Below are 55,502 nucleotides of genomic sequence, written 5' to 3'. Positions count from 1 at the left end.
GTCCTGCACCTCGGTGATCTCGCGCTCGGCCCGATCGCTGAATCACTCCCACTGACGGCGCACCTGCATGGACATCGCTTCCTCGTTCCCGGCAACCACGACCGTGTCTCTCCTGCGACGCAATCCAAGCGCGCCACAGAGAGGTTCACGCCGCTGTATGAAGAGGCGGGCTGGACAATCCTCCCCGAAATCGTCTCCGGCACGCGCGAGAGAAGCAGACTGCTCGCTTCGCACTACCCCTACTCCGGGGACACTCAGGGACAAAATCGCCACCCTACTCATCGACCCATCGACGAGGGGCTCCCGCTCCTGCACGGGCACACGCATGACCGTGAAAACGGACCGCTCGAGCACCAGTTCCATGCGGGCGTTGATGCCTTCGGGTTCACGCCGATCCCCATGACTCTCATCGATGCATGGCTCGAAGATCTCCGCCGCGAAGAGGAGGCGATCGCGGCGATCGTCCGGGATCGCTCCGCGGCGGGGCAGAGCACGCCACTCTCAGATGTCGCGGAGCGACTCGGCATCAATCTCGACGAGTTGTGACTCTTTCGACGCGGAGTGCGTACTCGGCCAAGGCATCAGCTCCAGTCTGACCCCGTCGATACCATGGACGACAAGCGGCCGAGATCCCGGGTCCGCGCTCCATTAGTGTGCGGTTCCGCGGTTGTTCCCGCCGAAAAGCAGTGTGAGAACAGGACGTTGTCGTGGCGAGACTCAACCTCAAGGCCGTCGAGGAGCGCGTCGCGCCGCTGGCCGGTCGCGAGAGTTACGGACGCGAGTTCGTCTTCGACCTGCTGCTCGCGTACGGCAAGCCTCAGAGCAGCGTCACGCGGCTACGCAACGGAGATCTGAACGTCGCCGCCGACCCCGAGACGGAGGTTGCGCAGAAGAAAGTCCTCTACTTCAAGGAGACGGCGGGTGACCCGCTCACTGTGCTTGAGCAGCTGAGGACCTCTCCAGATGTGGTGCGCTTCAGCACACGCTTCGTCATCGTCACCGACTACGACGAACTCGTCGCGCACGACACCCAGACGGGCGAGACTATCGGCTTCCCGATCCGCGAGATCAACAACCACTTCACATTCTTCCTGCCATGGGCTGGCATGGAGAAGGCCCAGTACGTCGCCGAGGCGCACGCCGACGTCAAAGCCGCCGAGCGTATGGGCAAGCTGTTTGACGAGCTGCTCCACGCCAACCCCGGCCTGCTGGAGGAGCCGCACGGCCGACACGCGCTGAACCTCTTCTTCACGCGTCTGCTGTTCTGCTTTTTCGCCGAGGACACCGAGATCTTCGCGCAGAACCAGTTCACGAATGCCGTTGGATCGCACACACTGGCCGATGGCTCAGACACCGCTGAGTTCCTCACCGATCTGTTCTTGGCGCTCGACACTGAGAGTCCTGCAGGCAAGCCGAGCCACCTTGCGGCATTCCCCTACGTCAATGGGCGGCTCTTCCGAGCGGACAACCGGTTCGTTGTGCCTCAGTTCACGAAGGTGGCCCGCGACGAACTGATCAACGCTGGCAAGCTCATCTGGCGTGAGATCAATCCCGACATCTTCGGCTCGATGTTCCAGGCGATCGTCACGCCCGGCAAGCGCAGCGACCTCGGCCAGCATTACACCTCGGTGCCGAACATCCTGAAGACGATCGAGCCACTGTTCCTCGATGCGCTCAAGGACGAGCTGGATGCCAGCCATGACTCGGTGAAGAAGCTCGAAGCCCTCCTCGAGCGAATCAGCGCGATCAAGGTCTTCGACCCGGCATGTGGCTCGGGGAACTTCCTCGTCATCGCGTACAAGGAACTGCGTCGACTCGAGCACGCGATCCTAGAGCGCCTCGCCGAGCTAGACGAAAAGCACCGCGTGCTGTTCGCGGAATCGAAGATCAACATCGAGAACTTCTTCGGCATTGAGATCGACGACTTCGCCGTCGAGGTCGCGATCCTCTCGCTGTGGATCGCCAAGCACCAGATGAACTCGGAGTTCAAGGACAAGTTCGGCGTCTCGATCCCGCTGATCCCGCTGAAGGAGACCGGCCAGGTAAAGCAGGGCAATGCGACACGTGTCGACTGGAATGAGGTTTGCCCGAATGACGGAGGTGAGATCTATCTCATCAGCAATCCGCCGTACAAAGGCGCTAGCGAGCAGACTCCGGAGATGAAGGCCGACTTCGTCCCGGTGCTTCGAGGCCGCGTCTACTCGAAGAATCTCGACTACATCGCGCTTTGGTTCATCAAAGGGTCAGACTACATCGAAGGGACTCTCGCCGAACTTGCTTTCGTCACGACCAACTCGGTCGCCCAGGGGGAGCACCCGGGCCTGATGTTCCCGATGATCTTCGCGAAGGGCATAGAGATTCGGTACGCCTACACATCGTTCAAGTGGGAGAACAATGCGAAGCAAAACGCTGGCGTAACCGTCGCGGTCATCGCTCTCCGCAATCAGTCGAACGCTCCCAAGCACATTTACACAGACGGCCTCCAAATCGCTGCGGAGAACATCAACGGCTACCTTGCTGATGCGCCAAACATCATGATTGGGCGTCGAACGAGCCCCCTTTCACCGCAACTTCTGCCAATGGTCAAGGGAAGTGCGCCCGGCGACGGCGGCAATCTGCTGATGGCACTACGCGACGCGGATCGGATGATCCGGCGAGACCCGGAAAGCAAGGCCTGGATCAAGTCCTTCGTGGGTGCAGAGGAGTACATCGACGGCGGTGGGCGAGCATGCTTGTGGATCGCAAGTTCGGAGGAGGCCGATCTCGCGATGAGGAACCCCGAGATTGCGCAGCGCATTGACCGAGTCCGCGAAGTCCGGCTCAAGAGTCGCAAGGTTGCGACCCAGAAGAAGGCCGCCACTCCATGGAAATTCGATGAGCCTCGGTTCAAGGCCACTGAGGCGATCCTTATCCCGCGTCATAGCTCGGAGAATCGGCGCTATATCCCGATGGGCTACCTAGATGCCTCCATCGTGATCTCCGACGCCGCGGCAGGCATATACGACGCCGCACCATGGGTCTTCGCAATCCTGACCTCTGCAATGCACATGGCCTGGACTAGAGCGGTGGGAGGACAGCTAGAAACTCGGCTCCGCTACTCGAACACGATCGTCTATAACAACTTCCCAGTCCCGCCGCTGTCTGACACCGTGAAGGAGCAGCTCACGGTCGCAGCGTTGCGCGTGCTGGACGTCCGCGAGTACCACTGCGAGCAGACGCTCGCTGAGCTCTACGACCCCGACAAGATGCCCGACGATCTGCGGACGGCGCACGCCGAGGTCGACGCGCTGGTCGACTCGATCTACTCCAAGAAGCCGTATGAGACGGACGAGCAACGACTCTCTGACCTGTTCGCGATGTATGAGCGCATGACTGCTGAGGAGGCCGCGAAGGCTCCGGTGAAGAAGACCAGAGGGGTCCGGAAGTGAACGCGATCAAGAAGCCTGTCAACATCGTCGAGGTCACCTACGCCCAGACAAGGGCCTCGGTGACCACCGACGCCCTTGGCATGCGCGAGATGCAGCGGCGCGTCTTCGCGCAGCGCGACGCGCAGCACCTGCTGGTGAAGGCTCCGCCGGCGTCGGGCAAGTCGCGTGCGCTGATGTTTGTGGCGCTCGACAAGCTCTACAACCAGGGCCGCAAGAAGGTCATCGTCGCGGTGCCGGAGCGCTCGATCGGCGCGTCCTTCGCCCCGACGGCGCTGACGAAGCACGGCTTCTGGGCAGACTGGGAGATCAAGGACGAGAACAACCTCTGCGACGCGGGCTCATCGTCCGGGAAAGTCGACGCTTTCCTCAAGTTCCTGGAGAGCCCGGATGCGACGCTGGTTTGCACGCACGCGACGCTCCGATTCGCCTTCGAGAAGCTGGCGCCTGACGCGTTCAACGGCACAGTTCTGGCGATCGACGAGTTCCACCATGTCTCCGCTGATACCGAGAGCTCGCGCCTGGGCGCGCTGCTGCGCGACGTGATGAACGGCTCCGACGCGCACATCGTCGCGATGACGGGCTCGTACTTTCGCGGCGACTCGGTGCCCGTGCTCTCGCCTGAGGATGAGGCGAAGTTCACGCCAGTGACCTTCAACTACTACGACCAGCTCAACGGGTATGAGCACCTGCGCTCGCTCGGCATCGGACACCACTTCTACCAGGGGCGGTACACCGATGCGATTGGCGAGGTCCTCGACCTCGACAAGAAGACCATCGTGCACATCCCGAACGTCAACTCCGGCGAGTCCACGAAGGACAAGCTCGAGGAGGTCGGCTTCATCCTCGACACCATCGGTGAGGTCGTCGACGAGGACGAAGACACCGGCATCATCAGCGTGCGCCGCAACGACAACGGCGAGATCGTGCGAGTCGCCGACCTCGTCGATGACACCGACCAGAAGAAGCGCGGCGACACGCTCCACTTCCTGGCGCACACAGCCTCGAAGGATCGCGACGCGGTGGACGTGATCATCGCCCTAGAAATGGCGAAGGAGGGCTTCGACTGGCCGTTCGCCGAGCACGCCCTGACCGTCGGGTACCGCGCCTCACTCACCGAAGTCATCCAGATCATCGGCCGGGTGACCCGCGACTCCGAGGGCAAGTCCCACGCCCAGTTCACGAACCTCATCGCAGAGCCGGACGCCTCGCAGGGCGAAGTCAAGGTATCAGTGAACAACATGCTCAAAGCGATCACCGCGTCTCTGCTGATGGAGCAGGTGCTGGCGCAGAACTTCCAGTTCAAGACGAAGAAGCTCGATGGTGACGACGCGAAGAAGCCCGGTGAGCTGAAGATCAAGGGCTTCAAAGAGCCGTCGACGGCTCGAGTGAAGCAGATCGTCGAGACGGACCTGAACGACCTGAAGGCAACCATCCTGCAGGACGACACGTTCGCAAAGGCGGCGGCGGGCTCGGTGGATCCCGAGACGACCAATAGGGTGCTGATCCCCAAGATCATCCGCGAGAAATACCCTGACCTCACCGAGGCCGAGGTCGAGGAGGTGCGCCAGCAGGTCGTCGTCGACTCGGTGATCAAGACCGGCGAGGTGCGCCCCGTCGGCGACCAGCGGTTCATCAAGCTCGCCGAGAAGTTCGTGAACATCGACGAGCTAAGCATCAACCTCATCGACTCGGTGAACCCGTTCCAGCGAGCGTTCGAGGTGATGTCGAAGTCGGTCACGCCGTCGGTGCTGAGGATCATCCAGGACCAGATCGCGGCCACCCGGATCGAGTTCACTGAGGAAGAGGCGCTGGCGCTGTTCCCGAAGATCCAAACCTGGGTGAAAGTCAACGGACGCCGTCCCGATGTGCGCGCTGAGGACCCGAACGAGAAGCGACTCGCGGCCGCGCTGCTGTTCCTGCAGAAGCTCAAGCAACAGCGCGCGGCCGAGACGCGTGCAACAGAGATGGCGAGGGAAGAGTGAGCACGAACGAGGACATCGGGCCCGTCGACTTCGTGTTGACCGACTTCCAGGCGGTTCTTGACGCCGACGTCGACGGCCTGCTTGATGCGCCGGAGAAGCCTCAGAAAGTCACCTCCTCAGATCGCCTCGAGCGAGCGTTCCTGGAGATCGTGGAGTTCTACCGGGCCAATGAGAGGGTGCCGAGTTCGTCGACCCGCGAGATCGCCGAGCGCAAGCTCGGCGCGAGGCTCGACGGCCTCCTCGCAAATGAGGAAAGGGCGACTGCGGTTAAGCATCTAGACGAGTTCGGTCTGCTCGATGCGCCGCAAGCGCCAGCATCGATCGACGAGCTCCTCGAGGGCGACGACCTTGACGACCTGCTGGGTGATGACGGCGGCATCCTCGACGTCTCGGACCTTCCGGTCCGCCGGAGTTCCGAGGCGCCCGAATCGGTGGCGAAGCGAGTAAAGGCGAAGGACTTCGAGAACTTCGAGCACCTGTTTCACGCCAAGCACGCCGAACTCAAGGAGGGAACGATAGCGCTGGCGCCCTTCAAGGGCGTCCACACCATTCAGGAGGGCCGGTTCTTCGTCCTGAACGGCGTGCTGCTCTTCGTCGCCGAGGTTGGCGAGTCGCTGTCGATGGTCGTCGGCGGCAAGTCGGAGCAGAAGCAACGGCTCCGCGTGATCTTCGAGAACGGGACCGAGTCCTCGCTGTACCGGCAGTCGCTCTCGATTCGATTGCACGAGCAGGCAGGCCAAGCGCTCGTCCGGGCCGGAGCATCAGCCGACGACATCCTCGACGGCGACATTGAGACGGGGCACATCTACGTTCTCCAGTCGCTCAGTAGTGACCCGCTGATTGCAAACATGAAGGATCTGCACAAGATCGGCTTCTCGACCACGAGCGTCGAGCAACGCATCAAGAACGCGGAGAAGTCGCCGACCTACCTCATGGCCCCCGTGAAGGTTGTAGCCGACTACCGGCTATACAACGTGAAGGCGTCATGGCTGGAGCACCTTCTGCATCGGGTCTTCGCGGAGGTACGGCTGGATCTCACGCAGGTCGACAGGAAAGGCCGCAACTACGACCCGTCCGAGTGGTTCGTCGTCCCCTACGACGTGATCAACCAGGCGGTGACGATGATCATGTCCGGCGAGATCACGAACTACGTCTACGACAAGACGGAACGTCGACTGGTCGAACGTGATCGATGACCTCGAAGCAAGAGGATGTCCAGAAATCGGGTGCGTCTAGGGATGCAGTCGTCGATGTTGAGAGCAAACAGATCTAGGCGTCTGTATCAACTCTGATCCCAGGCCTCGACGAGGTACCACGTGTCGTTGGACAGAGCGGCGATGGCACTCACGCCAGCGGTTGAGAAGTTGGACTTGATCTCCTCACCACGGGCGTGAAAGAGGTACGGGTAGCCGCCATCGTGGAGCAGTTCCACCCGCCTGTCCTCGGAGGCACTCAACAGTTTGTCGACCCAGGTCCGATATGGAACGTACGCAACACGGCGGGACAGGAGCGTGCCGAGGTAGCTCATCCGCTCCTCATAAGCGATCTCGCCGACCCGACGAAGGTCATCCCCGCTCACCCCGGAGCGCACCTCATGCACGTGCGCGTCATACCCGAGCATCAGTCGTTCCCCTCGCTCCTCAGCCCAAACGTATCTGGCTTGATGCGTTCGAGGCGAGATGGAGCGAAATGTCCATATGGACACGTGGTGGACATTTCATCTGCGAAATGGACAACTTCAAGAAAAACCTACACCGGCCCGTCAAATGTCCGACCCCCCCTACTACTGTTGTGTGTGTCAGATACACAACATGGCGCGAGCCGTTAGGCGCGGGCGGCGTGTGCCGGCATGCCGGACCGCCCCACCAGGGGCGAACGGCCGGCTTCGCCGACGCGATGACGCGCCGGCCGCGAGCGGGCGGATTTGCTCAGCGCGCCTGGAGGAGGCGCGCTTTCAGACGCTCTCCCCGCGCCTGGCGTTGGCTCTCCAGATCTCCCAGGCCCTCGTGAGCTGCCCGTTGTTGGATTCCGCGGCCGCGGCGCCCTCTTCTGCGGTGAGGGCGGTGTAGCCGTCGAGCTGACCGGCCGTCACCTGTGCTCGGGCGTTGAGGTCCGCGTAGACCGCGCGGGCGACCGCCTGCGGGATCGAGTCGCCCACGGCGACGAATCCGTGTCCTCGCATGAGTGCGACCGCCGCGCCCCCGAGGGTCGCAGCAAGGTCCGCGCCGAGCGAACCGCTGCGGATCAGCAGGTCGCTGGAGGACCCGACGCTGTCACGGATCTCGAAGACCGGGACCGCTTCGCCGAGGAAGCCCGCCATGTGCCACACCGCCTGCAGAGGCGTCCTGGAGATGCTGAAGGGCACCATCGACGCGGAGTGGCTGTGGACAACGGCCTGGACATCGGCGCGTGCCCGGTAGATCTCGCCGTGGATGAATCGTTCGAGATAGCTCGGTCTGTCGTCCGCGGTCGTCCCGTCCAATCCGATCACCTGAATGTCGTCGGGCGTGACGAGGCCGGGGGCCAGGTTTCTGGAGATGAGGAACCTGCTCGGGTCGTCGGGGTCACGGACGCTCACGTGGCCGAAAGCATCGAGGATGCCGTGGCGGACGAGAATGCGATTCGCATCGACGAGATCCTCTCGAACCCCTAGTCGATCACCAGTTGACATCCTTCATCGCTCCCTACTGCAGACGTACGTGTCGCTGTCAGCCCGAACACGCGGCTCACTCACCGTATACGGCGCTGTCACTCCTGCTCGACATCTCACGCGAACGCCTGCCCGAAGACCCGGACATCGCCCATCGCAGACGCGACCTGGATCAGCGTCGGCCCATCCTCGGCGAACGCGGCGGCGAACGCGCTCTCGAGCTCCTCCGGGTTGGACGCCCGCCAAGACTTCAGTCCCAGGCTTCGGGCGTACGATGCGTGGTCGATCGGGGGCCGGAAGGTCCAGCGCATCGCATCCTCTGCGCCGGGCTCTCCGAGCGAGCTGCCCATCGCTCCCGTCACGGTCGCGACGTCCCGCCAGCCCCCGTTGTCGAGGACGAGGTAGACGACCGGAACGTCGTACGCGGCAGCGGTGTGGATCGCTGTGGAGTTGAACATGAACCCGCCATCGCCGAGGACGGCGATCACTCGACGATCGGGACGAGCCATCTGGATGCCGACCGCCGCCGGCGCGCCCCAACCCTGAGCACTCGCCTTCCCCGAGAGGCCGAAATACGTCCACGGTGCGCCATAGTCGACGAGTGTGTCGATGAAGCCCTCCGCGGATCCGCACTGGTTGACGACGATCGTCTCGGAGCCGCCGAGGCGATGGATGAGGTCCGCGATGTGGGCCGCCGATACCGCGCCATCAGCCTCGCCGAGCAGGCGCGACCGCAAGGCTTCGCGGCCCGCTTCCCAGCGCTCTCTGAGCCCTCGCACCCGCCCGCCCGAGCTCACGGGTACCGCTCCGCCTTCAGCGAGGCGATCGGCGACCGCATCGAGCAGGCGCCCGGGGTGGCTGAGGATGCCGACCTGACCTGCGTACTGCCGGCGCAGAGCGAGCGGGTCCACGGTGACCTGCACCACGAGGCTGTCACCGAAATCCGGCAGGGGCATCGCCAGCCCCTCGGTGAGCTCGGCGCCGAGGAGGACGACGACGTCTGCGCCCTCCAGTGCAGGGCTCGATGCGGTCAGCTTGCCGACGTACCTCGGATTGGTGTTCGGGAAGGCGAGGTCGGCGCCCTTGATCTCCCCGAGCACGGACGCGTCCACCAGGTCGGAGAGCCTTTCCAGCGCGGCAATCGCACCGTACCGCGCGACCTCTGTCCCCACCACGATGACCGGACTGGCCGCCGTCCTGAGAATCTGGGCGAGACGCTCTACCGCATCCGGATCGAGCGCCTCATGCAGATACTCGGTCACCGGTCCCGGGGTGAACTCGATCTCCTCTTCCAGAAAGTCCATCGGAATGCCGAGGTGCACCGGACCGTAGGGAGGGGTGGAAGCGATCTGGAACGCTCGCTCGAGGAACTCCGGAAGCCGCTCCGCCCGGGGGATCTCAGCCGACCACTTCGTGTACTGCTGTGTCGCCTCTGTGATGGCCCGGGGAACGTTTTCGGCGCCCAGGCATCCCTGCAGGCGGCCTTCGCCTCGACGGGGTTTGCCCGAGGCTGACGGGAACAGCGCCTCCCAGCACCGCCGGCATGGATCGCGCCGCGCTTGCTGCGACGACGTACAGCGCGCAGCGCTGCCCCCCTACGAGAGCAGAACGGTCACGGTCTTCGTCTCGGTGTACGAGATCAGTTCGTCGAGGGACTCCTCGCGGCCGATCCCCGAAGCCTTCACCCCTCCGAACGGCAGTCCCCAGAAGTGCCGGCTGCCACTGTTGACGAGGATGTAGCCGGCCTCGATCTGCCGGGCGACGACGTGGGCGCGCGTGACGTCGCGCGTCCAGATGCTCGAGGTGAGCCCGTACTGGACGCCGTTGGCGATCCGTACGGCCTCCTCGTCGGCGTCGAAGGTGGTGACGGAGAGGACGGGGCCGAAGATCTCGTTCTGCTCGACGAACGACCCGGGGCTGACACCGGTGAGCAGCGTCGGCTCGACGAACCACCCCTCATCGAGGCCGGCGGGACGGCCGCCGCCCGTCGCCACGGTGGCACCCGCCTTCCTGCCTTCGGCGATGGCGCTGATGGACTTCTGGAACTGTGCCTCCGACACGAGCGGGCCCATGTCCACGGACGGGTCCAGCGGGTCTCCCACCCGGATCGCGGCCATGCGCTCGGCGACCCGGCCGATCACTTCGTCGGCCACCGAGGAGTGCACGAGCAGGCGGCTCGTCGAGCCGCAGCTCTGTCCGGCGACCCACGTGAAGTTCATACCCGCGACGGCACCGGCCGCAGCCGCCTCCAAATCGGCGTCGGCGAAGACGATCTGAGCGTTCTTTCCGCCCAGTTCGAGCGACACGTGCTTGACTCCGGTCTCGGCTGCATCCCGCTGGATCGATTGCCCCGTCGCGGTGGACCCGATGAAACCGATCCGGCGGACCTCGGGATGACGCACCAGCGCGCGTCCGGTCACCGCGCCGCGACCGCTGACGGTGATCAACAGATTGTCCGGGAGGATCCCGACCGCGAGCTCGGCCAGGCGCAACGAAGACAGCGGCGTCTGGTCCGGGGCCTTGAGGACCACGGCGTTGCCGGCGACGAGGGGCGCGGCGACCTTCGCCGCCGCGAAGAAGAAGGGATGGTTGAACGCACCGATACGCGCGACCACTCCGTAGGGCACCTGCATGGTGTAGTGGAGGTTCGTGCTCACCGGAATCGTCCGGCCACCGAGGTCGAGCGCCATGTCGGCGAAGATCTCCATGAGTTCCGCCGCCGCGTCCACATCGCCCCTCATCATCGAGAGGGTGAACCCGCCGTCCAGTGCGTCGAGAGTGGCGAGCTCCTCACGGTGCTCTCGGATCGTCGCAGCGAGTTGCCGGATCACGGCGGCCCGGGCTCGGGGCGGCATCGCGCCCCAGGCCGGCTGCGCAGCCTGCGCCGCCGCCACCGCGCGCCCGACCTCCTCCTCGGAGAGGTCGGGGGCGGAGGTCAGGGGACGCCCGGTCGTGGGGTTCTCGACCTCGTAGCGCGCGGCACTGGCCCACGGCTTGCCATCGAGAGTGACGGTCCATTCCCGGTCTGCGACATCGGTCGACGGGCTCATCATTGACTCCTCGTTTCCAGCAGAAGCGGTTTCTGTGTTCCAGAGGAGCATGCCCACCCTCTGGGACGGGAGGATGGTCCTCGCAGCCGCGACGCATCGCCTCCTCCTCCGAGCGCGGCCGCGAAGGCCTTCCTCGGGCCCACTTGACGTAAGGCGCGCGTGTGTGGCAGAATCAATTTCTGCACATCAGAAACTATGCCTCGGCCTGCTACGACGTGCGACGTCGGAGCGGTGTCGAAGCATTACACTACGGATAGGCGCGACGATGAGCACTTCCAGCATGACGATCTACGACGAGATCCGTCGCGGAATGATACCGGCGTACATCTACAACGACGCGGAGATCTTCGCGCGCGAACGAAAGAACCTTTTCAGCCGCGCCTGGCTGTTCGTGGGCCACGAGTCCGAGATTCCTCAGGCCGGCGACTACGTCGTCCGGCGAATACTCGACGACTCGTTCATCATCGTCCGCGACGAGAAGGGTGAGATCCGCGCCCACTTCAACATGTGCCTGCATCGCGGCATGCAGGTCTGCCGGGCCGAGATGGGGAACGCCTCGCACTTCCGCTGCCCGTACCACGGGTGGTCCTACCGCAACGACGGACGCATCGTCGGACTCCCCTTCCACGAGGAGGCCTACGGCGGCGAGGCCGGGTTCAGCCGAAAGGGCGCACGGCTCCTGCCGGCGCCGAACCTCGGTATGTACAACGGCCTGATCTTCATCAGCATGGACCCGGATGCGCCGAGCCTCGAGGACTACATCGGCGACTTCAAGTTCTATCTCGACTACTACACCCGGCAGAGCCCCAGCGGCATCGAGCTCCGGGGCCCGCAGCGGTGGCGCGTCAAGGCGAACTGGAAGATCGGCGCCGAGAACTTCGCCGGCGACATGTACCACACGCCCCAGACGCACACCTCGGTCGTCGAGATCGGGCTGTTCCGCGAGCCGAAGGCCGAGAAGCGCAAGGACGGCAACACATACTGGGCCGGCAACGGAGGCGGCACGACCTACAAGCTCCCGCCGGGCACGCTCGAGGAGCGGCTGCGGTACGTCGGCTACCCGGACGAGATGGTCGAGCGGATGAAGGCGACCTGGTCTCAGGAGCAGCTCGATGTCATCGGCCGCGACGGGTTCATGATCTCCGCGGCCTCGCTCTTCCCGAACATGTCCTTCGTCCACAACTGGCCCAAGGTCGAGGAGGGTTCGGACGAGGACGTGCTCCCGTTCATCTCCATCCGGACGTGGCTTCCGATCAGCGAGGACGAGACCGAGGTGTACTCCTGGTTCGCGGTCGACGCTGAGGCTCCGGAGGAGTTCAAGGCACTGTCGTACAAGGCCTACCTGATGTGCTTCGGGTCGACGGGCATGTTCGAGCAGGACGACGTGGAGAACTGGGTCTCGCTCACGAACACGGCGAAGGGATCAATGGCGCGGCGCCTGCTCCTGAACAGCCGCATGGGCATCCTCAAGGATGGATCGCCGGTCGTCGAGCCGCTCGGCCCCGACCAGTTCGCCGGCCCCGGCGTCGCGCACGTGGGCTACGGCGAGTACAACCAGCGCCATCTGCTCCACCGCTGGGCGGACTACCTGGAGTCGGAGTACGAGGGCGTCGACTTCCGTGCCCTGTCGATCGGCGGCGAGCCGCCACTGGATGTCGAGCCCCGACCTGCGGGCATCACGAACAATGGTCAGAAGGTGGTCCGATGATCGAGGAGACCGGCAAGGCAGTTTCCGAAGTCTCCCGGCTTCGCAAGTCGTCAACCCTCGCCGACCGGGTGGGCTCGTCCCTGCCCTTCACGAGCGAGCTGCACGCCACGATCCATCGCTGGCTCGTCGAAGAGGCCTACACTCTCGACCAGCAGCGGTATGAGAGCTGGCTGGACATGCTGACGGAAGACATCCACTACGTCATGCCCGTCCGCGTGACCACCGCACTCGGCACGCCCTTCAGCACGTCCCCCGGGATGGCGCACTGGGACGAGAACAAGTACTCGCTCAGCCGGCGCGTCGCACGGTTCCTTACCGAGCATGCCTGGACCGAGGACCCTCCGTCCCGGCTGCGTCACTTCGTGACCAACGTGCGGGTGTTCGAGACCGACGTGCCCGGCGAGGTGCTCGCCGACTCCGCGATGCTGCTGTTCCGCAGCCGAGGAGACGTGAACGAGCCGTCGATCATCTCCGCCCACCGGGAGGATGTGTTCCGTGACGTCGGAGGCGAGTACAAGCTCGCGCGCCGCGTCATCCTCGTCGACGAGTCGGTGCTGCGCACCCAGAACCTGGCGATCTTCCTGTGACCCTGGAGTGGGAAGGCGCCGACGTCGATCGGGCCGCCGCGATCGCCGCCGCCGAGGAGCGCGCACGTTTGGTCGCGCGCACCGTCGGCGAGCCGCTCACGATCGCCAACGAGTTCTCTGAGATCACGGTGAGCCGGGTCGAGACCCGCAACGGGACGCGTCTGCTCATCGACTCTCCGAAATCCGGACAATGGATCGCACTCGACCCGCTCGAGCTGGAGGCGCTCACCTGGCAGACCGTCCAGACGTTCTCAGCGATGATCGGGTCGCCGTACGCGCCCATGTTCCCCGACCCCGACCCATCATCAACGAGGAATGACCATGGCCACGGTGAAGGCTGACCTCTCCCTCTGCCAGGGCTACGCGAACTGCGTCGTGGCCGCGGGAGACTACTTCGACATCGACGACGACGGCAAGGTCGTGCTCTTGCAGCTCGAGGTGCCGGACGCGGAGCGCACTCGCGTCGAGGAAGCCGCCCGAAGCTGCCCGGTCTCGGCGCTGTCTGTCGAGGGTTGAGCCGATTCGCATGTCTCACGTCGTCGTCGTCGGTGCTTCCGTCGCCGGAGTCAAGCTCGTACAGAATCTTCGTTCGGAGGGGTTCACCGGCGCGATCACGCTGGTGGACCAGGAGAGCCATCCCCTCTACGACCGTCCCCCGCTGTCGAAGAAGTACCTCAGCGGCGCCGCATCCGACCCGGAGATCGCGCTGACGACGGCGGAAGCGCTCGAAGGCCTGCGGGTCGAGACCCGTTTCGGCGTCGCCGCGACCGAGCTGGATCCTGCCGGCAAGACGCTGACGCTCGCCGACGGCAGCGAGCTGACCTACGACATCCTCGTCATCGCGACGGGTGCCCGAGCTCGCCGAACCCCGTGGGCTTCCACTCCCGGCGTCCACGTGCTGCGTACCCGCGCCGATGCCGACGAGCTGCGCAAGGAGCTCGTTCCGGGCCGCCACCTCGCGGTGGTCGGCGCCGGATTCATCGGCGCCGAGGCGGCCGCCACAGCGCTTGCGGCCGGTGTCAAGGTCACCATCATCGAACCGATCGGTGCTCCGATGGGCCGGGCGATGAATATGGAAGTGGGCGGTATCTTCGCGGAGAAGTACCGCAGGGAGGGTGCTGAGCTACGCTTCGGCGTCTCCGTCGAGAACGTCGAGCGCACGGGTGACCGCGTCCAGGTCACGCTCACCGATGGCGCGACGCTGGATGTCGACGCTGTCCTGCTCGGTATCGGAGCGGTCGTCAACACGGAGTGGCTCGAGTCGTCGGGCCTCGCGCTGGATAACGGTGTCGTCTGCGAAGGCACGCTTGCCGCCGTCGGCGTCTCCCACGTGTATGCGATCGGCGACGTGGCACGATTCATGAACCGACGGCATCCCGACCCGATCCGGTTGGAGCACTGGACGAGCGCGACGGATCAGGCGCTGATTGTCGCGCATAACATCGCTCACCCGGATGACCTGCGCAGCTACGACCCGACGGAGTATGTGTGGAGCGACCAGTACGACTGGAAGATCCAGATCGTCGGGCATACCGGATCTGATCACTGGACGATGGTGGGCGACCCTGCGCAGGACCGCTTCGCCGTCGTGTACGGCGAGAGCCAAGGGCAGGCCGAAGGTGCCGTCATCGTGAACTGGCCGCGTGCCCTCGTCGACGCCCGCCGCTCGGTCGCCTCGCGAGCGAAGGCGGACGAGCTGATACATCGGCTGCGCGCCCTCCTCGAGCCCTCGAGCACGGCTCCGGCGAAGGCGGCCGCCCGATGAGAGCTGACGACACCACCCTCCCCCTCCTGCACGGTCACCGCATCCCGCGAATCGGGGTGGGCACGTGGCCACTCACGGGAGACGAGTGCGCAACGATGGTCGAGAAGGCGGTCGGCTACGGTTACCGCCTGTTCGATACGGCGTACAAGTACGCGAATGAGGAGGCCGTCGGTGCCGGTCTGCGTGCATCGGGCATCCCTCGTGACGAGGTCTTCATCACGAGCAAGTTCAACAAGGAGGACCACAGCGTCGAGGGAGTGCAGCGCGCGTACGACCGATCGCTGAAGACCCTTCGCGTCGACTACCTCGATCTGTTCCTGATCCATTGGCCGGTTCCGGCCCTCGACCGATACGTCGAAGCGTGGAAGGGTCTGGTGAGACTGCTCGAAGAGGGACGAGTGAAGGCGATCGGCGTCTCCAACTTCAAGTCTCACCACCTTCAGCGCGTCGTCGACGCGACCGGTGTCGTCCCCGACGTCGATCAGATCCAGCTCAGCGTCGACATCGCCCGTGTCGAACAGCGCAGCTTCCAGCGCGCTCACGGCATCCTGACCGAGGCGTGGAGCCCGCTCGGACGCGGAGGAGCCCTGCTGTCCGATCCCGCGGTGACCGCGATCGCGTCGAAGTATGACAAGTCGCCCGCACAGGTCCTACTGCGCTGGCACATCGAGGAAGGGATCGTTCCCGTCCCGCGCGCCGGCGATGAGAAGCATCTCGCGCAGAACATCGACGTCTTCGATTTCACGCTCAGCTCGGAGGATATGGCGACGCTGAGTGGGCTGGATCAAGGCGAAGAAGCCGCCCGCGACCCGGACGATCCGGCCAACGGGCACTGAGGCCCACGGCGGCGGGTCGGTCGCTCCCGCAGCCACGCTCATCAGCGGCGTGTTCGCGTGCGCAGCGCATCCATGGGCGCTACGACGACCCGGGCCGGTTCACCCCAACAGTTCGGCGAGGCGGATCGCGGCGTCCTGCAGTGACCGCGCTAGGGACTTGACCTTGCCCGGCGGTAACCGCTGCACGGGCGCGGAGGCGTTGATCGCCAGTCGCAGTCCCGACGAGACGTGGACCGGGACCGCGACGCTCGCCACGCCGTCCTCGCTTTCCTGCCGATTCACGGCATAACCGTCCAGTCGTGTCCGAACCAGTTCGGCGACGAGTTCGTCTCGGGAACGTATGGAGTTCGGTGTGACGATCTCGAGCTGCTCGTCCGGGTACAGCCGGAAGAGCTGCTCGTCGCTCAGCTCGGCAAGCAGCGCCTTGCCGGTCGAGGTGCAATGCGCCGGCAGGGTCTTGCCCAGTCTCGAAACCACGCGCACGGCCACATCGGGCTCGGCAACGGCGAGGAATCGGACATGGTTGCCCTCGAGCGTGCCCAGGTGGCAGGTCTCACCGAGGGCGGCGCTGAGGTCCTCGAGGATCGGCTGCGCCAGTCTCGGGACATCCATCCTGCGCAGCACCGAGAAGGCCACCGTCGTCAGCGCCGGGCCAGGGCCGTAAGCCTTGGTCACCGGGTTCTGCCGCACGAAGCCGCGCCATGCCAGCATCGCGAGAAGTCGGTGCGCGGTCGAGGTCGCCACCCCGAGGAGGGCACCGGCGTCCGTGAGCCGCAGCTCGTGCTCCTCACCCAGCAGCAGGATCAGCTTCAGCGCGTTGTCGACCGACTCGATCGGATACTGGGGTGGATCGCCCGGCGACCCGAGCTGTCGATTCTGCACGGCAGAAAGCTTACTTGCAACGTGGGCGCGCTCCTCCTGCACCGCGCGCTCCGATGCCGACCCGACAGGCGGGAGGATCGTCTCCGCGGTGCCACTGCAGCCCGTGCCACCCCACGCCGCCCGCGTGGCTCCCTGTGACGGCCCCGACGGCCCAGGCGCTCTACGGTCGGAGCAGGACCTTCAGGCTGCTGGACGCGTCGCGGGACTGCTCGAAGGCGGCGGCGGCATCGTCGAAGGCGAACTCGTGGGTCGCCAGCGGCGACAGATCGATCCCCTGGGCGTCGGACGCCTGACGATCGACTCGAGGACGGCCTCGTACTCGCGATGAGCGATGGCGAACGACTGCGGGTGCCACAACTGATAGATGTGTAAGCAGCGTTCCGGGTAGGAGTCCACTACCCGCCCCAACGGGATGTCTGCACGCGCGACGCAGCAGCGGAGGAACGCGTGGTGCGCCACCAGCCAGGCGTCCATGTCACCGACTGCCAGCGCCGCATCCATTAGCGTCCCGTACTCGCGCGAAGCGCCGATCTCGGAGCGCAGCATCCGTCCACCGTCCGGCGCGCGCCTAAGGACTCCAGCTGAAGCCGGACACCGTAGAGCTGGTCGACCTCTTCTACGTCCGGGTGATACACCGTCGCTCGGCGATGGTATCGGCCTCGTTTGAGCCTTTCTTCCCGCAGCAAGCGAAACGCCTCGTGCAAATGACCTCCCCGTCGATCCAGGTCTTTCAACTTTCCATCCTGCGTGAGGCGGCAGTGGCGGTGACACTCCACTGCTCGGAAGAGCACTATTTCGCGCTATTGATCCGGACCCCGATGGTCGGAAGCTGTTCAGTGCCGCGTCATCGGCGCAATACGCTGGGAGACGGGGCTTCCTCTGCCCCGGGAGGACACCATGCAACCAGATAACCTCACGGTCACGGCTCGGGTGGCGCGCACAGCCGTCCCCGGGCGGCTGGACGATCTCACCGAGTGGGCGCATGGTTTCACCGGCCGGGCCCAGTCGTTCCCCGGCTACCGGGAGTCGAAGGTCCGAGTCTCGGAACGGCACCGGCGCCAGGTTGTCGTCGAGATCACGTTCGCTTCCCCCCATGACCTCATCCGGTGGGAGGACAGTAAGGAGCGGCAGGCGCACCTGCAACAGGCCGTGCCGCTCACGATCGGGCAGGCCCGTCCACTGACTCCGGACGCCCTCACCGGTGCAATCCCGACGGCCGGTCCCGCGCGCCCGCGGTGGTGGACGGCGATTTTAGTGTGGATCGCGCTGGTACCGCCTGCCATGTTCAACGCCTACTTCATCGCTCCGCTCCTGACCGGCCTGCCGCCGTACCTCCAGATCCTATGTACGACGCCACTGACCGTCGCGTGCGTCATCTGGGTGATGTTGCCTCTATTGCACGCGCTCGAGGAGAGCATCCGCCACTGGCTCGCGTGGCGGCGCGGGCGCTGAGCGTCTGCCCCATTAGGCGCTGTCGCGGCGGGCAAAGCCCTCTCCGCTCCCTCTTGTCAATCTTGCCTACCTTGGTGAGGGGCATGTCGTCGACGGCGATCAGCCGCTCGGGGTGCTTATGCTTAGCCACCCCGGCGGACTCCATGGCGGCGCGGATCCGTTCGAGCCCGAGCGGGCCGCCCTCCTTGAGACTCACGTAGACGCATACCCGCTCGCTGAACACGGGGTCGAGCATCGCGACGGCGGCCGCTAGATCGAAGCTGTCATAGCGGTAGACGAGGTCCTCCACCTCTTCGCACGAAATCTTCTCGCTGCCTCGGTTGATCATGTCGAGATGTAGCCATCCTCGGTGAAGGACCGCGCGTTCGTCTCAGGTGCGCGGTAGCATCCGCGCGGGGTGTAGCGGATCGGTTTCCTGCTCGAGCATAGATCGACGGCTCATCAGATGCCTCCAGAGTTCTTTTCGTCGGTTATGTCGGTGTGGTGATCAGCGGCGGCGCTGGCGCTTGCCGCCCCAGAACGCGCGGACTGCCATGGTGATCGCTTCGTCTTTGGTGAGGCGATCACCACGGGCCGCGGCTTCGTCGCGTGCCTGGTTGATGTACTCGAAGACGTCCGGAGGTAGTCGGAAGGTCGCGGGGTGTTTTTCGATGCGCTGGACATTGTACGGGCCGCGCTTCTTGCCGGTGCGGGGCGACGTGTCACACCCCAATCAGGGCGGCTTCGACGTCGTCATCGGCAACCCACCCTACGTCAACCGGCGCGAGCTCAGCTACCGCATCACCGGCTTCGAGACAGACAACGTCGACGACATCTACGCCTCCTGCTGCGAGCGCTCGGCGCAGATCACGCGCCCGGATGGCCGGCTCAGCCTGATCGTTCCCATCCGCAGCCAGTTCGCCGATCGCGACGAGTCACTGCGGAAGTTCTACGAGCGGCGGTTCGATGCGATCTGGGTGAGCACCTTCCAGGAACGCCCGGCTGCCCTGTTCCAGGTGAAGGTGCGCAGCACGATCATCACCGCCGCCGGGTATGGCAGCGTCTCCGAGCTGCACACGACGCTCACCCACAGCTGGATCGAGGCGTTCCGTCCGCATCTGATGGCGACACTGCGGTATTCGCTTCGGCCCGCCGGCTCGCGGACCCCGAACTGGATGCGCGCCAGCAGCGACGCGATGTTCGAGCTGATCGACACGCTGCTTGCGAAGGGCACGATCTCCTCGACGCCGCTTGTCCGTGTGAGCGACTACTCCGTCGGTTTCAAGAAGACCGCCACGTACTTCCTGAGCACGTACACGGTGCCGCCGGTCACCTACGACAAGACCACGCACGCCACGGTGCCCCTCAACGAGGGGAAGCTGTTCGTTCAGAACCGGAAGGACCAGCTCGCGGCCAGCGCGATCGCGGCGTCGCGGCTGGCGTTCCTGTGGTGGACGTTCACGGGCGACTGCTTCAACGTCACCAAGGGCACGATGTCGCAGATCCCATTCTCCCCGCACGCTTACGGGCAGGACACGTTCGATGCTCTGGTGGAGCTCGGCGAGAGGATCGAGGAGGCGCTGCCGGGCCGTGCGCTCCTGGGATCTCAACTCCGGGAAGTACGTGGGCGGGTACGCGATCCCCGAACTGCGTCATCTCACCGGTCAGGCCGACGAGATCATGCTGGAGGCGATCGGCCGCATCGATCTGCTGCCGGAGATCCAGTACGCCCACGCCCGGATGTACAAGAGCACCGGGATTTCCGCGACGACACTGCGAAAGTTGCCGTTCGAGGTCGAGGTGTGACGCGCGACATCCGCACGGGTCCTTTGCCCTCGAGCGACTGCGATCGTTCGTCCGGGTCAGGATCCTCTGAGTGATGGATATGACAGGTAGGCGCTACCGGATGAGTTGACCCATCTCCCAGTCGCCGAGAGGGATCGTCCGACAAGTTCTGTCAGCGGTCCAAGCGGGACGGTGGCGGTCAGGTTGATCATCGCCGCACAGCATAGAACGCGTTCTCGAACTCGATGGGCGGGACGACACACCGACAGCGGTGGGGTGCCTACCCTTCTCAGGCGGAGTCACGGAGCGAGGTGACAAGCTCCGCGGGGAGGGCAAAGACCTTCTCGAGCAACGGGAGAAGGTCCCGGACTGCCTCGAGGTGCTGCTCTTCGGTCAGATCGTCGATCGCCGGAGGCTCGTCGCCAGTCCAGCCGATCGCTTCCGCCACGATCGTCAGGGACCAGGAGTCCCACCTGAGCCGCCCCTCGGATCGCAGCTGCTCCCGGAACTGACCGAGCACGCCCACGGGCTGAAACGCATTGCGATCGCGCGCGAGCTCGTCGCGAACGTACAACATCGCCGTTTCGAAACCGAGCAGGAACGTGTGCACTCGCTCGAACGTGACGGGCTGCCCGATATACATTCCGGATCGCTTCACGAATGCCTCGGCGATCGAGTAGACCGGCAACTCGGCCGGCCCGTTAGTTTCACTCATCTCGACTTCCCTGCCAGCAGCTCAGGAGACGGTCATTACCCGCGGCGCCGTTTGCGGCCCCAGTAGGCGCGAAGCGCAACGGTGACGATCTCGTCCTTGGTGAGGCGGTCGCCGCGGCTGGCTGCATCCTGCTTGGCCCAGTCCATCAGTTCAAGCGCGTCGTCGGGGAGACGGATCGAGACGGGCTTCTTCTGGACGTAGACGACGTTGTAGGGCCCCCGCTTCTTCTTCGCCGGCGGTGGCGTCTCCGCCTCGGCCGACTCAGGAGGCGTCGCGCTCGCCGCTGCCGGCTTCTGGCTTGCGCGAGGTGCGCGTGCGGGTGCTTCGGACGTCGCTGCCTGGTCGACGTCGCTGGTGACTTCCTCAGCGGGGGGCGCGGCCTTGCGTGCGCGGGGCTTCGCTGCAGCTGTGGGCTTCTTCGGGGCGGCCATGGTCACTGACCACCTCCTCGGTTTCCACGGCGGCGAGCGCGGCGCTCCTCGATGCGCCGCTTCTCTTCCATGCTGATGAGCTCCGCCGGCGACAGCGAGCGGGGGCGGCGAGTGCGGCCGCGCTCGGCCTGCCTCTGGTACTCGGTCGTCTTGGCCGTGCTGACGACGTTGAGGGTGACGCCGGTGATGGTGTCGCGGCTGGTGTCGAGGTTCACGTATCGGTTCTTCGACTCTTCGCGGAACCAGCCGAGGGCGTCGCCGCCGTTCTCGTGGATGCGCTTGAGCATCGTCGAGGCGTTGTACGAGTTGACCTCCATCACGCGGCCGTTGGAGAAGGTCAGGTGGGCGGTGATCTGCTTCTGCTTGTCGTGGGACTGGCCCTTGGCGGCGTTGCGGACCTGCTTGATCAGTTCGGCGTTCGCCTGCTCGCGGCCCTTCGCGGTGCGGCCCTTGGGGATGCGCATCTCGATGTACCGGTCGCCCCCGGTGGCGTATGCCACGTCGACGCGCAGCCGACCACCCTGGCGACCCTCAACGTAGGTGCCGCTGAGGTCTTCGGGGATGACGGGCTTGGCGCCGGCCTTGCCTCGCACGGGGGCGATCGAGCCGTCCTTGCGCCGGCGCCGCGGCGGGACGTGGGTGAGGCGTCCGGTGTCAGCGAGCTCCTGGAGCGCCTGGCGGTAGAGGGCGCCGCTGGTTTCGCCGTTGAGGATCTTGCGGACCATTCGAGGCGAGCGGTGCAGCTCCTCGGCGATCTCGGCCGTGCTGATGCCCTTGCGCCGCAGATCGCGGATGAGGTCTTGGGCGGTGCGCTGCTGGTCAGCCATCAGCCCTTCTCCTCTGCCTGCTCGAGCGCCTTGGCGATGCCGGCCCGCTCGGCACGTGCTTTCAGCGCGTCACGCTGCCGCAGCGTCTCCGGCGTGATGAAGGATCCGTTGAGGTAGCCCTGCAGGCGCAGGCGCCCGGTCTTGCCGTCGTCGCCGCCGCCGATGAACCGGTCCGGCAGGGACCACGCCGGCAGCTTGGTCGTGTAGATCGCATCACCCTGGATGCCGATGAGCGTCGAGGGGTCGACCGTGAGAGCACCGGAGGTGTAGCCGCCGAGGGAGCTGGGGCCGTGGAGGACGCGAGCGCGTGCGCGACCCCAGACCTGGGCGGCGAGCTCCGGGTGGTAGAAGCTTCGGGTGCGGTCGTTCGGGCGCGACGGGATGCGATAGATCCAGAGGTTGCCCTGTCGCAGCATCTTGGCCCTGTACTCGGGCGGGACGTCATCGGGCGACGCGGCGACGCGGGTCTCGTCGCGGCCCGCGGCGGCGAATGCACCGATCGAGTGCAGCATGATGTTCCGCAGCGCGGCGAGCACAGCGCGGCGCAGGTCCGGGTGCATCTCGTCCTGCAGCTGGACTCGCTCGCGGGCGCGCGTCATGCGCTCGGTGAAGGTGTCTAGAGGCTTGGCCTTGCGGAACACCACGGCCTCGTGAGGGCGGATCTCCCACCCGTGCTTGAGGGCGACGTGGATCTCGCTGCCGTCGGCCCAGGTGTCGTGCACCGCTCCGGGCCGGTTCGGATAGAACCAGCCTTCGCGAACGTCCAGGTGCTTCACACCGAGCAGGCCAACGTGGTTCCAGCCCTGAGGGACGCGGAACCGCACGTGGAAGCGGGCGCGCGCGTAGGGGTCTTGCTCGAGCAGCTCGTACGCGGCGGCCTGGTTCAGCCGGATCGCGGGGCCGATACCGAGCTCGCGCCCGACGCCGGCGAACATGAACCGGCCGTCGACGTAGGCGAACTCGCTGATCTTCTTCGTCTTGGCCGGGTCGATCAGCGGGACGCAGTCCTCGTGCTTGGCGAACGACTCCCCCGCGACCAGGTGGTCGTAGTGGTGCAGGCCCGAGGTGAAGTGGATCTCCTGGGCGATGTCGTCTTCGACCGGCACGGGGTTGATGTTCTTCGGCAGCGACAGCGCCCACAGGTTCGTTCCGGTGGCGGCAGGGCTGTTGAACAGGCGCGCGTTCTCGTCGGCGTGGCGAATGATCGACGCGGTGACGTTCCAGGCCAGACGAGCCTGGGCAGGGGTCAGCGGCCCGTCGCCGAACCACTCCTCCGCGGTGCGGACTTCGATCTTGAAGCCGGTGACCGCGTGCTCGAACCGACCGGTGGGCGGGCCGTTGTTGACCCAGTGGGCTCCGGGCTTCCAGTTCGGGGTCTGGACGTACAGCCAGTGCCGCACGCCAGGCGCAGGCTCGGGGCGCTTCCCGGTCAGCATGATGCGGTTAGCGCCGTACGAGGCAGCCGTGTCGAGCAGGTCCGTCAGGTTGGGGTTCTTGCGGCGCTCGCCGATGACGGGGCGAACGGGCGTGCCGGCGTCGGTGACGCCTTGCCCGGTGGTCTGGTCGACCCAGATCGTGGGCACGTCCTTCGGCGTCCACGGCTTGGGTCGGTAGTTCAGCTCGTCCATCTCACCCCCTCATTCGTCAGGTTATATTAGTCAAGAGTGCTTGAAAATTGCAATCAGATTTCGCAGTCGACGGGCGCTCCATGAAGGTCTGGCGGGGTCGCTAGGACGCGAGGCGGCCGCCGCAAGAGCGCCCGCGTCCGTGGTAGGACTTCTGCGCCTTCCGCAGCCCTTCCTCGGTCATCCCCAGCAGGAGGGCGATCTCTCGCTGGGTCAGCTCGGCCGCGCGCGCCTCGTCGACGACTTTGCCGCGGCGTTCGCGCAGCTCGTCCGCTTGCGCGAGCTGCTGGCCGATGCGACGGAGCTCCTCACGGATGGCGTCCGCGTCCTTGTTAGCCATGCGCCCCAGCATCCCCAACCAAGTTGGGTCTGGTTGCCGCGGCGCGCCGTAACCGCGAAAGTGGTTATATTCATCCAGCTGAGAGGAGCGCTGATGACCGGACGGCACCTCACCACGGCGGACGTCGCCGAGAAGCTCGGCGTGTCCGTCGTCGCGGTCTACAAGATGCGCTCCATCAGCAACAAGCTGCGCAGAGCCGGCCAGGAGGGTCCTCTGCTCCCCGAGCCGGTTGCCATAGAAGGCAACTCCCCGCTCTACGACGAGGCCGCGATCGACGCATTCGCGCAGGAGCGCGCGCGCAGGGCGCCCTCGCAGCGCGGCCGCCGGCCGCGACTGATGCCGGGACTGGCGCGCGATGCGGCTTTCGCGGAGCGGTTGCGGGCGGCGATCGCGGACGGGGCGGGGGCGCCCGAGGTTCCCACGCAGGCGGCTCTGATCGACCTGCTCGGCTTGAACGTCGTCACGTTCGGTGAGCGGATGCGAGGGCGCACCCGCTGGACCGACGCCGAGCTCGAGGTGATCAGGCGCACCCTCGGTGTCGACACGACGGATGCGAACGAGGTCGTAGACCGCGCTCGCGCGGCCAAGCGTCAGGCGCGCGCGGCGAGATCCCACGCGGGTTCGTAGCGGCTTCACGACATGCTCCCGCTCTCGTCGCTGGCTTGCTGGGCAGCGCAGGTTGAGAGCGTGTCCACGAGCGCACCGCGGTCGGCTTCGTCGACCGCGAGGTGCCAGGTGTCGACGATCTCCGTGTAGCGGGCGACGTAGGTGCACACGTAGTCGGCGTTCGATGGCAGCCACAGGGCTGGCCCGTGGTCGTTCTTGGCCGCATTCGTGTTGCCATCGACGGCGACGATGTTGTCGAACGAGTTGGCGAACTGAATGCGCTGCTGCTCGGTCCACGCCCACGCGCCCCCGGCGTGCGCCGCCGAAAGGCTGACGATGTGGTCGATCTGGACGCCGGAGCTTCCCGGGGCTCCAGGGGCGGCGATCCGGTCGTGCTCGAACTCAATGCGTGTGCCCGTGTACGGATCGGGGTCGAGCACGCCGGAGAGCACCGTGCAACCGTCACGGACGACGTCCTGCAGCTGGACGGCGAGGAGATCGTCTCGCTGATCGCAGCCGTTTCCCTCGATGTCGATCCAGCGCTCGCCGAACGTGGCGCGGCGATACTCGGGAATCTCCTCGGTGGGATCGATCAGCGGCAGCTCCTGCGCGACTGCGGCGAGCGCGGTGTAGTCGTAGGTCGGGTCCGGGGCGGGTGCCTGCGGGCGCGTCCATGTGTCGATCCAGGAGGTGATGCCCAGCTGGTGGGCGCCGAAGCCGAGCGCGAGAGCTGCGACCGCGGCGAGGGCTGTGCTGGCGCGGCGGGTGCGTCGGTTCATCTGCGCTCCTTTGCCTGTGCGGTGTCGGCTTGGTCGAGCAGCAGTATGGTTCGGGCGATCTGGGTGCGTGCCTCGTCGATGACCTCGAGGGTTTCGTCGTCGGCGTCGAGCTCTGAGAGTGCGTGGCTCTGGCGGCGGAGCTGGTCGCCGAGGTGGAACATGCCGGCACTGAGGAGGACCTCGGCGAGCGCGGCCGCGCGGGCGCCTTGGTGGTCGGCGCTGACGGCGAGGTCGTCGATGATCTCGATGAGGGTTGCGCGGGATCCCATCGTTGGGTCTTCTCCTGGAGTGAGCTCGCGGAGCGCTTCACGGTTGAGCAGCGTCTGGAAGAGCCTGTGCATCCGTTGGGTGAGGGGGCGGCCGTCGCGGCGGGTGCAGTTGAGCGCGAACTCGCGGAAGCTCCATCGGACGGTGACGGGTGTGCCGGTCTGGATGGTCATGGCTTCCTGGAGGCGCACGGCGATGTCGGTCATCAGTGCTCCTCGGTTCGGCCCAGGTGGGGGATCTGCTTGAGGTGGGCGCCGCGGCCGTTGCCGAGCTGGGGGGAGATCGCGCAGCTGGGCAGGTGCAGTCTCGCGTTCGGCCCGTGGCCTGCTGCCGCGTGGGGTGTGGGCTGCCGCGTTGGCCGGGTGTGCCGGGCGCCTCGCTGAGTCAGCGGGAGGGGGTTGAAGCGCAGCGACAGGGCCCAGCGATGGCCGCCGAGCGCGCGGACGACCCGCAGCCACTCTCCCTCTTTGGTGGAGTCGATGGTGAAGGTGTTCGGCTGGTCAGACATCTGCGGCTTCTTTCGGTGCGAAGGGGCTGTTCTTGGCGTCGCGGAGCATCTGCCGGGTGATCGGCTCGGTCTCCTCGAGCGAGGCGAGCGAGAAGTAGTGGCGGCGGGCGCGGGCCGCTTCGGTGCAGGTGAGCAGCTGGCGGTTGCCGTGGTTCGGGCATCCTCCCTTGCTGCGGCATCCGGCCAGGTAGCCGGCGGTGGTGCCGTGCAGGGCGGCTTCGAGGATGTCGAGCGTCTTGCTCATCAGGCGGCCTGCCGGAGTCCGAGGTCGTCACGGTCGCGGTCGATGGTGCGGACGTCGACGCCGAGCAGGTCGCTGAGCTGGGTGAGGCTGAGTCCGCGTTCGGTCCCGCGTCGGGTGGCTTCGAGGCGCTCGTCTCGGGTGAGGCGGACGTTCTGGCCGGCGAGAGCGAGCTCGATCGCGATCTCGTCGAGCAGGGGTTCCTGCCCGGCTGTGGGCGGTGCCGGGTCGGTGTCGATGTCGTCCCAGGCCAGCGGCGGCAGCCAGCCGTGCCGGCGTGCGACCGTGAGTGCGTAGGAGCGGCCGACCCGCTGCGCTCGGGTGTGGGTGGGGGGCTGCTGGTCCCAGAGCTCGTCGTAGAGCGCGGCGATGTCGTCGTGGACACGGATGTCCACGTAGGCGCCTTCGAGTGCCTTGTTGACCTTCCAGCGCGGGTAGCCGAGTCGGCGTGCGATCTCGTGGTGGTTCCATCCGATCGCGGCCAGAGCCTGGAGGCGCCGGCGGGTGCCGCGGCCGTTGACTCGGCCCTGCGCGGCGAGAGTGCTGCTGTCGGGGGTGACTGCGAGGAGTTTGCGGGCGGTGGCGCCGGTGACGAACCGTGCCGTCTCGCTGTTGAGCAGGCGACGGACCGTGGCGCCGCCGACGCCGGCGCTGATGGCGATCCGTTCGGGGATCATCCCGGTGTCGACCAGTGCCTGCAGGTGCTGCCGGATCGGCTCGATGGGTTGGTGCGCGTCCTGGTATCGCCCGTAGGCCAGGAGACGGTAGCGGTCGCGGCGGCGGCGCGCGTTGCCGTCCATGCAGGCGCGGCACCCGCAGAGGTGGACGACGTAGCAGGTGGAGGTCAGCCCGTGCTTGTGGTCCGGCGGGCAGGTGTGGGTCCGCATCTTCTCCTCCTCACAGATGGTTATATTCCCGAATATAACCCGTTCCCGAGGGTTTGGAACCCCCTCACTGCTAAGGGGTGGCCCCAGAGGCTCGAAGTCGACAATCTGAACGAGCTACAACGTTTGTTGCGGTTTCTCGCTACACTGTGCGCATGGCAGGATCAACTTTCGCTCGTCTGGGCGAGCTCGCGTCACAGCGTTGGGGCCTGGTGACCACCGCCCAGGCGCTCGAGGCTGGCGTGGCGCGCCCGACCCTGACGCGCCTCGCCAACAGCGGCGCGCTCATCCGCGTCGCGCGCGGCGTCTACCGCCTCGCCGGCGCGCCAGAGCACGAGCAGGAGGCGATCCTCGCGACCTGGCTCGCCCTCGGCGGCGCCGACCGTCCCCGCACAGACACCGGCGTCCCGCCCGTCGTCGCCGCAGGCCAGACGGCCGCGCAGCTGCATGGCATCGGCGACTGGTTCCCCGGGCCACTCGAGTTCGTCGTTCCCACCCGCCGCGGTACCCGCCTGGACGGGGTGCGGCTCCGCACCCGCGAGCTCGCGCCCACCGAGGTGGTCTCCGTCGACGGGATGCCGACCATGAGCGTCGAGCGCACGATCGCCGACCTGATCGAGCAGTGGGTCGACCGCTCCCTCGTCGCCGATGCGCTCGCCGACGCCGCGGACGCGGGAAAGCTGCTCTCCCCCGCCCGCCTGACCGAGTATCTGGAGCCGCTGGCCAAGCCCAACAAGTACCCCTCGGGTGCCGCGCTCGCGGCTGATCTGCTCGCTCTTGCGGGCGTCGACGCGGTGGTGCCGGCCGATGCCTGAGCCCGACGGCTACAAAGACTGGACGGGGCTTGCGCAGGCGATCAAGGCGGCCGCGACGAAGGCAGCCGGTGACGGCGCGAGCGCGCTGGATGTGAATGCGCAGATCGTGCAGGCACAGCACGATCGTTTCCTCAGCCGGGTCTTTGCGGAGGGGGAAGAGTCCGAGTGGCTGCTCAAGGGCGGCACGGCGATGCTCGCCCGGGTGCCGAAGTCACGGTCGACGAAAGACCTGGATCTGGCCTCGACCGGCGCCGCCGATCTGGATGCCGCGCAGCAGGCGCTCGAGCAGGCAGCCGCGCGTGATCTCGGCGACCATGTGCGGTTCCAGCTCACCCGTGCCCGTGCGACCGGGCGAGGAGAGAACCAGCCGGGTGTCGCGACCCGGCGCCTGGTGTTCACATGTCTGGACGCGAACACCGGCCGGAGGATCTCCGACATCCCCATCGACGTGGTCGTCGGCCCTCCCCCGGTCGGCCGCGTCGAGACGATCGAGCCGTCGACGCGGCTGCAGCTGGGGCGGCCGGTCCCGTCGCACCCCTACCGGCTGTTCCCGATCTCCGATCAGGTCGCGGAGAAGGTCACTGCGACGATGAGCACCTACAACGGCCGCCCCAGCAGCCGCGCGAAAGACCTGGTGGACATCGTCACCATTGCACGCACGCAGCGCGTCGACCTGCGCGAGCTGCAGATGGCCATCGACGCGAAGCGTGCACTGTCAAAGCTCGACTCGTTCACTACGTTCACGGTCCCGGACGGTTGGGACGGTCCCTACCGGGTGCTCGCGGCCGGCACGCCCTCAGCCGGCGGGATCACCGATCTGGGTGAGGCCGTGGCTCTCGCGCGTCAGCTGATCGATCCCGCGCTCGCCGACGCGCCCGTGCAACCGGGGACGGTCTGGGTCCCTGGCTCAGGCTGGACACAGAACCCTCCGCCGCCGGAGCCGGGCGGCAGCGGATCCCCTTCGGGGGAGGTCCACGTGCGCGCGCACGTGCGCTCCGGTTATCCCGTCACGGAGCACTGGCGCGCAGCGCGCGGCTCAGCCCAGGAGTGACCGCGTCAGTGCGCCGCGTCGTACGCCTCGAGGATGGACGCGGGAACCCTGCCGCGATCGCTGACCTGGTGTCCGTTCTGACTGGCCCATTCACGCACCGTGTTGAGATCGGCCCGTCCGCCCCGCGACGTCCTCGCCGGACGCCGGGTGGCTGCGCCGATGCGGCGCGCGCTCTTGGCCCAGGCCTCGAACTCGAGATCGATCTCGAGTTGCTTTCCGTCGATCGCGAAGGTCGCGGGATCGAGCCGCTCGCCAGGTCGCGCACACCACCGCGAAGGGCGGCGTCATCGCGATGACGAAGTCGCTCGCTGCGGAGGGCGCCCGCTACGGCGTCCGCGCGAACTCGATCTCGCCTGGCTTCGTCAGCACCCCGGCGACGGACAAGGCGGTGGATGCGGAGGGCAAGGCCTGGCAGGTCGGCAACGCGCTCATTCAACGCCCCGGCACGGGCGAGGACATCGCGTACATCCCGCTCTACCTGGCCTCCGACGAGTCCTCTTGGGTGACCGGACAGAACTACAGCGTCGACGGCGGCGCGACCGCCGGGTGGCGGAACGACAGCGAGACGGACCGACTGGCCGCGAAGAACGGCTGACACGCGGGTCGCGGCGCGACCGGTGACGGACGTGAGGCACGGTGTCAGCTGACACCGTGCCTCCCGTCCGTCGTGGCCACCTCGTCTAAATCGCGAGGTACCCGCCGTCGACGGCGAACTGCGCGCCGGTCGCGAAGGCGGCCGCGTCGGAACCGAGCCACGCGACCATCTCGGCGATGTCGTGCGGCGTGCCGAGTCGGCCGATCGGGTGCTTCGTCAGCAGCGCGTCCTTGAAGCCGGGGTAGGTCTCCTCCAGCGCGTCTATCATTGGCGTCTGGATCACCCCGGGCAGCACTGCGTTCACGCGGATGCCTTTGTCGGAGTACTCCACCGCGGCGGCTCGGGTGAGGCCGATGACGCCGTGCTTCGACGTGACGTAGGCGGACTGGTGGGCGATGGCGACCTGCCCGAGGGACGAGGCGGTGTTGATGATGGATCCGCCGCCCTGCGCCAGCATCTGCGGGATCTCGGCCTGCACGCCGGTTCAATATTCCGCACAGAGGAAGTTGGCCCCACGGCGTTACTGCAGTCAATCGTTCTGTTGCGCAAGCCCCCGCAGGTAAGCACGTGCGTCGTCGAGGCTGACGACATCGCCGTACTTCGCGTCGATGTCAAAGAGGCTGGCCAGGTGCGGAAGGGCTGCCCGGTCGCCGACTGCCTCTTCGACGACGATGGTGTGGAAGCCGTAGGAGCAGGCGTCAACCGCCGAGGCGCGCACGCACCCACTGGTGGTGCAGCCGACGATGATGATGGTGTCGACACCCCGTGAGATCAAGCGTGCGGCGAGATCAGTTCCGAAGAAGCAGGATGCGTACTTCTTCACCAGGGTCATCTCGTGGGGCAGCTGGCCCAGCCTGCTGTCGACCTCCACCCATTCGCTGCCCTCCACCAACAGGTGGTTGGACGGGATCTTCTTGATCCAGAGCCCCGCCTCCTGCAATTCGGTGTCGTACGCGACCGTCGAGAAGAAGATGGGGATCTCGAGTTCACGGGCGGGGACGAGTAAGGCATTGGTGGCGGCCAGCTGTGACTCCAGTTCGCCTGACAGGGGCGAACGGCTGTCCGTGAATCCGGTGATCAAGTCGACGATCAGCAGCGCCGGCTTCTCGCCGTAGCCGATCCGGCCGCCCAATCCCTTGGCCTTGAACTCGTCGCGCAGCCGTGCGTACTCATCGATCAGCTCCGTATTCGTCACGAATCGGCTCTCCTGTTCCCCGTCGACTGATAGTGCGCCGCGATGGCATCGCTCGTCGTCACCCAGACACCATCGTGAGACGTGATGTGCTCGAGGGCCCGATCAAGGTAGCGGTGGCGGAACGGCTGGCCGACGATGAACGGGTGCAACGGCAGCGACATGACGCGACCCGAGTGCTCGGAGTCTGAATAGAGCTGATCGAACTGGTCGATCACCGCTTCCAGGAACTGCGGGCCGGTATAGCTCTTACTCACGAACATCGTCACATCGTTGAGTTCTATCGTGTAGGGAACGCTGAACATCCCGTCGACGTTCAGCGGATACGGCTGATCGTCGTTCGTCCAGTCCAGGACGTAGTCATACCCCAGCTCCCGAAGGATCCGCGGCGTCTCGAACGTCTCTGTGAGCGCCGGGCCAAGCCAGCCCCGCGGCCGTACTCCGGTGGCGGAGGCGATTGTATCCGTCACGTCTTGAAGGTAGGCGCGCTCCGTGTCAGCACCCATTCCAGCTTGGAAGGTGGAATTGTCGCGGCCATGCGCGAGCCACGCCCAGCCGCGTTGCCGGCCTGCCTCGAGAATCTGGGGGTAGTGCCGACAAACGTCGGAGTTGAGAAGCACACTTGCGGGCACTCCATGTCGGTCGAGGCTCTCGATCATCCGCCACAGGCCTACCCGCGGACCGTAATCGCGCCAGCCGTAATTGAGTGGATCCGGCTGCAGCATCGCGGTACCGCCGAAGATGCTCGTGGAGGGCTTGTCGATCTGATAGTGCTCGATGTTCAGCCCGACATAGAACGCCACTCGGGCCCCATTCGGCCACGAAATCGTCGGTCGCTCCGTGATCGGGCTGTAATCGAAGCGGAAAGTGTCAAGGCGGGTGAGACAGATTCCGTCAGGCGGTCTGTATGAGGGCCTCCTGTGAGGGCTGGTTGATCCAGGCGGCCTCGGGCAGCTTGGGCGCCTGGGGTCGGCGGTGGCCGAAGCGCTCGGGACGGGCGGCGTAGGCCGCGTCCAGGGTGGCCTGGCGCTGGGCGCGGACCTGCCCGGCGGTGCCGAAGTGGACGCTGGCGGGGGTGTGCAGCCCGATCCCGCAGTGGCGGTGCTCGTGGTTGTAGTAGGCGAAGAACTGCTCGGCGAACGCGCCGGCGTCGGCCAGGGACCCGAAGCGCTCGGGGAAGACCGGGGCGTACTTCAGCGTCTTGAACGCCGCCTCGCTGTAAGGGTTGTCGTTCGACACGTGCGGGCGGGAGTGCGACCTGGCCACCCCGAGGTCGACGAGCAGCTGAGCGACCGGTTTGGAGGTCATCGAGGTCCCGCGGTCGGCGTGGATCGCCTCCGGCACGCCATGGATGCCCATGGCGTGCTCGAGCAGGTTCTTGGCGATCTCGGCGTCCTCGCGGGCCGCGATGGTCCAGCCCACGACGAACCTGGAGAAGATGTCGAGCACGACGTACAGGTCGTAGTACACGCCCCGCTCCGGCCCCTTGAGCTTTGTGATGTCCCAACTCCACACCTGCCCCGGCGCCGTCGCGACGAGCTCGGGCCGGGTCCGGGGCGGGTGGCTCGCCTGCCGGCGCCGTTCCCCGGCCATGTCGTGCTCGCGCAGGATCCGGTGCATCGTGGACATCGAGCACAGGTAGGTGCCCTCGTCCAGCAGCGTGGCCCAGACCTGGGCGACCGACTTGTCCGCGAACCGCTGGCTGGTCAACACGGCCAGCACGTGGGCCCGCTCGGCGGCGGACAGCTTGTTCGCCGGTGCCGGCCGCGGTGTCCGTGGACGTGGCGGTGGCGGGTTCTTGGCCCGGTAGTGACTGGCGCGGGAGCGACCCAGCAGCGCGCACGCAGCCGCGGTGCCGACGTGCTCGGCCAGCCCGTCGACGGCCGGGTTGATCACCGCGGCGACCGCGGCGGCTTGTCCGCGCTCTCGGAGAGCGTCTCCAAGAGCGCGTGTGCTTTTCCCATCAGGTCCAGCGCCGCCCTGGTCTTGGCCAGCTCGGCCTCGGCCTTCTCCGCCCGGGCCCGTAGCGCCTGCAGCTCCCGCTCGCGCCGGTCCCGCGGCTTGCTGCCCAGCCCGGACAGCGAGCCGGCGGCCGCGGCCTTGCGCCACTCGATGATGTGGGAGGTGTACAGGCCCTCCCGGCGCAGGATCTCCCCACGCCCAGAGCGGTCCGCGGCGTCGTACTCGGCCAGGATCGCCGCTTTGAACTCGGCGGTGAACGTCCGCCTCTTGGGCCGGTCAGCACGAGGAGCCATAGCCCCATCATCGGTGCCGACGTCAGCAACCGTCATCGTCATCTCAGTATTGGTCCGTTCTCGCCCCGTGCAGTGCGAAGGTCAGCAGTGCTGGTGTCTCACCCCATCCTGACGCACAGGGGCCAGCCGGTTGTGGTTGCTGTTGTATCGGCGTGTATTCACGTCAACCAAGGCGTACCAATCGGGATGGGCTCGGCGGGCCCCATCAGCAGCTGGCGCACAACGAGCGTCAACCGACGACCGGGATGTCGACGGCGATCGCGGGCGTTCAACTTGTCACCGGCGTTGAATCACGGATCCCTCTTGACAGAAGGCTTCTCTGTGTGACAGAAATGGCAGATACTCGCCCCATAGGCGAGCCAGTTGCTTTGATCAGGAGGCTTGAGTTGAACACAGACCTGTCCGTGAACTACATATCCGTCGGCGGAATCAGGACGCGCTATATCGATCAGGGCGAGGGTCCGGTCATCCTCCTGATCCACGGTGGCCACTCGGGTATGAGCATGCCGGGCGGCGGGGATGGTTGGGCTCCCGTCATCGCTCCTCTGGTCGACAAGGGCTTCCGCGTCGTGACCTTCGACAAGCTGGGGCAGGGAGAGACTGACCTCGCGCCGACGCATGCCGAGTGGACGTTCGATGCGGTGGTCAAGCACGCCAGGGGCTTCATCGACGCTCTGGGACTCGAGGACATGATTCTGGTCGGGCACTCGCGCGGTGGCCTGCTGGCGAGCAAGCTCGCTCTTGACATGCCGGAGTCGACCAAAGGTCTCTTCATCGTGTCGAGCGCGACGCTCGCTGGCACCGACCCTAAGTTCCGCGACGTTGAGTTCTACGACGCGATCACGCGTTCGCTTCCGGCGGACGCGTCTCCGGAGGAGATCTGCGGAGCCTTCTTCCGTGCGCTGTACGTGACCCCGGTGCCGCAGGAACAAATCAATGCGGCCGCCGCCAAGTACGTCAAGGAGAACCACCAGAACGCCCTCAAGACCTACCCGATGGTTGAGAAGAAATACTGGGAGCCGAGTCTTCAGGCGGCGAAGGACGACATCCGCGCTCGCCTCTTCGCCGGCGAGGTCAATATTCCCGTCGAAGTCGTCTGGGGCCGCGACGATCGCTCGGCGCCGGTTGACCTGGGCATCGCCTTCTACCAGAAGCTCGCCCTCGTCTCGGAGACCACGAGCCTGCACATCCTGGGAACCGCGGGCCACTACGTCTTCGCGGAGCGAACCGAGGACTTCGTTCGAATCCTGGCGGACTACGCAGGCCGTCGCAGCGCCAGCTATGCGACGCGTCGTTGATGGTGATCCTGGGGAACTATCCCGCTTGACGGGGTCTTCGAGTCCGTGCCGGATTGGCGCAGCGCGCCCAGATCGTGCTGCTGGCTTCGGCGTGCGAGTCGAACACCGCGATCGCGGACAAACTGGCCTGTATCTCTTGAAGTGGCCCCCCTGTTCGTGTCCGGTTTCCGGCGACCACGGTGGGCTCTGGGAGAGGGGCCGAAGACAGCGGCGGTTTTCGGCTGGGCGTGATGTGCCCGTGAAAGAGATCGCGGCGCCCGTGGCTCCGTCCTCCCCGGACGAACCCGGTTGAGGGAATTGTTGCCCGGGCTGGTGTGCCGGTTGCGCTCAGCGCGCCGGGCCGGCCCGGCGCAGGCGCCGGATGAAGCACAAGCGCGGGATCCAACGAATCCGCCGGACGGGTCAAATCCACCAAAACACGGCCCGGCAACCGGTACCTCAAAGGTGCCCTGGGCATCGCTGCTCTGTCCTGCGCGAAATCGAAGAACACCTACCTCGGTGCCAGATACCGGCGCATTGCCTCCCGGCGCGGACCCGCCAAAGCCCTCGTCGCCGTCGAACACTCCATCCTCACCGCAGCGTGGCACATGCTCACCACCGGCGAACTCTACAACGACCCCGGCGCCGACTACTTCACCCGGCAGACACCCGTTAAAACCATGGCCCGGGCCGTCAGACAACTAGAATCCCTCGGCTATCAAGTCATTCTCGAACCCCTGCAACAGACCGGATAACACCGCTCACCCCACGCACCCCACCGCACTCACCTAATTTTCATGTCAGAGGGGTTGACGAACGTCACATTTTCAGTCATTTTCTTGAATACAGAAATATTCTCTGCAAATTATGAAAGGTCGGTTCCATGCTCAACCCGGTGCTAACTCAAACAGGTCCAGTCCAAGGCCGTGAAGATGACGGGGTGCGCAGTTGGCTCGGGATCCCCTACGCCGCGCCGCCCTGGGGCCGGCACCGATTCGCACCGCCCCAGGCCCCTACTCCATGGAGCTCTGTTCGCGATGCCTCCTCGTACGGGCCCCCGGCGCCCCAGGTCCTGCAACTGCCTGGCTCGGAGATCCCGCCGTCAACCGATCCGGCACCTGACTGTCTGACCCTCAACATCTGGGCCCCGAGTGCAGCTCCAGAGGCATTGCCGGTCATGGTGTGGTTCCACGGCGGAGCCTACCTCGCCGGGGCAGGTTCAGAACGGGCGTACAACGGGACCGCACTGGTCCGCGAGGGCGTCCTGGTTGTCACCGTGAACTACCGGATGGGTGTGGACGGCTTCGGACAGATCGACGGCGCCGTTTCCAACCGCGGGATCCTCGACCAGATCGCGGCACTGGAATGGGTGCGGGACAACATTGCCGGCTTCGGAGGTGACCCGCAAAAGGTCACAATCTTCGGACAATCCGCAGGCGCCGGATGTGTCCTGGCCCTGCTAACCATGCCACGCGCCCGCAATCTGTTCCATCGGGCCATCGCCCAGAGTATTCCTCGGATGTTCTTCTCCCCACCACTCGCGCACTCGGTCACCCAGGCCGTCGCCGCCGCAGCCGGCATCGAAGGAACAGCAGATGCACGCACCCTTGCGACGTTGACTCCTCAGACGCTGGCCGACGCAACGCGGCTGGTCATCAGCACCATGGGAAACCGCGCCGACGAATGGGGTACCCTCGCCTACACTTCCTCGTCGTCTGGGCCGATCTTTGGGCCGATCGTGGACGGAGACACGATGCCGGAGGACCCATGGACGGCGCTTCGAAATGGCGCCGCCCGCGAAATACCCATAATCACCGGCCATACCCGCGACGAATACCGTCTTTTCACCGCCCTACGAAAGCGGTTTAGCATCACCACGGAAGAAGCGGACACCGCCCTGCACATCTTCGCACCCAACGGAGACGCCGACGGCTACCGCGCCATTATGCCGCAAGCAGAACCCGGGGAGCTCTACGAAAAGGTCAATACCGACTACCTGTTCCTCGCCCCTACACTGCAGGCTGCCATGGCCGCCGCCGACGCCGGGGGACACGTGTTCGTCTACGAGCTGTGCATCGACCCGGTAGGGGGCATGGGCTCCCCGCACGCCATTGACTTGCCCTTGACCTTCAACACCCTGGACACCGGAATGGGAGCGGCGATCCCGGAGCCAACTGACTCAGTGATCGAATCCGGCATCCGGATGCGCAGCGCATGGACCCGCTTCGCCGCAACCGGAAACCCGGGATGGCCGCAGTGGGGCCCAGACCAGTCGGTACAGATATGGGGCGGCGAGAACCCTGTGGTGCGCTACCCCGAATCGGAACGGCTTGAACTGTCCCTGACGGATAGTTGCGGCGCCCTCGAGCTATTGCAACATCAAGAGCTGGGCCGGTGAACGCCCAACCAGGACGCCGCCACCGCTTTCATCCTTACCCGGCCCCGTGATTCACACGATCGAACGCTGCGCAGGAATTCTTCCTCGTTCGCTAGGGCGTGTCTCCTAAAGCTGTCAGCCAGATGATGATTGCCCGGAGAACTGCTCCGCCGCGGTAAGTCAGGGCGAGCTTGTCATAGCGGGTCGCCAGGGCCCGCCATTGCTTGAAGATGTTGAAGTTTCGTTCGACGACATTTCGGCCCTTGTAGTCCTCTTTGTCGAAGGCAGGCGGCCTGCCACCGGTGGAACCTCGTCGCTTTCGGTGGCCAATCTGGTCGGACGGTTGCGGGATGACTGCGGTAATACCGCGGTCGCGGAGGTGGGTTCGGATCGCTCTCGAGGAGTAGGCCTTGTCACCGCGGACGCGGTCCGGGCGGGTTCTGGGTCTGCCCTGACCCGCCCGGTTGATCTTCAGCTGGTTCATGAGGTGGGCGAACATCGGCGCGTCCCCGCCCTGGCCCGGAGCGACTAGCAGAACCAAGGGCCTGCCTTTGCCATCAACCAAGGCGTGAATCTTGGTGCTCAATCCGCCCCGGGACCGTCCAACCGCATGATCGTCCGGCTCAGCAAACAGATTCATGTAATTCGAACCGGCCCCCTGTGGTGCGCGGCAGGTTGGTGCCGTGCTGGTGGGAGCTGGTAGGGCTTCTCGTCCATACATACGACTGGCACCTGCGGGTCGTAGGGACGGTGGTAGACCTCCAGCACGTCTTCCATCCGAGCGACGAACTCGCCGTTCGCGTGCGGCGGGATCGTCCAGCACTTCTTCAGATGAGGACGAAGCCCCCCTTTTTCAGGGTCCGACCGATCGTGGAGTGATCCAGCGGCGGGAGCCCGTCGGTGAGCAGCACATGTTTCTCCAGCAACCGTAGCGACCACCGGTCGAACCCTGCCGGTGGTTTCGTGCACGCCAGCGCGATCACTCGCGCCTCGACGTCTCCGGTGACCTTCGCCGGCACCGGCGGCGTGGCCCGCTTGCGGCGGCCGATCACGTCATCCACGTTCCCGTGAGACTCGGTGAACCGCTTCGCGACCAGATACACTGTGCCCTCCGACGCCCCGACTCGCTCGGCTACCACCCGTCGATCCGACACCGGCCCAGCGGACTCGTCCAACTCCAGCAGAATCCTGGCCCTCATGATCGTCCGCGCAGGATTCGAGCCCCGCGAAATCACCCGGGTCAGCTTCACCCGATCAGCAACCGTCAATGTGACGACATGTTCCTTCGGCCTCGGCATGACAGTCTCTCCTCCCGATCAAGTATCAATCGAGACAAGCCAACCAGCAATACCCGTTACATTAGACGCGACACGCTACTAGCGACGCCCTCATTGGCTGATCGTGAAGTGATCCACAACCGGCCTGGCGAAGAGAAGACACGCTCCCTGGGTTAGGTGGGTCCGGACGCGGACTACGCCAGGGATCCGCCGTCGACCGGCAGGTTCACGCCCGTGATGAATGCTGACTCTGGGCCCGCGAGGAACAGGGCGGCGTAGGCGACATCGGATGCCTCGGTGAGACGGCCAAGTGGCACATTGGCGGTCGCTGCGGCGGTGGCGGCCTCGATGTCGGCCCCCTCTCCGAGGAACTGCCCCCACATCTGCGTGTTGGCGGCGAGCGGGCACACGGAGTTCACGCGAATGTTGAAAGGCGCGAGTTCTCGGGACAGGGAGCGCGTCAGCATCACCGCAGCCCCCTTGGACGACTGATAGCCGGCGAGGTCGGCGCGCGCCTTCAGGCCGGACAGCGAGGCGGTGATCACGATGGAGCCCCCGCCGCGCTCCACGAGCGCCGCCTTGGCCGAGCGGGCGGCGAGCCACGGACCGCGAGCATTAATCGCCATCAGCCGGTCGAACTGCTCCACGGTGGTGTCGGTGATCGACGTGAACGTCTGCGGGATGCCGGCGTTGGCCCAAACGATGTCCAGTCCGCCGAACCGGTCAATGGCTGCGGCGACCGCCGCGTCGTTGTCGGCCTCGCTGGAGGCGTCGGCCACGATGTAGTCAGCCGAGCCGCCGTCGTTGCGGATCGATTCGACTGCTGCGACCAACGCGGGTTCATTGACGTCGGTGAGGAGCACGTTGGCGCCCTCAGCTGCGAACAGTTGCGCGCCAGCAAGCCCCATGCCGTTGCCGGCACCGGTGATGAGGGCGGTTTTGGAAGTCAATCTCACGGGAGGTCTCCTGTTGGGAAGGGGTGGATGCGTCGGCGTTCAGAGCCGAACAGTGATTGTCTTGGTCTGCGTGTAGTGCTTGAGGGCCTCGAAGCCCTTCTCACGGCCGACGCCGCTGGATTTGAACCCGCCGAAGGGCGTCTCCACGCCGCCGGCGAAGTACTCGTTGACGTAGACCTGACCGGCGTCGATGCGACGTGCAACGGCGTGGGCGCGGGACACGTCCCGCGTCCAGATCCCGGCGGCCAAGCCGTAGGGAGTGTCGTTCGCGATGTCCACCGCCTCCTCGTCGCTGGAGAAGCGGATGACCGAGAGAACGGGTCCGAAGATCTCCTCGCGGGCTATGCGCATGCTGTTCGACACGTCCGTGAAGATCGTGGGGGCCACGAACAGGCCTCGGCCGCCGTCCCCCATGTCGAGGGTTCTGCCGCCCGCCGCGATGGTCGCGCCCTCGGCCTGTCCGAGGGCGAGATACTCGGAGACACGATCGAACTGGGCACGGTTGGCAATGGACCCCATGTCGAGATCCTGGATGCCAGGGCCGACGCGTGCAACGCGGGCGCGCTCGGTGAGCAGATCGATGAGACGATCGTGGACGTCGGCGTGCACGAGCAGGCGCGTCCCGGCGGAGCAGACCTGCCCTGACTTGAAGGTAAACCCCGCATAGGCGCTGGCCGCTGCCGCTTCGAGGTCAGCGTCTGCGAAAACGATGTTCGGAGACTTGCCACCGAGCTCGAGTGTAAGCGGAATGATCCGCTCCGCCGCGCGCGCCATGATCGCCCGGCCGGTGGCGACCGGGTGGCAGTTGGCGTCGTCACGAACTCAGTATGCGCCGGGCGCGTGTAGAACGCCGCCGCCCCGCGCGTCGATGCGCCGAGCGGCGGATTTGAGGCGAGCTCCTTCCGCATACCCAGGCTTCGGGTCGGCACCAGCGTAGCGCAAGACGAATTGAAGGAAGGGCGGTCCCTCAGCGGCAACAATGCTGGACTTCGTGGTACGTAGTTTCGCGCGGAGGGCTGGGCTGCGGAGTGCGCGACCGATCGTCATTCAGGCGGGTCGGTCCTCGCTCGTGAGCAGATCGCGCCACATAGCCGCGATCTGCACGTGGGACGCCATCCTGTCGCGTCTTGTTACTAGTGCATCTGCTGTGGTTCGATGAGCGTGAACAGGCTCGGGGGCGCGGGGCCGCAGCTGTCTTGTTGGGGGGCGCAATGCGCAGATCATTGACGGCGACTGCGATTGCAGCACTGGTCGTGTCTGCCCTCGTCGCCTGTACGCCGCAGCCACCAGATCGGGCGACGACCACGGTCGGCGCTGACGGCTTCGAGCTGGCGCTGGACGGTGTGACCGCGACCGGGACTGGCGGTGTGGCACCTGAGGGCACCCAGGTCACCCTCGAGCTTGTGGGCCAGGCGACAGGCGGAGGCCTGGCAGCGACAGTGACAGAGCTTGGCAAGTCCATTTCGCTCACCCTCGGCGATGGATTGCAGCCGGCAAAACCCGTCGACCTGCGGTTCGAGATTCACGAGCCTGCTATCTCCGGTGAGGAGTGGTCGTCGGATCAGACGCTGCTCATCCTGACGGAGTCGGAGGATGGCACAGTAGGGCTCCTCGAGACGGCCCGTGACGGCGATGTCCTCGCCGCCACCACGGACCACCTGTCGTTGTTCCAGCCCATTCAGATGGATTTCGGCAAGGCCCTCAGCCAGGCTCGCGACTTCGTGATGCAGTCGCTTGGAATCGAGATGCCAGCCCCAGACTGCGTGGGAGAGACCGTCACCATCGCCTCGACATTCGAATACCGCATCGACGACCGCGGCTGGGTCCACCCGTGCATCTCATTGGACGGGGACACCATCACCGTCAACCTCTATGCAGCCAGCGTGATGCCCTACCGCGTGGTATCCACGCCACAGGTCACCGGGACGACGGTCGCAAGCCCGGACGGCCAGGGCATTCTGACCGAGTTGGTCAACAGGTGGATCCCGACTCCGTCCGGCGGAGTTGCGATGGGCGGCGGAGCATCCGCCCAGTTCTCGTTCAGCAGCTCAGACCCGCCCCAGTATTTCGAAGCCCGTCAGGACGCGGGCATGGTCATCGGGGCTGTGCTGCTGAACCTCATCGGGATTATCATCAACCCGCTGGGCGGCGGCGCGGCGTTCATGGAGAAGGTGGGTCAGCTCGACTGCCTGTCCGGCGTCGTAAGCGTCGCGGCAGCGGACACGTTCAATGCGTCAACGGCTGCGGAGTTCCTTCGCATCACGCTCGCGTGCGTGGGCACAGCGGCTGCCGCGGCGTCCTACCCCATCCGGCTGGCCCTAGGACTTATCGGCGCGATTCCCGCCCTATTCGCGGGCTCTTTCATAGGACTCTTCAACGAGATAACAGGGCAGGGGACTGTACGCGTTGATGTGATCCGCAACGTCATCCCGTGGGTAATCACTGCGGACGGAATCGGCCCGCTCAAGGTGGGAAGCACGACGTGGGACGACGTGTCCTCTCTCCCGGGATTCACCGGGGACACCGGCCGCTGGGAGAGCGGCTGCGCAGCTGGCGGTTGGTTCGGCGAGGGCACCATCTACGACGGGATGAGCGTGCTGACGCACGACATGAACCTTCCCAGCCCGGGAAGCAGCGACTTGAACTCAATCTCCCTGGGTTCCTACTATCGGACGGGCATCGCCGCGACTGTGCCAGCGGCAACTCTCGAGGGGATCAAGCTGGGATCCTCACAGGCTGACGTCGAGGGCGCCTACCCCGCCGTCTTGCCCCGCGCTCACAGACTGGACATGGGCCTCCTGCTCTACGAAGTGGAGAACGGCGCGGGCCGGGGCATGTCCATCGGGGTGAGAGACGGCGTCGTCATAAACATCACCGTGGGTGACGTACCTACAATCTATGCCCCGGAAGGCTGCGCTTGACTGACGCCGACACCTCGGGGCGTTACTGACTAAGGGCGAGATCCGCTCAGACGTGCAGCTTGAGCAGCGAACTGTCTACCTCATCGCGCTTCGCGCCCGCAGGATCGAGAATGTTGGTGACCGACATCGCAGTGGCGTCGAGCTCCAGGCCCGCGGTGTAGAGGTCGGTGGGGCGTTGCGGAGCGCAGCATCGTTGTCGTCCTCCCAGCGGTGCGGGTAAGGTCCGGGCTGGATGTCCTTGCAGTGGCCGCCGCCGCCGCCGCCGCTGCCTGCGCACCTTCCAGCAAGCGACAGGGCCTCCCTGGGGGCGCTTTTGAGGGAGGCGCCGGTGCGCAAGGGATGACGCAGCGTGAGCTGGAAGCCGCCAGTGGTGTCCCGCAGGGGAAGATCAGCCGGATCGAACGGGGCAGTCCTACCCGGCGCTGCTCACAATCACTCAGGTCGCTGCTGCGCTCGGGCTGGAGCTGACCTGGGACGTGCGCGCCGCGGGGTAGCGATCGTCGAGGCTGGGTGCGCGCGCGAACTATGCGCCCGCCGCTCAGACCCGCGCGTACCCGCGGGATGCCTCCTCGTGCGTGACGCGCGTCGCGCTCAGGACGCACCGTGCACGTCGGTGATATAAACGTTTCGAGCGCGAAAGGTTTTTGACATGGTCGATATTGCTGTCCGTGAAGCCGCGAAGCGGCTGGAGGTCAGTGACCAACGTGTCCGCGACATGCTCCGCTCCGGCGAGCTCACCGGCCGGCAGCTGGCCGGCCATTGGATCGTTGACCTCGGATCCGTTCAGGAGCGAGCCCGACTCGGGTTCCCACACGGCCGGCCGTGGTCCGAGCGGACCGTCAAGTATGTCATCGCCGCACTCTCCTACGGCACCGGCGCGGACGCGAAGACGCAACGCAGGATCATGACGACCGAGACAGGCGAGCTGTGGCGGAAGATCGCTCAAACGATAGAGATCCGCGGATTCTCGACCCGCAACATTGGTCTGGTCCGAAACCAGGTGTCCCTGACGGGGGAGAGCGCGATTGATGTCCTCGGTGAGCGTCTCGTCGGCGAGTCGTCGACGCTTCATGGTTACCTGACCGGCTGCACGTTGGAGGACCTCATCGACGACGCCGGTCTCGTCGACGACCTCAATGGGAACGTCGCTATCTACACACCCAGCTCCGGCAGCAGTACGTGGGTTTCGACAGGGATTGCGCAGAGGGCGCTGGTCGCCGTCGACTGCGCGCGCGCCGCGCCGACCCGCGTGCACAGCGCCGGTGTTCGAGCTCTTGACCAGATGAGAGCGGAATGGCTGACGCGGAACACCTGATCGTCGTCCCGGACAACATCCACCCGTGGAACCTCGTATTCGAAGTCGCGGATGCCACCGACTCGAAAGCGTGGGTTCTCGTCGGCGGGCTGATGGTCCACGCGCATGCGATCCGTGCCGGTGTGAACCCACCGCGCCCGACGGGTGACATTGACCTCCTCATGAACATGGGCGTACATCAGATCAGCGCAGTCGCCGGGCCGTTGCAGCAGCTCGGCTTCCGCCCTCTCGAACCTGTCGGCGGTGGGCCCCTGCACCGGTTCGTTCGAGAGGACGACATCGTCGATGTGATGGTCGGTACGCAGGTGCGCGCACGGTGGGCGCAGCGTGAGGTGCTTCAGGTGCCCGGCGCCCGCCAGGCACTCGCACGCGTCGACTGGTATGCCCTGCAAGGGCAGACCCGTCACGTGCGCATCAGCGTGCCTGACGAGCTGGCGGCGCTCATCGCGAAAGCTGCAGCGTTCCAAGTCGACCAGCGTGACCCCGGGCGTCACCTGGAAGACCTTGGCGTCCTGCTCGCCTCCTCCGGCGGACGCCGGGTGCTTGACCTGGGAAGGCTCACCGCAGGTGACCGAAGGCATCTGCGTCGCGCGGTCACTGAGCTCTCAGACCCCGGTCATGAGGCATGGGCGGTCCTTGACCAGATCGACCGGGCGGTCGGTCAGCGCGCGCTGGCGGCAGTTCTCGATGCTGTCCACGGCGGCGGCGGCGCCGAAGCCGCCGGGGCCGCGGGGGTGTCAGATGGTCTGTGTGAGTGGGGTTCACCTCGAAGGAGAACATCATGGAGACCATGGCTATCAGTCCGGAGCGCGAGGAGCGCAGGCGTCGGCAGAAGGAGCTCGCTGATCAGTTGAAGTCGTCGGGTGCGATGGATGAGATCTTCGCGAAGATCGATGCCGGCACCCCGCTGACGGGCGATCAGGGGCTGCTCGGTGGCATGCTGAAGGCCGCGCTGGAGCGGGGCCTGGACGCGGAGCTGACCGAGCACGTCGGGTACGAGCGTGGTGATGCGGAAGCGTCGCTGTATCCGAACTCCCGCAACGGCACGACGCCGAAGACGGTGTCGACCGAGATCGGTGAGATCGACCTATCGGTCCCGCGGGATCGGAACGGGTCGTTCACCCCGATGCTCGTCCCGAAGGGGCAGCGCCGGCTGGATGGGCTGGACGGGATGATCATCTCGCTCTATGCCGGCGGGATGACCATCCGCGATATCCAGCATCATCTCGCGAACACGATCGGCACCGAGCTCAGCCATGAGACGATCTCGAAGATCACCGACCAGGTCGCCGACGAGGTCCTCGCGTGGCAGACCCGCCCATTGGAAGCGTTGTATCCGGTGATCTATCTCGACGCGATCATCGTGAAGATCCGTGACGGCGGTCACGTGCGCAACAAGGCCGCGCATATCGCCGTCGGGGTCGACATGGACGGGATCAAGCACGTCCTGGGTATCTGGGTGCAGGCCACCGAAGGCGCGAAGTTCTGGGCATCGGTCTGCGCCGAGCTTGCCAACCGTGGCATCCGCGACGTGCTGATCGTCTGCACCGACGGGCTCACCGGATTTCCCGAGGCGGTCGCGGCGACGTGGCCGCAAGCGACCGTGCAGACCTGCGTGGTCCACCTGATCCGCGCGGCGATGCGGTTCGTGAACTACAAAGACCGCAAAGCCGTCGCCGCCGCGCTGAAACCGATTTACACCGCGGTGAACGAGGACGCCGCGCTCGAAGCGCTCGAGGCGTTCAGCGACTCCGAGCTCGGCCGCCGCTACCCCTCGGCGGTGAAGACGTTCCAGGACGCCTGGGACCGGTTCACCCCGTTCCTGGCGTTCCCGCCCGAGCTGCGCCGCGTGATCTACACCACCAACGCGATCGAGTCGCTGAACTACCAGCTGCGGAAAGTGACGAAATCGCGGGGTCACTTTCCCAACGACGCCGCCGCGGTCAAGCTGCTCTGGCTGGCGATCTGCGACATCGAAGACAAGCGCGCCCGAGAACGCGAGAAGGAACGCGGGCGCCCCTCCAGCCAGCGAAAAGCTTCCGGCCGACTCATCGAGGGCAACGTGACCACGAACTGGAAACAAGCCCTCGAACAACTCGCACTCGCCTACCCCGACCGCATCACCCCCTACCTCTAACCACCAACACCAACCCGCTTACACAGAAGACTTGACAAGCCCGGGCCGCCGCCCAGGACGCCGCCGCCCAGGGCGACCCCGGGGAGCAGACCGAGGCAGACAGTGCGAGCGGGTCGAAACCGGTCACGCGCCCGCCGCGCATGTGACGAGCACCCACGCCCTGGAGGCCGCCGCAACCTTCACGCTCGACGACGTCGAGCTGGTGGCCTCCTCGGGCAAGACGACGCGTCACCGCCTCAACCGGGGCGGGGACCGGGCCGCGAACTCCGCACTACACAAGATCGCGATCGCCCGGCTCGCCACCGACCCCGATACCCGCGCCTACGCGGCCCGCCTCACTGCCGCCGGTAAGACCAAGAAGGACATCCTCCGCTGCCTCAAACGAGCCATCGCCCGCCAGGTATTCCACCTCATCACCAACCCGCGACCCGCGGCCAACAGCAGCGACATCCGACCCGCACGCAAGCGGCTCGGACTAGCACTCACCGACGTCGCCGACGGCCTCCACTGCGCGACCAGCAAGACCTCGCTCATCGAACGCGGCACGACCCGAGACACCCGATTCCTCAACCACCACCGAGCCTGGCTCACCACACAGCAACACGCCCAAATCGCCGCTTGACAACTTGTGAATCTAGAGGCGGCTGGTCCGGGACTGGCTGGCAGGGTTGGCGTTGGTCGCTTCGCCGTGGTCGTGACTCATGACAAACCTGGCCCCTTCGGGGTGCCTTGCCTATGAACTGTCCGGTCGCGGCGAGTGACCGGCGCCTTCCCGGCCCACCTCGGTGGCTTGATCAGAAGCATGTCCGACCTCGCGGTCGTGGCTCATCACAGGTATGCCCCGAAGTGATCCCTTTCCGGGCCGGCGCCGGTCGTCAGCGACCGGAGTCATCGCCCATCTCAAGGAAAGGACCGGACCGCTGTGAGCACCATTGTCGCGCACACTCATCCGTTCATCATCGGCGTGGACACCCACGCCCGAACCCACACCTACGCCGTCCTCACGGCTGCAGGTGAGCACCTCGGGACCGAAACGTTCCCGAACACCGCGGCGGGCCGTTCCCGCGCGATCTCCTGGGCCGCGCGTCGCGCCAGCGGTGTCGCCGACCCGCTCTGGGTGATCGAAGGGGCAGGCAGCTACGGCGCACAGCTGGCACGCAACGTCACCGACACCGGCTACCGCGTCGTCGAGGCCGCCCGGATGAGCGGTGGTCGGCGAGGGGTCGGCAAGTCGGACCCGATCGATGCGCAGCGGATCGCCGCCGCAGTACTCGCCCTGCCGACCGATCAACTCCGAAACCCACGCCAAGACGAGGGCGTGCGCGCCGCGACGCAGATACTCCTGACCGCTCGCGACGAGCTCGCCGGTGAGCGCACGCGAGCAGTCAACGCACTCACTGCCCTGCTCCGCATCACTGACCTCGGCCTCGACGTTCGTCGCCCCCTCGGTGCTCGCCGGATCGCTGAGGTCGCGCGCTGGCGGACGCGGGACGAGCACATCGCCGCCGCGACCGCCCGGACAGAGGCGATCCGTCTGGCCAAACGGATCCTCGAGCTCGACGCCGAGCTCGATCAGAACATGGCGCGCATCAGCGAGCTCGTCCAAGCCAGCCCGGCCACCGAACTGCTCCACAAGACCGGCATCGGGCCTGTCACAGCAGCGAGAACTCTCGTCGCGTGGTCTCACCCCGGCCGAGTCACCAACGAAGCCGCGTTCGCCGCTCTCGCGGGGGTGAATCCCATCCCGGCATCCTCGGGCAACACCACACGACACCGACTCAACCGCGGCGGAGACCGGCAGCTGAACCGAGCGCTGAACGTCATTGCGATGGTCCGAATGGTCCACGACCCCGGCACCCGCGCCTACGTCGACCGGCGGCGCGCCGAAGGCAAGACCGACCGCGAAATCCGGCGCATCCTCAAGCGCTACCTCGCCCGCAGCATCTATCGACACCTCAACGCCGCCTCAGCCGCTCAAACTGGGGGTTGACGAGACATAGAAGCTTCTGTGAGGGCTGGTTGATCCAGGCGGCCTCGGGCAGCTTGGGCGCCTGGGGTCGGCGGTGGCCGAAGCGCTCGGGACGGGCGGCGTAGGCCGCGTCCAGGGTGGCCTGGCGCTGGGCGCGGACCTGCCCGGCGGTGCCGAAGTGGACGCTGGCGGGGGTGTGCAGCCCGATCCCGCAGTGGCGGTGCTCGTGGTTGTAGTAGGCGAAGAACTGCTCGGCGAACGCGCCGGCGTCGGCCAGGGACCCGAAGCGCTCGGGGAAGACCGGGGCGTACTTCAGCGTCTTGAACGCCGCCTCGCTGTAAGGGTTGTCGTTCGACACGTGCGGGCGGGAGTGCGACCTGGCCACCCCGAGGTCGACGAGCAGCTGAGCGACCGGTTTGGAGGTCATCGAGGTCCCGCGGTCGGCGTGGATCGCCTCCGGCACGCCATGGATGCCCATGGCGTGCTCGAGCAGGTTCTTGGCGATCTCGGCGTCCTCGCGGGCCGCGATGGTCCAGCCCACGACGAACCTGGAGAAGATGTCGAGCACGACGTACAGGTCGTAGTACACGCCCCGCTCCGGCCCCTTGAGCTTTGTGATGTCCCAACTCCACACCTGCCCCGGCGCCGTCGCGACGAGCTCGGGCCGGGTCCGGGGCGGGTGGCTCGCCTGCCGGCGCCGTTCCCCGGCCATGTCGTGCTCGCGCAGGATCCGGTGCATCGTGGACATCGAGCACAGGTAGGTGCCCTCGTCCAGCAGCGTGGCCCAGACCTGGGCGACCGACTTGTCCGCGAACCGCTGGCTGGTCAACACGGCCAGCACGTGGGCCCGCTCGGCGGCGGACAGCTTGTTCGCCGGTGCCGGCCGCGGTGTCCGTGGACGTGGCGGTGGCGGGTTCTTGGCCCGGTAGTGACTGGCGCGGGAGCGACCCAGCAGCGCGCACGCAGCCGCGGTGCCGACGTGCTCGGCCAGCCCGTCGACGGCCGGGTTGATCACCGCGGCGACCGCGGCGGCTTGTCCGCGCTCTCGGAGAGCGTCTCCAAGAGCGCGTGTGCTTTTCCCATCAGGTCCAGCGCCGCCCTGGTCTTGGCCAGCTCGGCCTCGGCCTTCTCCGCCCGGGCCCGTAGCGCCTGCAGCTCCCGCTCGCGCCGGTCCCGCGGCTTGCTGCCCAGCCCGGACAGCGAGCCGGCGGCCGCGGCCTTGCGCCACTCGATGATGTGGGAGGTGTACAGGCCCTCCCGGCGCAGGATCTCCCCACGCCCAGAGCGGTCCGCGGCGTCGTACTCGGCCAGGATCGCCGCTTTGAACTCGGCGGTGAACGTCCGCCTCTTGGGCCGGTCAGCACGAGGAGCCATAGCCCCATCATCGGTGCCGACGTCAGCAACCGTCATCGTCATCTCAGTATTGGTCCGTTCTCGCCCCGTGCAGTGCGAAGGTCAGCAGTGCTGGTGTCTCACCCCATCCTGACGCACAGGGCTCGAGCGGGAGCGCTTGTTCAGTCGCGCGTGGATCTTCGTGGGTCACGAATCAGAGATCCCTCAGCCCGGCGACTACGTGGTGCGGCGAGTGCTCGACGACTCGTTCATCGTGGTGCGCGACGAGAGTGGCTCCGTCAAGGCGATGTTCAACATGTGCCTGCACCGAGGAATGCAGGTGTGCCGGGCGGAAATGGGCAACGCCTCGCACTTCCGCTGCCCGTATCACGGCTGGTCGTACCGCAACGACGGACGAATCGTGGGGCTGCCGTTCCACGAAGAGGCGTACGGTGGCGAGGCTGGCTTCAATCGCAAGGGAGCCCGCCTGCTTCCGGCGCCGAGCCTCGACAGCTACAACGGGTTGATCTTCATCAGCATGGATCCGGATGCGCCACCGCTGATCGACTACCTCGGCGATTTCGCTTTCTATCTCGACTACTACACGAAGCAGAGCTCCTCGGGCATCGAGCTCCGCGGCCCGCAGCGCTGGCGGGTGAAGGCGAACTGGAAGATCGGCGCAGAGAACTTCGCCGGCGACATGTACCACACGCCACAGACCCACACCTCGGTGGTCGAGATCGGCCTCTTCCGCGAACCGAAGGCGGAGAAGCGTAAAGACGGCAACACGTACTGGGCGGGCAACGGCGGAGGCACGACCTACAAGCTTCCGGAGGGAACGCTCGAGGAGCGGCTGCGCTACGTGGGCTACCCCGACGAGATGATCGACCGGATGAAGGAGGTCTGGTCCCAGGACCAGCTCAATGTGATCGGCGAGAACGGCTTCATGATCTCGGCGGCCTCGATCTTCCCGAACATGAGCTTCGTGCACAACTGGCCGAAGGTGGAAGACGGCGACGACGTGCTCCCGTTCATCTCGATCCGTACCTGGCAGCCGATCAGCGAGAACGAGACCGAGGTGCTTTCCTGGTTCGCCGTCGACGCAGCGGCACCGGAGGAGTTCAAGGCTCTGTCGTACAAGGCGTACCTGATGTGCTTCGGCAGCACGGGGATGTTCGAGCAGGACGATGTGGAGAACTGGGTGTCCCTTACGAACACCGCGAAAGGGAATATGGCGCGGCGCTTGCTGCTGAACAGCCGGATGGGCGTGCTGAAAGACGGCAGATTCGTCGTGGAGCCGCTCGGACCGGACGCGTTCTCTGGCCCGGGCGTGGCCCACGTCGGTTACGGAGAGTACAACCAGCGGCATCTGCTCGAGCGCTGGGCGGACTACCTCGAGACGGAGCCGACCGCGCTGATCATCTCGTCGGTGGGGATGCCGGAGGGGCTGTCATGACCGAGGCGCGCTGGGTTCGACTGAAAGAGTCGCCGCTCGGAGCACATACGACCAAAGCCACGCGGGTGGGGAGTTCGTTGTCGTTCTCGGACGGCCTGCATCTGGAGACGCACAGGTGGCTCGTCGAAGAGGCATACATCCTCGACGAGCAGCGGTACGAGGACTGGCTCGACCTCATCGCCGACGATGTGCACTACATCATGCCCGTGCAGGTCACTACCGCGCTCGGCGCCGGGTACTCGACGTCTCCGGGCATGGCGCATTGGGACGAGAACAAGTACTCCCTGAGCCGGCGGGTCGCCCGCTTCCTCACGGAACACGCCTGGACAGAGGATCCGCCCTCCCGGCTCCGTCACTTCGTCACGAACGTGCGCACCTTCGAGAGCGACGTCCCGGGCGAGGTCGTCGTCGATTCTGCGGTGCTTCTTTTCCGCAGTCGCGGCGACGTGCACGAGCCCGCGGTGATCTCGGCCGGCCGCGAAGACGTTCTGCGACGTGTCGGCGGCGGGTTGCAGCTCGCACGCCGAACCATCACGGTCGACGAGTCGGTCTTGCGCACACAGAATCTGGCGATCTTCCTATGAAACTCGAATGGGAAGGCGAAGAGGACGACCGCATCGCGGCCATCGCAGCAGCAGACGAACGTCAGCGGCTCGAAGACCAGCGGGTAGGGGCTCCGATCTCGATCGCCAATGAGTTCTCGGAGATCCGGGTATCTCGCGTGGAGACACGCAACGGCTCCCGGCTCCTGATCGAGTCGCCGCGATCCGGGCAGTGGGTCGCTCTCGATCCGCTCGAGCTCGAGGCGCTGACCTGGCAGACTACGGCGACGTTCTCCGCCATGATCGCCCAACCGTTCGCACCGATGTTCCCTGAGATAACGCCTGAAGAAGCAGGAGAGGAGTGACACATGCCTGTCGTGAAAGCGGATCTCGGGCTCTGTCAGGGCTACGCCAACTGCATCATGGCCGCGGGAGACTATTTCGATCTCGATGACGACGGCGTCGTGATCCTGCTCAGAACAGAGGTCGACGAGGCCGACCGGAAACGGGTCACCGAGGCGGCGAACAGCTGCCCGGTTTCCGCGCTCCGGGTGGAAGACGAATGACGACAGCGATTGTCGGTGCGTCGATCGCGGGGGTACGGGCCGCGCAGGCGCTTCGGGCAGAGGGGTATCGCGGAGACGTTGTGCTCATCGGCTCCGAGCCCGTGCTGCCCTACGACAAGCCGCCGCTGTCGAAGGGATACCTCGTCGGTGCAGGTGCAGCCGAGGTCACGCTCCTCACGGCGGCGGAGGCGCTCGAGCTTAACATCGACCTTCGTCTCGGTGTGCCGGCGGTAGGTCTGGACCGTGCGTTGTCGGAGCTCCGGCTGGCGAATGGACGGCGGGTCGGCTTCGATGACCTCGTGGTGGCGACCGGCGTCCGCGCGCGGCCGTCGCCGTGGGGTGAAGGCGAGGGAATCCATGTGCTGCGGACACTCGACGACGCAGACCGGCTGCGCGCCGAGCTAGTTCCCGATCGCAGGATCATCGTCATCGGAGCGGGCTTCATCGGCGCCGAGGTCGCCGCGACCGCTCTTGGGCTCGGAGTCGATGTCACCCTGGTCTCGGCGACACGCGACCTGATGTCACGCCGGCTCGGTGACGAGATTGGCGCCCTCTTCTCGCAGAAGCACTCCCGGCATGGCGTACATGCGGTTCTCGGACGGACGGTCGCGCAGATCGACGGTGCGAAGGGAGACTTCCGCGTGCTCCTGGATGACGGTTCCGAGCTCCACGGTGATGTCGTCGTCATCGGCATCGGGGCAGTGCCGAACGTCGAATGGCTCGAGGACTCAGGGCTCGAGATCGACGACGGTCTCGTCTGCGACGAATTCCTCACGGCACTCGGCGCCCCGGAAATCCATGCGATCGGCGATGTTGCGCGGTGGCGGCATCCGGTTCGCGGCGATCTCACCCGTCTTGAGCACTGGACGAATGCGGTCGACCAGGCGCGCTGTGTCGCGCACAACATCGCTCATCCCGACGACCGACGCTCATATCTGCCTGTCGAGTATGTCTGGAGTGACCAGTTCAACTGGAAGCTGCACATCGTCGGTCGCACGACGGCAGTCAACCCCGAGATGGTGACGGACCCTCGAACACCCGACCGGATCGCGTCTCTGTACTCTCAGAATGGTCTGTCATTCGACGGGGCAGTGGTACTGAATTGGCCCCGCGCTCTCGTCGAAGTCCGCCGGTCCATCGCAGCGGGATCGTCGCTTTCCGACGTTCGTGTACGACTGGGCCGGCTGCTCGAATCGGCGTCCGGATAGACCTGGACGGGATCGCCTTGCCCTTGATGGCGGCCCTGAGGGCCGGCAGGAACGATACAGTTTCTGTTGTGCAGAGAAATAGAGCAGCCGACGGAGTCGATGCGGCTCCGCAATACCGATCGAGTCGGTCGACAATGCCCTGAAACTCCTGCTCCTGCTCGGTGAGAAGAACGAACTTCGACTGACGGACGCCAGCAAGCACCTGGGTGTCGCGACCTCAACGGCGCATCGCATCCTCGCGATGCTTCAATGGCGAGGATTCGTGCGGCAAGACCCGCGAACGAAGACATACGGGCCAGGGCCGTCGTTGACCACGATCGCCTTCTCGGTGCTGAGAAAGATGGACATCCCGCAGATCGTGCAACCGATCCTCGAGGAACTCAGCCACCAAGCCGGCGAGACGGTTCACCTCGGCACGCTCGACGGCAACTCCACTCGCTTTCTCGCAGTCTCGGAACCGACGACGGCGGTGCGAGTCGCTTCACGGTTGGGCAAGGAGATGCCGGCCCATTGCACCTCCACGGGAAAGGTTCTCCTGGCGCAGCTCCCGCGAGAACAATTGGACCGTCTCTACCCCGACGAGCAACTCTCACAGGTGACTCCGCAGTCGATCCGTACCAAGACCGAGCTCCTCGCACAACTGGATCTTGTCGCGAAGCAGGGCTATGCAACGAACCGGGAGGAGAGCGAGGAGGGCGTGGCCTCGGTGGCCGTGGCCGTTCCCTCGGCGAGCGGGCTGCGGTTGGCGATCAACGCATCTGCCCCGGTGTTCCGCTTGCCTCCCCGCAAGGTGAAGACCCTCGTCGCACTCCTCGATGAGGCAGCCGTACGTCTGGCCGACCTGACCTCCTGAAGGCTCGTCGTCTCTTTCCCCTGCGACCTGGTGCAGGGGTCGTTCGGCGCGTTCTGAAGAGAGCTCGAGCCATGCTGGACTGTTGGCGCCGCGCAAGCTATTGTGTCTTCTAGTTAGGAACAAGTTCTGCTCAGCAAATAAATATGCGAAGAGGATGATCAATGCAGATCGTACTGGTGCACGGCGGATGGGTAGGCGGCTGGGCGTGGGACGGCGTCGCCGACGAATTGCGCAGAATGGGGCACGAGGTGATCGCGCCGACGCTGCGCGGTCTCGAAGACGGTGACGTGGACCGCTCCGGCGTCACGATGAGCATGATGGCGCGCGATCTGATCGATCAGGTAAGAGAGCTCACCCAGCTCGACATCGTGCTCGTCGGTCATAGCGGCGGAGGTCCGCTCATCCAACTCGTCGCTGAGGCGATGCCCGAGCGCATCGGCCGGGTCGTCTTCGTCGACGCCTGGGTGCTGCGCGACGGCGAGACCATTAACGACGTGCTCCCCGATCCGTTGGTCGCAGCGGTGAAGGCGCTTGCGAGTCAGTCCGACGACAACACCGTCGTCATGCCGCCTGAGCTCTGGGCCGCGTCGTTTATGCAGGACGCGACCCCGGAGCAGCTCGCCGCGGTCGAGCCGAGGCTCGTCCCAACGCCGGCAGGCTGGTTCTATGAGCCGATCCGCCTCGACCGGTTCTGGGCGAGCAGCATCCCGTCAAGTTATGTGTTCCTCGCTCAGGACCAGGCCGTTCCCGCTGAGATCTACCAGGCCGCGGCCGGGCGGCTTGATAGTCCGCGCACGATCGAGATCGACGGAAGCCATATGGTGATGCTCACGCATCCGGAGAGGCTCGCACGGGCCCTCGACGCCGTCATTGCCTACCCAGACGACGTCGCGCCGATCTCGTACACCGAACTGGCGCCGTCGGGTGCGCCTGCTCGGTGGATCGTCCTCGTGCACGGGGGTGGTGCCTCGAACGAGTACTATCTCGAGACGCCCGACGGCCGACAGGGCTGGGCGGCACGATTCGTATCGCATGGCTACGGTGTGCTGGTGGTGGACTGGCTGGGGTTGTCCTATGAGGCGGCCCAACACGTCGATGATCGTGCGGCGTCTGCGCGGCTGGACTATGAGAGCGTGTGCCGAGGGATGGGCGTGTTCCTCTCTGGTCTCGGCCGGAACGTCGTGCTGGTCGTGCACTCGATGGCAGGTCCGATTGGCTTCCGCCTCCTAGAGACGCATGGCGATCTCATCGACGGGCTCGTAGCCGTCGCTCCGGGCCCGCCTGGAAATATACAGGCGGTGCCCGAGATCGTGAGGGAGTCCGACCAGGAGGTCTCCATCCGTGGAGCGGCCATCGACTGGACCATCCCGAAGATGGGTTTCTGGGAACCCACAAGCGCCTTCGTGAACGACAAGGCCATCGGACCCAGCCGGCGGTTCCCCCGCGAGTGCATCGAGGTGTTCCGCCGCACCCTTCGGCCGATCCCGGCCCGGATGCTTTATCAGCGTCAGAACATCGGTGGGAGCCAAATGAGGATCGGGCCGACCGACGCGTTCACGAACAAGCCGATTCTCGTCTTCACGGGTGGAGCCGATACCGACCACCCCTCGCAGCTGGATCAGGACATCGTGGCCTGGCTCACCGATCAGGGCGCCGCCGTCACCTTCTGGTCGTCCGAACTGCCTCTTCTCGCTGGGAACGGCCACTCGCTGATGGTCGAAGACAATAGCGACGAGATCGCTGACGAGATCGCGCGGTGGATCACGGCGCTCTGACTCGCCACCGTATCGTCCCGGCCATTATTTCAGCCGACCCGACGTCCCCAACAGCGGAGGAGAACGCCAGTCGTTTCCTTCGTGTCACTCGAGGGAACGCTGTGCCAGCTCGTTGCCGACTACGACTTGGTCGATCGGGCCCTTGCTCGAACTCCTCATTTCATACGTCTGGCGATGGACTCAAGGGAGATGTTCGCCGACGGCCGCGTGCAACTCCAGGTCATCGGTGGACAGCTGAGGCGTCTGCCACGACGCATCGAGACGATCGGTTCGCAGCTCGAACGGAACGTTCGGGCTGAGCATAAG

General features: G+C 65.8%; 57 protein-coding genes and 5 pseudogenes (1 of these 62 cut by a window edge). 34 read left to right on the top strand and 28 right to left on the bottom strand.

Features of this window, described 5'->3' with window-relative positions:
• From MICSW_RS15000 to MICSW_RS14985, 4 genes are all read left to right on the top strand, one after another.
• Positions 1-546, top strand: partial view of a metallophosphoesterase gene (locus MICSW_RS15000; RefSeq protein ID WP_464496417.1) — the 3' portion only. Its footprint begins 171 nt before the window's first position; only the last 546 of its 717 coding nucleotides appear in the window; its start codon lies beyond the left edge, outside the window; its stop codon occupies positions 544-546.
• A 161-nt stretch (positions 547-707) separates the two neighbouring features.
• Positions 708-3,428: a DNA methyltransferase gene (locus tag MICSW_RS14995; RefSeq protein WP_464496416.1), complete on the top strand. Its 2,721-nt coding sequence runs from the start codon at positions 708-710 to the stop codon at positions 3,426-3,428.
• A complete protein-coding gene (locus MICSW_RS14990; protein ID WP_464496415.1) occupies positions 3,425-5,410 on the top strand; it encodes a DEAD/DEAH box helicase in 1,986 nt (661 codons plus the stop codon). Before MICSW_RS14995 ends, MICSW_RS14990 begins: the two co-directional genes overlap by 4 nt.
• Positions 5,407-6,606: a GIY-YIG nuclease family protein gene (locus tag MICSW_RS14985; RefSeq protein WP_464496414.1), complete on the top strand. Its 1,200-nt coding sequence runs from the start codon at positions 5,407-5,409 to the stop codon at positions 6,604-6,606. Before MICSW_RS14990 ends, MICSW_RS14985 begins: the two co-directional genes overlap by 4 nt.
• 86 nt (positions 6,607-6,692) lie before the next feature.
• On the opposite strand, the gene MICSW_RS14980 is transcribed toward MICSW_RS14985, so the two are convergent.
• The 4 genes from MICSW_RS14980 to MICSW_RS14965 form a co-directional block, all read right to left on the bottom strand.
• A complete protein-coding gene (locus MICSW_RS14980) occupies positions 6,693-7,031 on the bottom strand; it encodes a hypothetical protein (protein ID WP_464496413.1) in 339 nt (112 codons plus the stop codon).
• Positions 7,032-7,364: 333 nt separating this feature from the next.
• Entirely contained in the window at positions 7,365-8,081 is a 717-nt protein-coding gene (locus MICSW_RS14975) for a class II aldolase/adducin family protein (protein WP_464496412.1), read from the bottom strand.
• A 95-nt stretch (positions 8,082-8,176) separates the two neighbouring features.
• Positions 8,177-9,382, bottom strand: a complete 1,206-nt coding sequence (locus MICSW_RS14970) for a thiamine pyrophosphate-dependent enzyme (RefSeq protein WP_062633824.1) — start codon at positions 9,380-9,382, stop codon at positions 8,177-8,179.
• 273 nt (positions 9,383-9,655) lie between these two features.
• Positions 9,656-11,110, bottom strand: a complete 1,455-nt coding sequence (locus MICSW_RS14965; protein WP_062633835.1) for an aldehyde dehydrogenase family protein — start codon at positions 11,108-11,110, stop codon at positions 9,656-9,658.
• 265 nt (positions 11,111-11,375) lie between these two features.
• Here MICSW_RS14965 and MICSW_RS14960 point away from each other — a divergent pair, with 265 nt between their 5' ends.
• The 6 genes from MICSW_RS14960 to MICSW_RS14935 are packed head-to-tail and all read left to right on the top strand — an operon-like array spanning position 11,376 to position 16,006.
• The gene (locus tag MICSW_RS14960) at positions 11,376-12,818 is read left to right on the top strand and encodes a Rieske 2Fe-2S domain-containing protein (RefSeq protein WP_228164524.1); all 1,443 of its coding nucleotides are present in this window, start codon (positions 11,376-11,378) and stop codon (positions 12,816-12,818) included.
• Complete coding sequence (locus MICSW_RS14955) at positions 12,815-13,405, top strand: 3-phenylpropionate/cinnamic acid dioxygenase subunit beta (protein WP_062633826.1); 591 nt, start codon at positions 12,815-12,817, stop codon at positions 13,403-13,405. Before MICSW_RS14960 ends, MICSW_RS14955 begins: the two co-directional genes overlap by 4 nt.
• On the top strand, positions 13,402-13,746 hold the full coding sequence (locus MICSW_RS14950; protein WP_062633828.1) for a hypothetical protein: 345 nt from the start codon (positions 13,402-13,404) through the stop codon (positions 13,744-13,746). The genes MICSW_RS14955 and MICSW_RS14950 overlap by 4 nt, the downstream gene beginning before the upstream one ends.
• Positions 13,727-13,921 (top strand): ferredoxin, encoded by a 195-nt coding sequence (locus MICSW_RS14945; RefSeq protein ID WP_062633830.1) that lies wholly within the window; start codon positions 13,727-13,729, stop codon positions 13,919-13,921. Before MICSW_RS14950 ends, MICSW_RS14945 begins: the two co-directional genes overlap by 20 nt.
• 10 nt (positions 13,922-13,931) lie before the next feature.
• Positions 13,932-15,170, top strand: coding sequence for an NAD(P)/FAD-dependent oxidoreductase (locus MICSW_RS14940; protein WP_062633832.1), 1,239 nt, complete (start codon positions 13,932-13,934; stop codon positions 15,168-15,170).
• Positions 15,167-16,006: an aldo/keto reductase gene (locus tag MICSW_RS14935; protein ID WP_005050739.1), complete on the top strand. Its 840-nt coding sequence runs from the start codon at positions 15,167-15,169 to the stop codon at positions 16,004-16,006. The genes MICSW_RS14940 and MICSW_RS14935 overlap by 4 nt, the downstream gene beginning before the upstream one ends.
• A gap of 99 nt (positions 16,007-16,105) precedes the next feature.
• Here the strand turns inward: MICSW_RS14935 and MICSW_RS14930 are convergent, their stop codons facing one another.
• Both MICSW_RS14930 and MICSW_RS14925 read right to left on the bottom strand, forming a co-directional pair.
• Positions 16,106-16,888 carry an IclR family transcriptional regulator gene (locus MICSW_RS14930; RefSeq protein WP_039712028.1) on the bottom strand — a complete coding sequence of 261 codons (783 nt, stop codon included), beginning with the start codon at positions 16,886-16,888 and terminating at the stop codon, positions 16,106-16,108.
• Between the two features lie 180 nt (positions 16,889-17,068).
• A complete protein-coding gene (locus MICSW_RS14925; protein WP_135012837.1) occupies positions 17,069-17,434 on the bottom strand; it encodes a hypothetical protein in 366 nt (121 codons plus the stop codon).
• A gap of 351 nt (positions 17,435-17,785) precedes the next feature.
• Between MICSW_RS14925 and MICSW_RS14920 the strand changes: the two genes are divergently transcribed.
• Positions 17,786-18,340 (top strand): putative antibiotic biosynthesis monooxygenase, encoded by a 555-nt coding sequence (locus tag MICSW_RS14920; protein ID WP_005050743.1) that lies wholly within the window; start codon positions 17,786-17,788, stop codon positions 18,338-18,340.
• On the opposite strand, the gene MICSW_RS14915 is transcribed toward MICSW_RS14920, so the two are convergent.
• Both MICSW_RS14915 and MICSW_RS14910 read right to left on the bottom strand, forming a co-directional pair.
• On the bottom strand, positions 18,261-18,668 hold the full coding sequence (locus MICSW_RS14915; protein WP_005050745.1) for an AMP-binding enzyme: 408 nt from the start codon (positions 18,666-18,668) through the stop codon (positions 18,261-18,263). The genes MICSW_RS14920 and MICSW_RS14915 overlap by 80 nt on opposite strands.
• Before the next feature lie 159 nt (positions 18,669-18,827).
• The gene (locus tag MICSW_RS14910) at positions 18,828-19,052 is read right to left on the bottom strand and encodes a hypothetical protein (protein ID WP_039712023.1); all 225 of its coding nucleotides are present in this window, start codon (positions 19,050-19,052) and stop codon (positions 18,828-18,830) included.
• On the opposite strand from MICSW_RS14910, the gene MICSW_RS14905 reads away from it, so the two are divergent.
• Entirely contained in the window at positions 19,039-20,199 is a 1,161-nt protein-coding gene (locus MICSW_RS14905) for an Eco57I restriction-modification methylase domain-containing protein (RefSeq protein ID WP_464496411.1), read from the top strand. The genes MICSW_RS14910 and MICSW_RS14905 overlap by 14 nt on opposite strands.
• 194 nt (positions 20,200-20,393) lie before the next feature.
• On the opposite strand, the gene MICSW_RS14900 is transcribed toward MICSW_RS14905, so the two are convergent.
• The 5 genes from MICSW_RS14900 to MICSW_RS14880 form a co-directional block, all read right to left on the bottom strand.
• On the bottom strand, positions 20,394-20,819 hold the full coding sequence (locus tag MICSW_RS14900) for a hypothetical protein (protein ID WP_005050749.1): 426 nt from the start codon (positions 20,817-20,819) through the stop codon (positions 20,394-20,396).
• A 35-nt stretch (positions 20,820-20,854) separates the two neighbouring features.
• Positions 20,855-21,256, bottom strand: coding sequence for a hypothetical protein (locus MICSW_RS14895; RefSeq protein ID WP_005050751.1), 402 nt, complete (start codon positions 21,254-21,256; stop codon positions 20,855-20,857).
• The gene (locus tag MICSW_RS14890) at positions 21,253-22,077 is read right to left on the bottom strand and encodes a hypothetical protein (protein ID WP_047801722.1); all 825 of its coding nucleotides are present in this window, start codon (positions 22,075-22,077) and stop codon (positions 21,253-21,255) included. The genes MICSW_RS14895 and MICSW_RS14890 overlap by 4 nt, the downstream gene beginning before the upstream one ends.
• Positions 22,077-23,705 (bottom strand): hypothetical protein, encoded by a 1,629-nt coding sequence (locus tag MICSW_RS14885; protein WP_005050756.1) that lies wholly within the window; start codon positions 23,703-23,705, stop codon positions 22,077-22,079. Before MICSW_RS14885 ends, MICSW_RS14890 begins: the two co-directional genes overlap by 1 nt.
• Before the next feature lie 100 nt (positions 23,706-23,805).
• On the bottom strand, positions 23,806-24,042 hold the full coding sequence (locus tag MICSW_RS14880) for a hypothetical protein (protein WP_464496410.1): 237 nt from the start codon (positions 24,040-24,042) through the stop codon (positions 23,806-23,808).
• Between the two features lie 93 nt (positions 24,043-24,135).
• Here MICSW_RS14880 and MICSW_RS14875 point away from each other — a divergent pair, with 93 nt between their 5' ends.
• Positions 24,136-24,669: a helix-turn-helix transcriptional regulator gene (locus MICSW_RS14875; protein ID WP_005050761.1), complete on the top strand. Its 534-nt coding sequence runs from the start codon at positions 24,136-24,138 to the stop codon at positions 24,667-24,669.
• A gap of 5 nt (positions 24,670-24,674) precedes the next feature.
• Here the strand turns inward: MICSW_RS14875 and MICSW_RS14870 are convergent, their stop codons facing one another.
• The 5 genes from MICSW_RS14870 to MICSW_RS14850 are packed head-to-tail and all read right to left on the bottom strand — an operon-like array spanning position 24,675 to position 27,330.
• Positions 24,675-25,427 (bottom strand): HNH endonuclease family protein, encoded by a 753-nt coding sequence (locus MICSW_RS14870; RefSeq protein WP_005050763.1) that lies wholly within the window; start codon positions 25,425-25,427, stop codon positions 24,675-24,677.
• Entirely contained in the window at positions 25,424-25,900 is a 477-nt protein-coding gene (locus MICSW_RS14865; protein ID WP_005050765.1) for a hypothetical protein, read from the bottom strand. Before MICSW_RS14865 ends, MICSW_RS14870 begins: the two co-directional genes overlap by 4 nt.
• Entirely contained in the window at positions 25,900-26,202 is a 303-nt protein-coding gene (locus tag MICSW_RS14860) for a hypothetical protein (RefSeq protein ID WP_005050767.1), read from the bottom strand. The genes MICSW_RS14865 and MICSW_RS14860 overlap by 1 nt, the downstream gene beginning before the upstream one ends.
• Entirely contained in the window at positions 26,195-26,446 is a 252-nt protein-coding gene (locus tag MICSW_RS14855) for a hypothetical protein (protein WP_005050769.1), read from the bottom strand. The genes MICSW_RS14860 and MICSW_RS14855 overlap by 8 nt, the downstream gene beginning before the upstream one ends.
• Positions 26,446-27,330 carry a hypothetical protein gene (locus tag MICSW_RS14850; RefSeq protein ID WP_005050771.1) on the bottom strand — a complete coding sequence of 295 codons (885 nt, stop codon included), beginning with the start codon at positions 27,328-27,330 and terminating at the stop codon, positions 26,446-26,448. The genes MICSW_RS14855 and MICSW_RS14850 overlap by 1 nt, the downstream gene beginning before the upstream one ends.
• Before the next feature lie 152 nt (positions 27,331-27,482).
• Here MICSW_RS14850 and MICSW_RS14845 point away from each other — a divergent pair, with 152 nt between their 5' ends.
• The gene (locus MICSW_RS14845) at positions 27,483-28,142 is read left to right on the top strand and encodes a type IV toxin-antitoxin system AbiEi family antitoxin domain-containing protein (protein ID WP_005050774.1); all 660 of its coding nucleotides are present in this window, start codon (positions 27,483-27,485) and stop codon (positions 28,140-28,142) included.
• Complete coding sequence (locus MICSW_RS14840) at positions 28,135-29,193, top strand: nucleotidyl transferase AbiEii/AbiGii toxin family protein (RefSeq protein WP_005050776.1); 1,059 nt, start codon at positions 28,135-28,137, stop codon at positions 29,191-29,193. The genes MICSW_RS14845 and MICSW_RS14840 overlap by 8 nt, the downstream gene beginning before the upstream one ends.
• A 5-nt stretch (positions 29,194-29,198) precedes the next feature.
• Here MICSW_RS14840 and MICSW_RS14835 read toward each other — a convergent pair whose 3' ends face one another.
• Positions 29,199-29,354 carry an Lsr2 family DNA-binding protein gene (locus tag MICSW_RS14835; protein ID WP_425488716.1) on the bottom strand — a complete coding sequence of 52 codons (156 nt, stop codon included), beginning with the start codon at positions 29,352-29,354 and terminating at the stop codon, positions 29,199-29,201.
• Between MICSW_RS14835 and MICSW_RS14830 the strand changes: the two genes are divergently transcribed.
• Positions 29,345-29,788, top strand: a complete 444-nt coding sequence (locus MICSW_RS14830) for an SDR family NAD(P)-dependent oxidoreductase (protein ID WP_464498428.1) — start codon at positions 29,345-29,347, stop codon at positions 29,786-29,788. The genes MICSW_RS14835 and MICSW_RS14830 overlap by 10 nt on opposite strands.
• 85 nt (positions 29,789-29,873) lie before the next feature.
• Here MICSW_RS14830 and MICSW_RS14825 read toward each other — a convergent pair whose 3' ends face one another.
• The 4 genes from MICSW_RS14825 to MICSW_RS14810 all read right to left on the bottom strand — a co-directional run bounded on the left by MICSW_RS14825 (position 29,874) and on the right by MICSW_RS14810 (position 33,271).
• On the bottom strand, positions 29,874-30,266 hold the full coding sequence (locus MICSW_RS14825; RefSeq protein ID WP_005050794.1) for an SDR family oxidoreductase: 393 nt from the start codon (positions 30,264-30,266) through the stop codon (positions 29,874-29,876).
• A gap of 51 nt (positions 30,267-30,317) precedes the next feature.
• Positions 30,318-30,983 (bottom strand): N-carbamoylsarcosine amidohydrolase, encoded by a 666-nt coding sequence (locus MICSW_RS14820; protein WP_005050795.1) that lies wholly within the window; start codon positions 30,981-30,983, stop codon positions 30,318-30,320.
• Complete coding sequence (locus tag MICSW_RS14815) at positions 30,980-31,783, bottom strand: polysaccharide deacetylase family protein (RefSeq protein WP_203225534.1); 804 nt, start codon at positions 31,781-31,783, stop codon at positions 30,980-30,982. Before MICSW_RS14815 ends, MICSW_RS14820 begins: the two co-directional genes overlap by 4 nt.
• Before the next feature lie 91 nt (positions 31,784-31,874).
• A protein-coding gene (locus tag MICSW_RS14810; protein WP_370428832.1) for an IS3 family transposase occupies positions 31,875-33,271 on the bottom strand; the annotation gives its coding sequence in 2 pieces (ribosomal slippage) (positions 31,875-32,935 and positions 32,935-33,271; 1,398 coding nt in all).
• A gap of 350 nt (positions 33,272-33,621) precedes the next feature.
• Here MICSW_RS14810 and MICSW_RS14805 point away from each other — a divergent pair.
• The 3 genes and pseudogenes from MICSW_RS14805 to MICSW_RS14795 all read left to right on the top strand — a co-directional run bounded on the left by MICSW_RS14805 (position 33,622) and on the right by MICSW_RS14795 (position 36,910).
• Entirely contained in the window at positions 33,622-34,533 is a 912-nt protein-coding gene (locus MICSW_RS14805) for an alpha/beta fold hydrolase (protein ID WP_464496401.1), read from the top strand.
• Between the two features lie 368 nt (positions 34,534-34,901).
• A pseudogene (locus MICSW_RS14800) lies at positions 34,902-35,267 on the top strand (IS110 family transposase); the annotation flags it as partial.
• Between the two features lie 128 nt (positions 35,268-35,395).
• Complete coding sequence (locus tag MICSW_RS14795) at positions 35,396-36,910, top strand: carboxylesterase/lipase family protein (RefSeq protein ID WP_464496400.1); 1,515 nt, start codon at positions 35,396-35,398, stop codon at positions 36,908-36,910.
• Between the two features lie 91 nt (positions 36,911-37,001).
• On the opposite strand, the pseudogene MICSW_RS14790 reads toward MICSW_RS14795, so the two are convergent.
• From MICSW_RS14790 to MICSW_RS14775, 4 genes and pseudogenes are all read right to left on the bottom strand, one after another.
• Positions 37,002-37,584, bottom strand: a pseudogene (locus tag MICSW_RS14790) (IS5 family transposase); the annotation flags it as partial.
• A 132-nt stretch (positions 37,585-37,716) separates the two neighbouring features.
• A complete protein-coding gene (locus tag MICSW_RS14785) occupies positions 37,717-38,088 on the bottom strand; it encodes a helix-turn-helix domain-containing protein (RefSeq protein WP_464496398.1) in 372 nt (123 codons plus the stop codon).
• A gap of 272 nt (positions 38,089-38,360) precedes the next feature.
• Complete coding sequence (locus tag MICSW_RS14780) at positions 38,361-39,122, bottom strand: SDR family NAD(P)-dependent oxidoreductase (protein ID WP_228480868.1); 762 nt, start codon at positions 39,120-39,122, stop codon at positions 38,361-38,363.
• Between the two features lie 39 nt (positions 39,123-39,161).
• Positions 39,162-39,902: pseudogene (locus tag MICSW_RS14775) on the bottom strand (aldehyde dehydrogenase family protein); the annotation flags it as partial.
• A gap of 473 nt (positions 39,903-40,375) precedes the next feature.
• On the opposite strand from MICSW_RS14775, the gene MICSW_RS14770 reads away from it, so the two are divergent.
• From MICSW_RS14770 to MICSW_RS14740, 7 genes and pseudogenes are all read left to right on the top strand, one after another.
• Entirely contained in the window at positions 40,376-42,043 is a 1,668-nt protein-coding gene (locus tag MICSW_RS14770) for a hypothetical protein (protein ID WP_194384085.1), read from the top strand.
• Between the two features lie 339 nt (positions 42,044-42,382).
• Positions 42,383-42,511 (top strand): helix-turn-helix domain-containing protein, encoded by a 129-nt coding sequence (locus tag MICSW_RS14765; RefSeq protein ID WP_194384086.1) that lies wholly within the window; start codon positions 42,383-42,385, stop codon positions 42,509-42,511.
• A 181-nt stretch (positions 42,512-42,692) separates the two neighbouring features.
• Positions 42,693-43,358, top strand: a complete 666-nt coding sequence (locus MICSW_RS14760; RefSeq protein WP_194384087.1) for a helix-turn-helix domain-containing protein — start codon at positions 42,693-42,695, stop codon at positions 43,356-43,358.
• On the top strand, positions 43,337-44,212 hold the full coding sequence (locus MICSW_RS14755; protein ID WP_464496395.1) for a hypothetical protein: 876 nt from the start codon (positions 43,337-43,339) through the stop codon (positions 44,210-44,212). The genes MICSW_RS14760 and MICSW_RS14755 overlap by 22 nt, the downstream gene beginning before the upstream one ends.
• The gene (locus MICSW_RS14750; RefSeq protein ID WP_228481089.1) at positions 44,149-45,495 is read left to right on the top strand and encodes an IS256 family transposase; all 1,347 of its coding nucleotides are present in this window, start codon (positions 44,149-44,151) and stop codon (positions 45,493-45,495) included. The genes MICSW_RS14755 and MICSW_RS14750 overlap by 64 nt, the downstream gene beginning before the upstream one ends.
• A 205-nt stretch (positions 45,496-45,700) precedes the next feature.
• Positions 45,701-45,946, top strand: a pseudogene (locus MICSW_RS14745) (transposase); the annotation flags it as partial.
• 471 nt (positions 45,947-46,417) lie between these two features.
• Positions 46,418-47,485, top strand: a complete 1,068-nt coding sequence (locus MICSW_RS14740) for an IS110 family RNA-guided transposase (RefSeq protein WP_194384089.1) — start codon at positions 46,418-46,420, stop codon at positions 47,483-47,485.
• Here the strand turns inward: MICSW_RS14740 and MICSW_RS14735 are convergent.
• A protein-coding gene (locus tag MICSW_RS14735) for an IS3 family transposase (protein WP_464498425.1) occupies positions 47,451-48,874 on the bottom strand; the annotation gives its coding sequence in 2 pieces (ribosomal slippage) (positions 47,451-48,538 and positions 48,538-48,874; 1,425 coding nt in all). The genes MICSW_RS14740 and MICSW_RS14735 overlap by 35 nt on opposite strands.
• A gap of 124 nt (positions 48,875-48,998) precedes the next feature.
• Between MICSW_RS14735 and MICSW_RS14730 the strand changes: the two genes are divergently transcribed.
• From MICSW_RS14730 to MICSW_RS14695, 8 genes and pseudogenes are all read left to right on the top strand, one after another.
• Positions 48,999-50,252 carry an aromatic ring-hydroxylating dioxygenase subunit alpha gene (locus MICSW_RS14730; RefSeq protein WP_005054956.1) on the top strand — a complete coding sequence of 418 codons (1,254 nt, stop codon included), beginning with the start codon at positions 48,999-49,001 and terminating at the stop codon, positions 50,250-50,252.
• Positions 50,249-50,836, top strand: coding sequence for a 3-phenylpropionate/cinnamic acid dioxygenase subunit beta (locus MICSW_RS14725; RefSeq protein WP_005054954.1), 588 nt, complete (start codon positions 50,249-50,251; stop codon positions 50,834-50,836). Before MICSW_RS14730 ends, MICSW_RS14725 begins: the two co-directional genes overlap by 4 nt.
• Complete coding sequence (locus MICSW_RS14720) at positions 50,833-51,159, top strand: hypothetical protein (RefSeq protein ID WP_005054953.1); 327 nt, start codon at positions 50,833-50,835, stop codon at positions 51,157-51,159. The genes MICSW_RS14725 and MICSW_RS14720 overlap by 4 nt, the downstream gene beginning before the upstream one ends.
• A gap of 3 nt (positions 51,160-51,162) precedes the next feature.
• A complete protein-coding gene (locus tag MICSW_RS14715; protein WP_005054951.1) occupies positions 51,163-51,360 on the top strand; it encodes a ferredoxin in 198 nt (65 codons plus the stop codon).
• Positions 51,357-52,568, top strand: coding sequence for an NAD(P)/FAD-dependent oxidoreductase (locus MICSW_RS14710; RefSeq protein WP_005054949.1), 1,212 nt, complete (start codon positions 51,357-51,359; stop codon positions 52,566-52,568). Before MICSW_RS14715 ends, MICSW_RS14710 begins: the two co-directional genes overlap by 4 nt.
• A gap of 112 nt (positions 52,569-52,680) precedes the next feature.
• Positions 52,681-52,833 (top strand): annotated as a pseudogene (locus tag MICSW_RS14705) (helix-turn-helix domain-containing protein); the annotation flags it as partial.
• A 42-nt stretch (positions 52,834-52,875) separates the two neighbouring features.
• Positions 52,876-53,421: an IclR family transcriptional regulator gene (locus tag MICSW_RS14700; RefSeq protein ID WP_223159176.1), complete on the top strand. Its 546-nt coding sequence runs from the start codon at positions 52,876-52,878 to the stop codon at positions 53,419-53,421.
• A 161-nt stretch (positions 53,422-53,582) separates the two neighbouring features.
• Positions 53,583-55,196, top strand: coding sequence for an alpha/beta hydrolase (locus MICSW_RS14695; protein WP_464496392.1), 1,614 nt, complete (start codon positions 53,583-53,585; stop codon positions 55,194-55,196).
• Positions 55,197-55,502: the final 306 nt, after the last annotated feature.

Source organism: Microbacterium sp. SW12, assembly GCF_055391095.1.
Note: the sequence above shows the minus strand (reverse complement) of the source record. Positions and strands in the feature narration are given on the sequence as shown.

Bases quoted from the DNA above. Each gene is read 5' to 3' on its own strand.
- MICSW_RS14980 (WP_464496413.1), bottom strand. From the start codon at position 7,031: ATGCTCGGGTATGACGCGCACGTGCATGAGGTGCGCTCCGGGGTGAGC.
- MICSW_RS14975 (WP_464496412.1), bottom strand. From the start codon at position 8,081: ATGTCAACTGGTGATCGACTAGGGGTTCGAGAGGATCTCGTCGATGCG.
- MICSW_RS14965 (WP_062633835.1), bottom strand. From the start codon at position 11,110: ATGAGCCCGTCGACCGATGTCGCAGACCGGGAATGGACCGTCACTCTC.
- MICSW_RS14960 (WP_228164524.1), top strand. From the start codon at position 11,376: ATGAGCACTTCCAGCATGACGATCTACGACGAGATCCGTCGCGGAATG.
- MICSW_RS14955 (WP_062633826.1), top strand. From the start codon at position 12,815: ATGATCGAGGAGACCGGCAAGGCAGTTTCCGAAGTCTCCCGGCTTCGC.
- MICSW_RS14945 (WP_062633830.1), top strand. From the start codon at position 13,727: ATGGCCACGGTGAAGGCTGACCTCTCCCTCTGCCAGGGCTACGCGAAC.
- MICSW_RS14940 (WP_062633832.1), top strand. From the start codon at position 13,932: ATGTCTCACGTCGTCGTCGTCGGTGCTTCCGTCGCCGGAGTCAAGCTC.
- MICSW_RS14935 (WP_005050739.1), top strand. From the start codon at position 15,167: ATGAGAGCTGACGACACCACCCTCCCCCTCCTGCACGGTCACCGCATC.
- MICSW_RS14925 (WP_135012837.1), bottom strand. From the start codon at position 17,434: ATGCTGCGCTCCGAGATCGGCGCTTCGCGCGAGTACGGGACGCTAATG.
- MICSW_RS14920 (WP_005050743.1), top strand. From the start codon at position 17,786: ATGCAACCAGATAACCTCACGGTCACGGCTCGGGTGGCGCGCACAGCC.
- MICSW_RS14915 (WP_005050745.1), bottom strand. From the start codon at position 18,668: ATGATCAACCGAGGCAGCGAGAAGATTTCGTGCGAAGAGGTGGAGGAC.
- MICSW_RS14900 (WP_005050749.1), bottom strand. From the start codon at position 20,819: ATGAGTGAAACTAACGGGCCGGCCGAGTTGCCGGTCTACTCGATCGCC.
- MICSW_RS14890 (WP_047801722.1), bottom strand. From the start codon at position 22,077: ATGGCTGACCAGCAGCGCACCGCCCAAGACCTCATCCGCGATCTGCGG.
- MICSW_RS14885 (WP_005050756.1), bottom strand. From the start codon at position 23,705: ATGGACGAGCTGAACTACCGACCCAAGCCGTGGACGCCGAAGGACGTG.
- MICSW_RS14880 (WP_464496410.1), bottom strand. From the start codon at position 24,042: ATGGCTAACAAGGACGCGGACGCCATCCGTGAGGAGCTCCGTCGCATC.
- MICSW_RS14875 (WP_005050761.1), top strand. From the start codon at position 24,136: ATGACCGGACGGCACCTCACCACGGCGGACGTCGCCGAGAAGCTCGGC.
- MICSW_RS14870 (WP_005050763.1), bottom strand. From the start codon at position 25,427: ATGAACCGACGCACCCGCCGCGCCAGCACAGCCCTCGCCGCGGTCGCA.
- MICSW_RS14865 (WP_005050765.1), bottom strand. From the start codon at position 25,900: ATGACCGACATCGCCGTGCGCCTCCAGGAAGCCATGACCATCCAGACC.
- MICSW_RS14860 (WP_005050767.1), bottom strand. From the start codon at position 26,202: ATGTCTGACCAGCCGAACACCTTCACCATCGACTCCACCAAAGAGGGA.
- MICSW_RS14855 (WP_005050769.1), bottom strand. From the start codon at position 26,446: ATGAGCAAGACGCTCGACATCCTCGAAGCCGCCCTGCACGGCACCACC.
- MICSW_RS14850 (WP_005050771.1), bottom strand. From the start codon at position 27,330: ATGCGGACCCACACCTGCCCGCCGGACCACAAGCACGGGCTGACCTCC.
- MICSW_RS14845 (WP_005050774.1), top strand. From the start codon at position 27,483: ATGGCAGGATCAACTTTCGCTCGTCTGGGCGAGCTCGCGTCACAGCGT.
- MICSW_RS14840 (WP_005050776.1), top strand. From the start codon at position 28,135: ATGCCTGAGCCCGACGGCTACAAAGACTGGACGGGGCTTGCGCAGGCG.
- MICSW_RS14795 (WP_464496400.1), top strand. From the start codon at position 35,396: ATGCTCAACCCGGTGCTAACTCAAACAGGTCCAGTCCAAGGCCGTGAA.
- MICSW_RS14785 (WP_464496398.1), bottom strand. From the start codon at position 38,088: ATGAGGGCCAGGATTCTGCTGGAGTTGGACGAGTCCGCTGGGCCGGTG.
- MICSW_RS14765 (WP_194384086.1), top strand. From the start codon at position 42,383: ATGACGCAGCGTGAGCTGGAAGCCGCCAGTGGTGTCCCGCAGGGGAAG.
- MICSW_RS14760 (WP_194384087.1), top strand. From the start codon at position 42,693: ATGGTCGATATTGCTGTCCGTGAAGCCGCGAAGCGGCTGGAGGTCAGT.
- MICSW_RS14755 (WP_464496395.1), top strand. From the start codon at position 43,337: ATGGCTGACGCGGAACACCTGATCGTCGTCCCGGACAACATCCACCCG.
- MICSW_RS14750 (WP_228481089.1), top strand. From the start codon at position 44,149: ATGGCTATCAGTCCGGAGCGCGAGGAGCGCAGGCGTCGGCAGAAGGAG.
- MICSW_RS14725 (WP_005054954.1), top strand. From the start codon at position 50,249: ATGACCGAGGCGCGCTGGGTTCGACTGAAAGAGTCGCCGCTCGGAGCA.
- MICSW_RS14720 (WP_005054953.1), top strand. From the start codon at position 50,833: ATGAAACTCGAATGGGAAGGCGAAGAGGACGACCGCATCGCGGCCATC.
- MICSW_RS14715 (WP_005054951.1), top strand. From the start codon at position 51,163: ATGCCTGTCGTGAAAGCGGATCTCGGGCTCTGTCAGGGCTACGCCAAC.
- MICSW_RS14710 (WP_005054949.1), top strand. From the start codon at position 51,357: ATGACGACAGCGATTGTCGGTGCGTCGATCGCGGGGGTACGGGCCGCG.
- MICSW_RS14695 (WP_464496392.1), top strand. From the start codon at position 53,583: ATGCAGATCGTACTGGTGCACGGCGGATGGGTAGGCGGCTGGGCGTGG.